The sequence below is a fragment of the Streptomyces sp. NPDC037290 genome, assembly GCF_055603245.1.
In genome coordinates this window covers 7,246-62,905 of record NZ_JBVJVZ010000020.1, presented here as the reverse complement: position 1 = coordinate 62,905, position 55,660 = coordinate 7,246, and the positions used below count along the sequence as shown (strand labels likewise).

The window sequence follows — 55,660 nt, the reverse complement described above, 5'->3', positions numbered from 1 at the left end:
ACCCACCCCCCCCCCCCCCCCTCCCCCCCCCCTCCCCCCCCCGCCCCCCCCCCCCCCCCCCCCCCCCCCCCCCCCCCCCCCCCCCCCCCCCCGCCGCGCAGTCCGGGCCTGCGTCAGGTGGTCATCCTGCGGCGCGCCTTCGAGGTGTGTGCCAGACCCAGCCAGATCGCCATGGCCTCGGCACGGTGGCGGGCCCCCAGCTTGGCGAACAGCCGGTTGATGTGGTTCTTGACGGTCTTCTCGCTGATGAACAGCTCCTGCGCGATCTCGGTGTTGGTGAAGCCGCGCGAGAGCACGTTCATGATGTCCCGCTCCCGGTCGGAGACGTGTGCCAAGTCCCCACAGGGGTGGACCGGTGCTTTGCAGGAGCAGTTCGAGACAGTTTCGCGTATGGCATTGCCTGTCATGCTTTTGTTTCCCCCATTTGGTGAGCTAGGCGCTCCTCGCGATATCCCTTCAAGAAAAGAATGCCCATTCGGTTTGGAGCGCCCTTCGGGAACGCTTCGTGCAGCCAGGGGCGGCACGACCGAAACGGTACCCCGTCCTCCACTGCGGACATCCGCGGTGAGACGGAAGTCACCACTGCCGTCAACGCTACGTAAGCGGCGGTGATTGACTTATTTCGAACCCCAAAATTTACTTTCCCTGTACAATAAACCCGGTTGGGGCTTGCCGTCCAGATCAATCGTGATAACCAGGGGTTGCGCCAGATGAAATCCGTGGACCTGAACCTCCTCATCGCCCTCGACGCGCTCCTGGAGGAAGGCAGTGTCACCGGGGCCGCGGAACGGATGCGCACCTCCACGCCGACCATGAGCCGGACCCTGGCCCGGTTGCGCCGGGCCCTGGGCGACCCGCTCCTGGTCCGTGCGGGCCGCCAGATGGTGCCGACGCCCCGCGCCCTGGCGGTCCGGGAGCAGGTGCGCTCGCTGGTCGAGCAGGCCACCGGGCTGTTCTTGGAGGCCGGGGCGCCGGACCTGTCCTCGCTGACGACGACCTTCACCGTGCAGGCCAACGACATGGTGATCGGGGCGCTCGCCCAGCCGCTGCTGAGCACCGTTCACCGCCAGGCGCCCAACGTGACGGTCCGGTTCGTCCCGGAGGACTCCCACGACAGCACCCCGAAGCTGCGCGAGGGCGCCACCGACCTGGTGGTCAGCGTGGCCGACTCCGCATCCGCCGAGGTCAACAGCGAACGGCTGATGGTCGACCGGGTGCGCGCCGTGGTGCGCGCCGGGCACCCGCTGCTGCGCGGCGAGGTGACCCGGGAGCGGTTCACCGCGGCCCAGCACCTCGGTGTCTCCCGGCGCGGCCGGCTCACCGGCCCCATCGACGACCACCTCGCCGAGTACGGACTGCACCGGCAGGTGGTCTCCGTCGTGCCGAGCTGGGTGGCCTCCTGGCACATGGTCGCGCAGAGCGACCTGGTGGGGCTGGCCGCCGAGCGGCTGAGCCGCCAGGCCGTCTCCCTCCTCGGTCTGCGCACGGTGCGCATTCCGCTGCAGCTCCCGCCGGTCGTCGTCGCGCAGTCCTGGCACATCCGGCACCAGGCCGACCCCACCCACACCTGGTTCCGGCACTGCGTCCGCAGCGTCTTCGAGAGCTGGCAGCCGGACGGCCGGACCTGAGGCGGCCCGCACCGGTGGATTGCCGCCACCCGCAACGCTGCGTTATCCGAATTGCATTTTGTGATCGCCCAGCCCGCCGATACCGTGGAATTGACACTGCTTAATTGATGTGCGGATTTCCGAACAAGGTGGCGGCTGGTGCTGGATATGCAGAGCAATGATTACGACGTCCTCATCGCCGGTGGTGGGCCGGTCGGCCTGATGCTCGCCTGCGAGCTGCGGCTGCACGGCGTTTCCACGCTTGTCGTGGAGCGCCTCGCGCCCGGGGCCAATGAGCCGAGGACGCTGACGATCCACGCCCGCACCCTGGAAATAATGGACCGCCGGAATCTGCTCGCGGATTTCCTGGCCGCCGAAAAGGCCACGGCCAATCTGGACGAGTACCGCCGCCGGCTGGCGAACACCTCCGCGCGCGGTCACTTCGCCGGGCTGTTCGTACTGGGCCAGGGCACCGTCACCACCGAACAGCCCCAGGAACTGGCGCTGTCCCGTGAGGCCACCGAGGCCATCCTGATCCGCCGGGCGACCGGGACCGGTGCCGTGGTCCGCCACGGTGCCCAGGTCGTGGGGCTGGAGCAGGACGCCGGCGGGGTCGCCGTCACGGTGGAGGACGGTGAGGGCCGCAGCGTGGTCCGGGCGGGTTACGTGGTCGGCTGCGACGGCGGACGCAGCAGCGTGCGCAGGCTCGCCCGCATCGACTTCCCGGGCACCGAACCGCAGACGGTGAGCTGGATGGGCCTGGGCACGATCACCGGCCTGGACCGCCTGCCCATGGGCTGGCAGCGGCGCGAGCGCGGCTGGTTCATGCGGATGCCCGACGGCCGGATCTCCACCACCGAGTGGGACCGTCCGCTGCCCGAGACCCCGGCCACCGCCGAGGAGCTGGTCGAGTCCGTCCACCGTGTCACCGGCGAGCGCATCGAGTTCACCGACGTGCGCTTCATCTCCCGCTTCACCGACAGCACCCGACTGGCCGCCCAGTACCGTGCCGGGCGCGTCCTGCTCGCCGGGGACGCGGCGCACGTGCACTTCCCCGCGGGCGGCCAGGGGGCCAACCTCGGCCTCCAGGACGCGGTGAACCTGGGGTGGAAACTCGCGGCCGCCTGTCAGGGCCGCCCCGGGCTCCTGGACACCTACGACGCCGAGCGCCGCCCGGTCGCCGCGCGCGTCCTGCACAACACGCGCGCCCAGGTCGCGCTGATGCGCCCGGGCTCGCAGGTGGACGCGCTGCGCGAGCTGGTCACCGAACTCCTGGGCTTCGACGAGGTCAACGACCACCTGACCGACGCCGTCTACGGGACCGACGTCCACTACGGCGGCGGCGGTGACCCGCGAGTCGGCACCTTCGTCGCCGACCGGCAGCTGAAGACCGACGCGGGGACCGTACGCCTGGCGGAACTGCTGCGCGAGGGGCGCCCGTTGCTGCTGGACCTCACCGGCACCGCCACGGCCGTACGTGCCGCCGAGCCCTGGAGCGACCGCGTACGGGCCGTCACCGCCCTGGACGCCGACGCGGAGGCCGCCGTGCTGCTCGTCCGCCCCGACGGCCATCTCGCGTGGGTCGGTGACGAACCGGTCCCCGGCGAGGACCTGCGCACGGCCCTGACCGACTGGTTCGGGCCGGCCCGCATCTGACCGACCGCCGACATCCGGGACGCCCGGCCGCCCGTCCCGCACGCCCCGGGCCGGTCCCGGCCGGGAGTCCCGGCCGGCCGCCCACCGCTCGTCCCTAGGAGGAGGACCGTGCCCCTAGCACTGGCCGCACTCACCCTGGCCGCCTTCGGCATCGGCACCACCGAGTTCGTCGTGATGGGCCTGCTGCCGACCATCGCGCACGACCTGGACATCTCCATCCCCGACGCCGGGTACCTGGTCTCGGCGTACGCCCTCGGGGTGGTCATCGGTGCCCCGCTGCTGACCCTGGCCGCACGTCGGCTGCCCGCCAAGACCACCCTGCTGTCACTGATGGCCCTCTTCACCGTCGGCAACGTCACGACCGCGCTCGCCCCCAACGAACCGGTCATGCTGGTGACGCGGTTCGTGGCCGGGCTGCCGCACGGGGCGTTCTTCGGCGTGGGCGCCGTCGTCGCCGCCGGCATGGTCTCCGCCGACCGCACCGCCAAGGCGGTGTCGATGATGTTCCTCGGTCTCGCCCTGGCCAACATCGCCGGCGTCCCCCTCGGCACGTATCTCGGCACCACCCTCGGCTGGCGCTCGGCGTTCGTGGTGGTCGCCGTCATCGGCGTGCTCAGCGTGATCGCCATCGGGATCATGATTCCCCGGCAGGAGAAGGCGTCCCCGGCCGGCGTCCGCGACGAACTCGCCGCGTTCCGGCGCGGCGACGTGTGGCTGGCGCTGGGCACCGTCACGGTCGGCTTCGCCAGCATCTTCACCGTCTACAGCTATGTCGCCCCGCTGCTGACCGAGGCCAGTGGGTTCAGCTCCACCTCGGTCAGCTGGCTGCTGGTCCTGCTGGGCGTGGGCATGACGGTGGGCAACGTCGTCGGAGGCCGCGCCGCCGACCGCGCCCTGGTCCCCAGCCTGTACACGGCCCTGGCGGCGCTGGCCGTCGTGCTGGTCCTGTTCGCGCTGGCCGTCCCGCTGAAGGTCACCGCGGCCATCGGGCTCTTCGCCGCCGGCGTCGCCGGGTTCAGCCTCGGTCCGATCATGCAGACCTACATCATGAGCAAGGCCCCGGACAGTGCCTCGCTGGTCTCCGCCTCGGTCCAGTCCGCGTTCAACATCGCCAACTCCCTGGGCGCCTACCTCGGCGGGCTCGTCATCTCGGCCGGCCTCGGCTACACCTCGCCGGTCTGGCTCGGCGCCCTGCTCGCCCTGGTGGGACTCGTCCTGGCCGTCGTCGTCACCGCGGCCACCCGCCGGGGACAGGGCCCCGGGGCCCTGTCCGTACGGAAGCCCCAGCTCAACAATCAGAAGTGACAGAACGGAGGCAAAGGTGTCAGAGGTGTCGCACGTGACCGACGGCCTGATGGTGGAACCGGGTGCGGGCGACCGCATCACGATCGGCGGGCTGCAGATCGAGGTGAAGGTCTCCGCGAAGGACGCCAAGCTGAACTCGACCTTCGAGGTCGTCGTCCCCCCGGGGTTCGACGTCGGCGCCCACCGCCATGACCACGGCGAGGAGATCTTCTACGTCCTGGAGGGTGAACTCGACCTGCTCGCCTTCGAACCGGTGAGCATCACCGGGGACAACTGGCGCGAGTGGCGTTCCCGCGACGGCCGCGACGTGCTGCGGGCGGGCCCCGGCAGCATGATCTTCGTGCCCCCGGGCTGCCCCCACGCGTTCGCCAACCCGACCGACTCCGAGGCCCGGATGCTCTTCCTGTCCTTCCCGGCCGGTCACGAGGACTACCTGCGCGAACTGGCCGACCTGGTGAACAACCAGGCCGGTCCCGAGGCCATCGTCGAGCTCCGCGGGCGCCACGGCATCGAGCAGCTCACCACGATCGCGGCCTGAGCCGGACCGGTCCCGGGCGTCCGTGCCCGCGAGGGGGCGGCCTGCTGCATTGGCAGCACCGACGTCACCGGGTCGGGGGACTGCGCCGCCGCCCGCCGGGCCGGACGTTCCGGATCGGTGTGACGATCGCTCCAGGGTGACCTGGCGACTCACGGCCGTCACCACAGCCGGCAGGAGGACCGATCGATGAACCCCACCCGCAGACGCCTGTTCGGCGTCACCGCGGCGGTGGCCATGGGTGCCACCGCCCTGCTCGGCGCCGGCGCCGGTACCGCCGGCGCCGATGGCGCCCACGCGCACTGCGACCGTGCCGAACGGCCCGTCTGGGGCGACGACCCCAGCCGCAACATGACCGGTCACCACTGCAGCGTGCCGGACGGCGAGGGCCGCTGGTACACCGTCGAGATCGACACCCTCGTCCAGCCCCACCACCGCACGGCGTACCTGGACGGAGCCGTGGACCGGACCGAGACCCTGCATCACCGAACCATCAGGTGCCTGGGCCACACCCCCGGCAACGGCACGGTGAACTGGTTCGGCTGCGTGCCCGACTGAGAGCGGCACCGTCACCTCGGTCACGGCTTGAGACACACTTGTGCCCTGATCGAAAAACGCCACCATGAGCCACATGTCGAAACACGTGCTCAAGGTGATCCGTCGCGTGAGCGCCCCCCTGGCGCGGCGTGCCCTGGCCGAGGCCGTCGGCTCGGCGGCGCTGGTCGCCGTGGCCGTCGGCGCGGGGATACAGGCCACCGAGCTGTCGCACGACGCCGGCGTGCAGCTGCTGGCCGCCTCGCTGGCCACCGTCTTCGGCCTCGGCGTCCTGATCGCGCTGTTCGGGCCGGTCTCCGGCGCCCACCTCAACCCGGTCGTCACGCTGGCGTCCTGGTTCTCCGGCCGCCGCACCGGCGACGGGCTCACCCTGCGCGAGGTGGCCGTGTACGTCCCCGTCCAGGCCGCGGGCGCCGTGGCCGGTGCGGTCCTGGCCGACGCCATGTTCGCCAGGCCGCTGGTGCGGTGGTCGACGCACGACCGCTCGGCCGGGCACCTGCTGCTGGGCGAGGCCGTGGCCACCGCGGGTCTGGTGCTGCTGGTCTCCGGGCTGTCCCGGTCCGGCCGCGCCCACTTCGCCCCGGTCGCGGTGGCGTCGTACATCGGGGCGGCGTACTGGTTCACGTCCTCGACGTCGTTCGCGAACCCGGCGGTGACGTTCGGCAGGGCGTTCACGGACACGTACGCCGGGATCGCGCCGGGCTCGGTCGCCCCCTTCGTCGCGGCGCAGGCGGTGGGCGCCGTGGTCGGGCTGGGGCTCACGGCCGCGGTCTTCGGGCGCCCGGCACCCGTGCCCCCGGCCGCCCCGGCCGGCCGGGGCGAACCCGAACTCGCCGCCCCCACCCTGCCCTGACCCGCTGCCCGGGAGGACACCACTGTGAGCACTCCCGCCGCCGACCGTCCCTCCGCCGCGCCGGCACCGTCGACCCGGCTGCCGTGGAGGCGATGTGCGACTGTGGCCCCTCGGGATGTGCAGGAAGGCCGTACGGGACACGGTGATCCGTGTCCCGTACGGCCTTCGTGCCGTTCTGGCCGGACTGCGCCGGTCTACTTGGTGAAGGCCGCGACACCGTTCGGGCTGCCGAGGCCCGTCGGGCCGTCGTAGCCCTTGCCCGCCTTGCACAGGTAGTTCGCGCAGGACCCGTTGGAGCCCTCGGCGACGTCGTTCAGCTTGTCCGGGTGGGCGTAGGGGTAGGAGGCCGGAACAGCGTCGGCGGCCGGAGCGCCGGCGAGGGCGTAGACACCGGCGATGAACGGGGCGGAGGCGCTGGTGCCGCCGTACACGTTCCAGCCGCTCGCCTGGTAGGTGTCGTAGACCGCGAGACCGGTGGCGGGGTCGGCGACGGCCGCGACGTCGGCGACGGCGCGCTTGGCGCAGCCGGTGTCCTTCTGCCAGGACGGTTTGGCGTCGTACTGCGAGCAGCCCGAGCCCGCTCCGTCACCGCCGGCGGAGGTGCCCCAGACGGACTCGGACCAGCCGCGGGTGCTGCTGTCCTTCTTGAGCGAGGTGCCCCCGACGGCCGTCACGTACTGCGAGGCGGCCGGGTACTCGGTGCCGTATCCGCTGTCGCCGGAGCTGACGGTGATGGCGACGCCGGGGTGCTTGAAGTACTTGTCGTCGGCGGAGGTGTCGGCCGCTTCCTCGTTGCCGCCGTAGCTGTTGGAGACGTACTTGGCGCCCTGCTTGACGGCCTGGTTCACGGCCGCGCCGAGGTCGTCCATGTTCGCGGACTTGGCCTCGACGAGCAGGATGTGGCACTGCGGGCAGGCGGCGCTGACCATGTCCACGTCCAGCGAGATCTCGCCCGCCCAACCCTGGTCAGGGGTCGGGTAGTTGGAGCCGCCGTCCTGGTCGATCTTCTTGAAGCAGCCGTTGCTCGTGCTGCACTCCGGCAGGCCGTACTGGGACCGGTAGGCGGCCAGGTCCTTCTCGGCGTTCGGGTCGTCGTTCGCGTCGACGATCGCGACGGTGGCGCCCTTGCCGCCGTCCTTGGGGAGGTTGTAGGCCGCCTGCAGGTCGGCCGGCCCGAAGCCCTTGGGGGTGTCGTGGCGGCCGAGGGTCAGGTGCGGTTTGAGGTCGGTGCGTACGACCGCCTGGCACGCCATGTAGCCGGGCCTGCTGGGCTCCGAACAGAGCCGGTGGGTGTGCTCCGTTGCAGTCGCGGAGGCGGTGGAGGCCGTGGAGGTCGTGGGTGACGCGGCGGACGTCGTGGCGAAGGCCGCCGACTGCGTGGCGACGGCCAGGCCGCCGGTGATCAGAGCTGCTGCAGACAGGAGCGCGGGCGCGCCGCGGCGTATGGGATTCCTTCTGCGGTGAGAACGCAATGAACTGCCCTCCGTGGGGGGATGGATGGCGCCACGACGACGGCCGGAAGGGGTGTCGCACCCACCCTAATGACAGGGGCATGACAACCGCTTTCCGTTGGGGGTGGTCGTGTGGAGCCGGCTTCCGGGCACTGTTGGTTGCTGCCACCCCGGTCAGTGGTGGCTACTCATGAGGTTATTGACGCTTTGCCGAAGAGAACAGAGCCAGTTGGTAAAACCTTGCCCTCAACTCCTGGCCGGTACAGGTACCTTGTGCGGCCATGGAGCTTGAAGGCGGAACCATCAACGATCTGATGTCGCTGGGCCTGGCCCGGTACGAGGCCCGGGTCTACCTGACACTCATCAGGCGTGGTTCCTACACGGCAGCCGAGGTGGCCCGGGAGGCCGACGTGCCGCGCCAGCGTGTCTACGACGTGCTGGACGCGCTCGTACGGCGGCAGCTGGCCACCATCCGTCCGGGGCGCGTGGCCACGTACTCCGCCGTCACGCCCGAGCTGGCCGTCGCCCGGCTGATGGCTGTGCAACGGGAGTCCGTCGAGCGGCTGGAGCGGGTCTCGCAGGGGTTGGCCGGCGTCCTGCAGCCCCTGTGGTCCCAGGGGCAGGACCACACCGATCCGCTGGACTACATCGAGATCCTGCGCGACCCGAGGGCGATCTCGGAGCGCTTCGCCGACATCCAGCGGCAGGCGCGCCACGAGCTTCTCACCTTCTGCAAGCCGCCGTTCGTCGCGTCCGCCGAGAACGCGGAGGGCATAGCGGCGGTGCGCCGGCTCCACGAGGCGGGCGGCACCGTCCGGGCGATCTACCTCGACGACTCCCTGGCCGACCCCGAGACGGTGGACCACGTGCGGCGCTTCACCGCCGCCGGCGAGGAGGCCCGCTTCGCCCCCGACCTGCCCCTGAAACTCGTGATCGCCGACGGCTCCCTCGTGCTGTGCGACATGCCCGACCCGGTGGCCGGCGCGGACACCACCACCACACTCTTCATCGAGCACCCGGCCCTCGCGGGCTGTCTGCGGCTCGCTTTCCACACCGTGTGGAAAGAGGCCACGCCGGGCCCGGAGCCGAGCCCGGCGCCGTGACGGGAAGACCGTCCCAGGCGTGCACCGGTTGCCGCCGGGCAGCCTGGCGGCGACAACCGGGCGGAGCGAGCCGCACAGGCCTCGCGCGGCTTGCGGCTCATTGCCGAACCGCTGGTACCACGGGACGCGGTTCGCGTGTCCGGCCCGCTCACCGACCGGGTGCCACATCCTCGGCCTCGCAACCCACGAACGGCCGACTACCTGCCGCCGCCCCGGACGGCGCTACCGCGTCACCGCGTCACCAGCCGAGCGCCCCCTCGTCGGCGCCCGCGTCCAGGGCCGGCATGACCGGCCGCGGGTCGTGGCAGGTGAAGCCGAGCCGGGTCAGGGCCCGGCGCATCTCACCCGAGGTGAAGTCGCGCCGGTTCTGCCTCGTGATCACTTCCCCGACCTGCATCACGGGGTAGACGCGGCGGCCGATGGTCACGGACACGCCGGTGACGGGTTCGGGCGTGATGCCGCTCATCGACTGCTCGACCTCGCTCTTGACCAGGTCGAACGGGTAACGGGCGATGACACAGCGCATGGCTGCCTCCACAGGACGTGCTACGGCGGTCGGTCGGCGGTCAGGGGTGCGCCCGGAGCGGGAACGGCGTCAAGGCCTTCGAATGACCCGAAGAAAAGAAGAGAAGAAAAGCAGGAGAAAAAGAAGAAAAGAAAAGGTGATAAAAGAAAAATGCCGGGGCCCGCACCCCAAGAGCGCGGGTCCCAGCCACGTGGTGCGCGAGCCCGTGGCTCGCGACCGTTCGCGTCAGTGTCAGGCGGGAACGATGTTCTCGGCCTGCGGGCCCTTCTGGCCCTGCGTGACGTCGAAGGTAACCTTCTGGCCTTCCTGAAGCTCGCGGAAGCCGGAGGTGGCGATGTTCGAGTAGTGGGCGAACACGTCAGCGCCGCCGCCGTCCTGCTCGATGAAGCCGAAGCCCTTTTCCGCGTTGAACCACTTCACGGTGCCAGATGCCATATTGAATCTCCCTTGGGGGGCAGTGCCGGACTCCGCACTTTGCGGATCCGAGTCGCCGCGATGATCACCCCTCCGGAAAGATCCGGAAAGCTCTGCAAAGAAAAAATCTCTGGCAACCAAAACTGCAACTGCTATCACGCTAACACAAGCCGGGTGGCCGCGGCATGTGTTTTCGATGTCGCCCGGCGGTTCTCATCCCGCCGGGCGCGGCATTTCTGTATCCGTGGGACTAGGTATCCGGGCCCCGCTCGTACAGTTTCCGGTGCATTTCCCGGTTCAGGCGCAGGGCGTCGTCGAGCTGGTTCTCCAAGGAGATGATGCGGCACGCGGCCTCGACGGGGGTGCCCTGGTCGACCAGCTCCCGGGCGCGGGCGGCGATGCGCAACTGGCGGCGGGAGTAGCGGCGGTGGCCGCCTTCCGAACGCAGCGGGCTGATCAGCCCGGTGTCGCCGACGGACCGCAGGAAGGCGGGTGTCGTGCCGAGAACGTCTGCGGCCCGGCCCATGGTGTAGGCGGGATAGTCGTCATCGTCGAGGTTGCCGGCGACGGGGGCGTTCTCAGCGGGCATAGCACCTTCGTTTCGGGGACGCGGCGAGGGACCCGGGCGTGCCGCGTCGTGCGGCAACCCTAACTCCGGCGCGCACGCGGACATGGGGCCGCCGTGGCAGATTTCCCGCCCCGGCACCAGGAGGGTGGTAGTACCCCGGTACCACCCGCCGGCCGGGGTTCAGCCCCCGGTACCACCGGATCCGGCAGATCGCGGCCCTAGCGTGGCGGAGGAGGCGTCGGGCGCGCCGGGCGCCGGAGTCCGAGGGAGAGAACGCGAATGATCGAGGCACAGCAGCTCACCAAGAGGTACGGGGAGAAGACAGCCGTCGACGGTCTGGACTTCACCGTGAAGCCGGGCACAGTGACCGGGTTCCTCGGCCCCAACGGAGCAGGCAAGTCCACGACGATGCGCATGATCATCGGACTCGACGCGCCGACGAGCGGCTCCGTCACGGTGAACGGACAGCGCTACGCCCGTCACCAGGCGCCGCTGCAGGAGGTCGGGGCGCTCCTGGAGGCGAAGTCGATCCACCCGGGCCGCTCGGCCTACAACCACCTCCGGGCGCTCGCGCTGACCCACGGCATACCGCGCCGCCGGGTCGACGAGGTCGTCGAACTCGCCGGTCTCGGCAGCGTCGCGAAGAAGCGGGCGGGTGCCTTCTCCCTCGGCATGGGCCAGCGGCTCGGCATCGCGGCGGCCCTGCTCGGCGATCCCCAGACGGTGATGCTGGACGAGCCGGTCAACGGGCTGGACCCCGAGGGCGTGCTGTGGATCCGCAATCTGCTCACCTCCCTCGCGGCCGAGGGACGCACGGTGTTCGTCTCCTCGCACCTGATGAGCGAGGTCGCGCTGGTCGCGGACCACCTGATCATCGTCGGCCGGGGCCGGCTGCTGGCCGACACGACCGTACGGAACCTGGTCCGCGAGGCGGGCGGCGACACCGTGCAGGTCGCGACGCAGGACCCCGCACGGCTGCGGGACGTGCTGGCCGGGCCGGGCGTGGAGGTCACCGGCCGCGTCGGCACCGAGGAACTGCAGGTCACCGGGATGTCCGCCCGTGAGATCGGGCTGAAGGCGGCCGAGCACGGGATCCCGCTGTTCGAGCTGACCACCAAGGCGGTGTCCCTGGAGGAGGCATTCATGGAACTGACCAGGGACGCCGTGGAGTACCACGGCTCCACCGGCACCGAGACCTCCGGGAGCGCGGCATGAGCACCCTCACGGCGACACCCGAGACCCCCGAGGCCGCCGCTCAGGCGCCGGGCCGCCCCGTCCACCGGGTGACCGGACGGCGCGTGCTGGCCTCGGAGTGGGCCAAGCTCTGGTCCCTCAGGTCCACCTGGATCACCCTCGGCCTGGGCCTGCTGTTCCTCGTGGCCTTCGGCGTCATCGCCGCGAGCCACTACAAGTCCGGTCTCGACTCCGGCCGGCACATGGACCGCGACTTCGCCACCGCGACCGCCGTGAGCCTGTCCCTCTTCGGCACGAACTTCGCCCAGCTCGCCCTCGGCGTGCTCGGCGTGCTGGTCACGGCGGGCGAGTACTCCACCGGCATGATCCGCTCGACCCTCGCCGCCGTACCGCGCCGACTGCCCGTGCTGTGGTCCAAGGCGGCGGTGTACGGACTGGTCGCCCTCGTGGTCGCGACCGTGGGCACGTTCGCCGCCTTCCTCGTCGGCAGCCGGATCGTGTCCGGCACGCCCGCCGCCATGGGCCTCGGCCACGCGGGCGTCGTCCGCAGCCTGTTGGGTGCCGGGCTCTACCTCGGCCTGGTCGGCGTGATCGGCACCGCCCTCGGGGCGCTGCTGCGGTCCGTCGCCGGCGGCATCTCGGTCCTGGTCGCCGCCCTCATGCTGGTGCCCGGACTGGTCTCCCTGCTGCCCACCTCGTGGCAGGGCGACATCGACCCCTACCTGCCGAGCCACGCGGGCGAGTCGCTCTTCGCGCTGACCCATGACTCCACCACCCTGTCGCCCTCCGCCGGACTCCTGGTCTTCCTCGGCTGGACGGCGCTGGCGCTGGCGGGGGCGGCGTACCGGCTGCTGCGCAGCGACGTCTGAGCGACGGCACCCGCATCATGGGCCTGTGGACTCCGTGACCCCCGATGAGCTCAGCGGGATGGGGCCGCTGGTCGCCCGGCTCGGCCGGGCCGGCCAGCGGCTCCGGCACGCCGACCAGGCCCGTCCGTGGGTGCTGGACACCGCGGTGGTGGTGCTGGTCTTCCTGATGTTCTGCCTGCCGGACCTGCTGCACGGGGTGCACGGGGACGGCGACGGCCCGCGCCACTTCCGCCTGGCGTTCACCCGGCTGCCCGTCGCCGGCATGCTGGTCCTGCAGGCCGGACTGGTGCTGCCGCTGCTGTGGCGGCGGCGGGCGCCCGCGGTGGCCTTCGGCGCCGTGACGGCCGTGTTCGTCCTCCAGTGGTCCCTCGGCGCCGCACTCCGTGCGGACGTCGCCCTCTTCGTCGCCCTGTACAGCCTGGCCCTGCACGGGCGGCTACGGCAGCTGTCGTGGGCCTGTGCGGTCATGGCGGGTGCGCTGGGTCTGGTCGCGGCGCGGGTCTCGGCGGCGGTGTCGGTCTGGGACGCGCTCTTCTTCCTGCTCAGCACGGCGACCGCGGCCCTGGCCCTGGGCCTGATGATCCGCATCCGGCGGGCCCAGCTGGCCGGGCTGCGGGACCGTGCGGCCCGGCTGGAGACCGAACGCGACCAGCGGGGCAGGCTCGCCGTGGCGGCCGAGCGGGCGCGGGTGGCCCGCGAGATGCACGACATCGTCGGCCACAACCTGTCCGTCATCATCACCCTCGCCGACGCGGGCGCCTACGCCACCGCCGTCGCCCCGGAACGCGGCAGGGAGGCCCTGCACCTCATCGGCGACAGCGGCCGTCAGGCGCTCAGCGAACTGCGCCGGGTGCTCGGTGTGCTGCGCGAGGCGGACAGCCCGCCCGGCGAGCCCGAGCTGAGCCCGCAGCCCTCTCTCGCGGACGTCGACGCGCTGTGCGAGGGGGTCCGCGCCGCCGGTCTGGAGGTCGTCTACCGTACGGCCGGTGACGTCGACGCCCTCGACAGCGGAGTGCAGCTCACGGTCTACCGCATCGTGCAGGAGGCCCTGACGAACACCCTCAAACACGCCGGCGCGGGCGCCCGTGCGAGCCTGGCGATCGTCGTGGAGGACGCACGGCTGACCATCACGGTCCAGGACTCCGGGCCATCCGCACCGGCCGGCCGTCCCGGCACGGCGAACGAGGAAGGACACGGCCTGGTGGGCATGCGCGAACGAGCGGCTCTTTACGGCGGACACGTCAGCGCGGGGCCCGCGGGCCCGGGATGGACGGTGCGCGCCGCCCTCGACCTGGCTCCCCGGGGTGGTGCCCGGTGACCACCGTGCTCGTCGTGGACGACCAGCCGCTGCAGCGGTACGGCTTTCGCATGCTGCTGGACTCCGTCCCCGAGACGGAGGTGGTCGGGGAGGCCGCACACGGGGCCGAGGCCGTGCGCAGGGCCGCCGAACTCCGCCCGGACGTCGTCCTCATGGACGTACGCATGCCCGGCATGGACGGCATCGAGGCCACGCGCCGCATCGTCGCCGCCGGCGACCGCTCCCGCGTCCTCGTCCTGACCACCTTCGACCTGGACGAGTACGTCCACGCGGCCCTGCGCGCCGGAGCCAGCGGTTTCCTCCTCAAGGACGCCCGTCCCGAGGAACTCCTCGCCGGTATCCGCGCGGTGGCCGTCGGCGACGCGGTCATCGCGCCCGCGCTCACCCGCCGCCTGCTGCACGAGTTCGCCCGTCTCGTACCACCCGGCGGCGCCGGCTGCGCCGAGGACCCGCGCCTGAGCGCCCTCACCGACCGCGAACGCGAGATCCTCGTCGCCATCGGCAGGGGCTGGACCAATGGCGAGATCGCCACGCGGTTCGTCCTGTCGGAGTCCACGGTGAAGACGCACGTCGGCCGCGTCCTGTCCAAGATCGGCGCCCGCGACCGCGTCCAGGCGGTGATCTTCGCCTACGACCACGGCCTGGCCCGCCCTCACTCGGCCTGAACGACGGCTCGGCGACGGCTTCGTCCCTCCGGCCTTTACCGGACACGGCCCGTGCTGGATGCTGTGTCGGATCGTCGGTTGATCATGGGGGAACGCCGTGCGGATAGTTCTGCTGGGCCCGGTCCAGCTCCAGGTGCGCGAAGACGGGGAGGGCGCGGACGCCGCGCCGCCGGCCGCGGTGTCGGGAGCCCGGCTGCGCATGCTGTTCGCCCGGCTCGCCCTGGAGGCCGGGCGCCCGGTGCCCGTGGACGCGCTGGTCGACGGCCTGTGGGGGGAGGAACCGCCGGCCGAGGCGGGCAACGCGCTGCAGTCCCTGGTGTCCCGGCTGCGCAGGGCGCTGGGCGGCGCGGCCCGCGTGGAGTCCACCGCCGGGGGCTACCGGCTCACCGCGGACGACGCGGTGGAGGTCGATGCCGCACGGTTCGAGGAGCTGGCCGCCGAGGGCCGAAAGCGGTGCGCGGCGGGCCACTACGACGACGCGGCGGCCGTACTGCGCGAGGCGCTGGGGCTGTGGCAGGGCGAGGCCCTCGCCGACGTGCGGGAGGCGCCCTTCGCCGCCGCTGTCGTCACCCGCCTCGACGATCTGCGGGCGGCGGCGGCCCAGGACCTGTTCGAGGCGGAGCTGCGGCTCGGCCGGCACACGGAGATCCTCGCCGACCTGGGCACCGCGGCAGCCGCCCACCCGCTGAACGAGCGCCTGGCCGAGCTGCGGATGCGGGCGCTGTGGGCGGCGGGCCGCCAGTCGGACGCGCTCGAGGCGTACGAGGAGATCCGCGAGCGGCTCGCCGACGAGCTGGGCGTCGATCCGTCGGCCGGTCTCAGGGAGACCCATCTCGCGCTGCTGCGCGGAGAGTTGGAGCATCCGCGGGCGGACCGGCCGCAGACGGTGGCGAGCCGGCTGCCGGCCCCGCTGACCAGCTTCGTCGGCCGCGAGCGCGAACTGGACCAACTGGCCGCGCTGATGGCCGCGTCCCGCCTGGTCACGATCGTCGGCCCGGGCGGCGCGGGCAAGACCCGGCTGTCCCTCGAAGCCGTCGGCCGGGACCGGGCCCAGGCGCGCGGCCCCGTCTGGTTCGTGCCGCTCGCCGGGGTCGGCGCGTCCGTCCGGCCGGCCGACGCCGTGCTCGGCGTGGTCGGTTCCACGGACGGTGGCCTCTACGACGCCGGGCGCACCCGGGGCGCCGCACCCGTCGACCGGCTGGCGGAGCTCCTCGACATCGGCGACGCCGTCCTCGTCCTCGACAACTGTGAGCACATCGTCGACGCCGCAGCCGAACTCGCCGGTCAGCTCCTGCAGCGGCTCCCGCGGTTGAGGATCCTTGCCAGCAGCAGGGAACCCCTCGCCATCGACGGCGAGGCGCTGTGTCATCTCGGCCCGCTCGACGTGCCCGCCGGCGCGCCGGAGCCCGCCGAGGCGGCACGGTCGGCCGCGGTGCGGCTGTTCGTCGACCGGGCCCGGAGCGTCCGGCCGGGCTTCACACTCGACCACGCCACGGTCGGCGCCGTGACCGAGATCTGCCGGCGGCTAGACGGGCTGCCGCTCGCCCTGGAGCTGGCCGCCGCCAAGCTGCGCTCGATGAGCGTCGACCAGATCGCCCGCCGCCTCGACGACCGGTTCCGGCTGCTCACCTCGGGCAGCCGCACGGCCCTGCCGCGCCAGCGCACCCTGCTCGCGGTCGTCGAGTGGAGCTGGGACCTGCTCGATGCGCCCGAACGGATCCTCGCCCGCCGGCTGTCCGCGTTCCCCGGCGGAGCGACGCTCGCCGCCCTCGAAGCGGTCTGCGCGGACGCGGAGCTCCCCGCCGACGACATCCTCTACGTACTCGACGCGCTCATCGAGAAGTCGCTGGTCCACCCCTCGGACCCAGGTGACGGCGAGCCGCGCTACCGGATGCTGGAGACCGTCCGCGCCTATGCCGCCACCCGGCTCGGCGCCGGCGGGGACGACCTCACCGGCCCGTTCGCGCGGTACTTCCTCGCCCTCGCCCAGGAACACGAACCCCGGCTGCGCACCGGCCGGCAGCTCGACGCGATCGCGGTGTTCGACGCCGAGCATCCCAACATGGTCCATGCGCTGCGCACGGCCGTGGACGCCGGGGACGGGGACCTGGCCGCCCGGTTCGTCGCAGCGCTGTCCTGGTACTGGGGTGTGCGCGGCATGAGTTCCCAGCTGGAGTCGGCGCTCGCCGAGCTGGACGCCCTCGGTGGCGCGCCACCCCGGTCGGGCCTGCTGGTCGCGGACGTGGACTCGGCGGGCGCCCGCGAGTTCCACCCGGCCGGGCTGTTCCTGCGCATCTCCCGGCTCGCCGTCTCGGACGACGAGCCGGAGACCCCCGAGGGCCGCCTCGCGCGCTCGCTGAGGTCGCCCGACCCATGGGTGCGGGCCAGTGCCCACCTCGCGTACGACTTCGTCCTCACCGAGCGGGGCGATCTGCGCACCGGAGAGGCGTCCCGGCTGGCGGCGCTGCGCGGCTTCGAGGAGGTGGGCGACCGGTGGGGCCTGGTGATGAGCCTGCTCCCGATCGGCCGTGACCACTCCCTGCGCGGCGCGTACGCGCAGGCCATCGCCACGTTCGAGCGGGTGGTCGCGCTCAGCTCGGAGCTCGGCACCGACGACTACCTGGACCTGGGCCGGGTCCGGCTGGCCCGTGAGCGGCGGCGCAGTGGCGACCTGGCCGGGGCGCGGCGCGACCTGGAGTGGGCGCAGGCCCAGGCCAGGGAGCGGGGCCATCGCCGTCTGGAGGCCAACATCGTGGCCGGCCTGGCCAATCTGCACCGCAGGGAGGGCGACCTGGCGGGCGCCGACCGGATCCTCGACGAGCTGGAGAAGTTCGTCCACGGCCCGTGCTCCATCCCCGGGGAACTGGCCAGGAACCTGATCGTCAGTACCCGGATGGAGAACCGGCTGGCCGCGGGCGACGCGGCCGGGGCGCGCGCCCTGCTGCCAGAGGCGGCCGGCGGGCTGCTGGCCCAGGGCGCGGGGGCGGGCCTCGCCTGGGTCGCGGAGCTGCTCGGCGGGCTGCTCGCGCTGGAGGGCGACCCGGCCGGGGCGGCACGCTCGCTCGGCACGAGCCAGGTGATGCGGGGCGCCTTCGACGCGGGCGAGCCCGAACTGCGCGAACTCGTCGAGCGGCTGAGGGGGCGGCTCGGCGAGCAGGGGTACCGGGCGGCGTTCGACGGGGGCGCCGCCTCGGGGCGGGCGGACGCGCTGAACCGGCTGGCCGAGGAAGTCGGCCGGCCGGTTGGCGCGTAGCGTCCGGGTGCTCCGTCAGCCGACGTTCCTGCGGTAGGCGCGCATCGCCAACGGGAAGAAGACCGCGACCATGCCGGCCATCCAGCCGAGGCTGCCGAGCAGCGGGTGCGCGACCGCGCCGCCGTTGAGCAGCCCGCGCACGGTGTCGGCCATCAGGCTGACCGGGTTGACGTCCGACCAGGCCTGCAGCCAGCCCGGCATGGTCCGGTCCGGCACGAACACGTTGCTGGCGAAGGTCAGCGGCAGCACCACGATCGTCATCAGGCCCTGCACGGATCCGGGGGTCTTGGCCAGCATGCCGATGTACACGGACAGCCAGGAGAAGCTCAGCGCGAAACCGACGAGCAGGACCAGCGCGGCGAGCGTGGACAGCGGGTCCGTCCCGATCCGGTAGCCCATGATCAGGGCGAGCACCAGCAGGGTGCCGAGGCACACGACGTAGCGCACGAAGTCGGCGAGGACGGCGCCGACGAGCGGCCCCGAGCGGGCGATCGGCATGGACCGGAACCGGTCGAACATGCCGGTGCTCGCATCGGCGTTGAGCGAGACACCGATGCCGATGCTCGCCTGGAAGACGGTCATCACCATGACCCCCGGCGTGATCATCTGCAGGTACGCGTCGTCATCGCCGCCGGAGATGGCGCCGCCGAAGATGTAGACGAACATCAGCAGCGAGATGACCGGCGTCAGCACCACGTCGGTGAGCTGCATCGGGGACTTCATGAACTTGGTGACGCCGCGCCCGGCGAGGGCGAGGCTGTGCCGCAGGGACCGGGCCGCACCCACGCGCAGGGGGGCGGCGGCCTGACGGGTGGTGCGGGCGGGGATGGTCTGGGCGCTCATGCCGCGGTCCTCTCGGCGTAGGTGTCGTCGTTCTGCTTGTCGACGGTGGTGGCGGAGCGGCCGGTCAGGGCCAGGAAGACCTCGTCGAGGCTGGGCAGGCGCAGCCCCATCTCGTCGGTGCCGATGCCGTCCGCGGCCAGGCGGCGGGCCAGGGCGGACACCAGCAGCGGGTCGTCGGCGGGCACGGTCAGCAGCCCGTTCGTACCGTCCTGGACGGGGGCGGTGCCGGTGAGCTCGGTCAGCATCGCGGCCACCCGGGCCACGTCCTGCGGCAGCGACGGACGGACCTGGAGGATCTGCCCGCCGACCCGGCGCTTCAGTTCCCCGGGCCGGCCCTCGGCGACCACCCGGCCGCGGTCGAACACCGTGATGCTGTCGGCGAGTTGATCGGCCTCCTCCAGGTACTGCGTGGTGAGGAGCACCGTGGAACCGTCGTCGACCAGGCGCCGGACCACGTCCCACACCTCGCCGCGGGCGTGCGGGTCGAGGCCGGTGGTCGGCTCGTCCAGGTAGAGCACCTCAGGCCGGCCGACCAGGCTCGCCGCCAGGTCGAGGCGACGGCGCATCCCGCCGGAGAAGGTGCTGAGCGGCCGGTCCGCCGCCTCGGTCAGCGAGAACTGCTCCAGCAGCTGGGCGGCCCGTACCTTCGCGGCCCGCTTCGACAGATCGAGCAGCCGCCCGAGCAGCACCAGGTTCTCCGTACCGGTGAGGCCCTCGTCGACGGACGCGTACTGCCCGGTGAGACCGATGAGCCGGCGCACCCGCACCGGGTCCCGCACCACGTCGTGACCGCCGACCGTGGCCCGGCCGGCGTCCGGCCGCATCAGCGTCGACAGGATCCGTACGGTGGTGGTCTTGCCCGCCCCGTTCGGCCCGAGCACACCGATCACCCTGCCGGCCGGCACCTCCAGGTCGACGCCGTCCAGCGCGACCATGTCCCCGTAACGTTTGACCAGACCCTCGGCCCGGATGGCGTACGACATCTGCGCCCCCACCTCTTCGCTCGTCCGCTCTCGCGGTTCTCGCCGCTCTCGACGAGGAAGACGGTGCCGGGGTGTGCTGGCAGGACGCTGACAGGCCGCTGGCAGGAGCCGGCGAAGCTGTCAGCGGCCCGGCAGCGGCGGCGGGCGCCTCACTTGTGGGGTGCGCAGTCGTAAAGGGTGAAGCCGCCGCTGGTGCGGCGGCCGTAGGCGGCGGGCCGGATGCGGGTGCAGTGGGACTTCACCCAGGTGGTGGCGGCCGTGGTGGGGCGCCGGGTGGTGAGCAGCGCATAGCGCAACTGGTGGCCGCTGACGAGGCTGCCGAGCTGCTCGGCGGTGGGGAAGGGGGTGTTGCCGGTGAAGCCGCCCATGACGAGGATGGGCTCGGACTTCGCGCGCAGCAGGGGCTCGGCGGTGTAGGCGGCCTGTGTGGCGAGCAGGTACTTCTCGCCGTGGCGGTGCTTGGTCAGGTAGCCGAGCAGGGCGGTGTCGCGGGCGCTGGGCCGGTCGAGGCCTATCCTGCGCGGAGCGTGGCGGGGGTGGTACGCCTTGCCGACCGGACCGGTCTCCGGCGAGGTGGAGGCGCCCGCGTAGAGCGGGTCGAGGCTGGAGAAGGCCCAGCCGGCCGGTACGACCAGGGTGGCCGCGATGCCGGCGGCGAGGGCGCCCTGGACCATCCGCGAGGAGGTGCGCGGCCCGCGGGCCCACAGGCCCACCACGCCGCACAGCGCCAGCATCGCGGCGACCGGCAGCAGCCAGGAGACGAACCGGGTCGGCCAGTCGAGCACCAGCGCCCACGCGGCCGTCAGCGCGATCGCCGCCGGCAGCGCCAGGTGCCGTCGGCCGCCCGTCTCGTGCGCGGCTCCGTGCTCCGGGCCGTCCTGTGCCTCGTACCGCGCCTCGTACTGGGACCGGAAGAGCGCGAGTCCGCCGCCGGTCAGCGCGGCGAGCGCCGGGGCGATGACGGCCGTGTAGTAGGCGTGGTTGCCGTTGGAGGCGCTGAACACCAGGGCGTGCACGGCCAGCCAGCCGCCCCAGAGCACGAATCCCGCGCGGTGCAGGTCGGTTCGCGGCTGCCCGGCGCGCCACAGGACGCCCAGGACCGCGGCGAGCACGGAGAGCGGCAGCAACCAGGCGATCTGCGGGCCGACCGTGTGGTTGATCAGCATGTTCCAGCCGGTGTTGCCGCTGGTGCGGCTGGCGGCGGTGCCCGCGACGGCGCCGAACGCGGTGGAATCGCTGCTGAAGCGGCTCAGACCGTTGTAGCCGAAGACCAGGGTGAACGGATCGTTGTCGGTCGTCCCGTCGAGGTACGGCCGGTCGGCGGCCGGTGTCACCCAGGCGATCAGCACCCAGGAACAGGAGACGGCCAGCGCGACCGCACTGCCCAGCGAGGCGCGCAGGGCCCGCTTCAACGGCGCGCCGGGCGCCACGAGCTGGTACACGGCGAAGAAGACCGGCAGCACCAGCCACGCCTGCAGCATCTTCGCCTGGAAGGCGAGCCCGACCCAGACGCCGCAGGTGACCAGCGGCAGCAGCCGCTCGGTGCGCACCGCCTTCTGCAGCGCTCCGGCGGCCGCCACCAGGAGCAGCGTGAGCGCCGTGTCCGGGATGGTGGCCCTGTTGAGGGCCACGGTGACCGGGGTGAGGGTGAGCGTCAGCGCGGCGACGAGCGCGGCGAACGGCCCGGCCCAGGCCCGTACGATCCGGTGCAACAGCCAGACGGTGAGCACGCCCTCGACGACCTGCGGAAGCGCGGCGGCCCAGGTGTGCGGGCCGAAGAGCCAGACGGAGACGGCGTCGGGCCAGAACGCGCCGGGCAGCTTGTCGATGCTGATCGAACCGGCGGTGTCGAGCCCGCCGAAGAAGAAGGCACGCCAGCTCTCGGACATCGACCGTATCGCCGCGCCGTAGAAGGGGTGGAGCGCGGCGTGCCCGATGCCCCAGGAGTACAGCACCGTGGCGAGGACCAGGACCGCGACGAGCGCCGGGCGCTCCCAGCGCGGGGCGTCTTCCGGCGGGCCGGAGCGGCGGTTCGCCGCCCTGCGGCCTCGGTGCGCGCCGGTGGGCTGGGCGGCGGGGATGGCGGTCATGGCAGTGGTTCCTCGGATCGGCAGGTCAGGTCAGGCGGGGGTGCGCGGGCGACGGGTCATGGGCGCGGGGGTCACAGGCGCCGGGCCGCCCGGAAGCCGCGGGCGTAGAAGTCGGTGCCGTCCAGCAGCGAGCGGCCGGACAGGTCGCCCAGGGTGGGGCCGTTGGCGGCGGAGCGGCTGGAGTAGAAGCGGTGCCGGCCCTGGTCGTCGAGGCCCATGTACATGCCGCAGTGGTCGATGAAGTCCGGCCGGTCCTTGATGATGGCGAAGAAGACCAGGTCGCCTGGCTGCAGCACGCCGAGATCGGTGGCCTGTTGTGTGCCGGTGTGGGAGATCACCAGGCGGCCGGGGCCGTAGGAGGCGATGGCGAAGGCGCGGCGCGGCAGGCCGGTGCCCCGGGTGTTGGTGTTGTGCAGGGGGATGCCCATGCGGTAGCCCCACACCAGACGCTGGAAGCCGGAGCAGTCGACGTCGCCGTAGCGGGCCGGCTCCGGCTGCACGCGCGTGCCGTCGGGGAAGGTCCAGTCGATGCCCAGATAGTCGTAGAAGTCGGACTGTTCGTCGTGGTAGGCGAAGTCCAGCGGGTTGTTGACCTTGGCGTTGCGCGGGCCGAAGTGCGCGGTGCCCGCGTAGCGCACGCCGTGGGCGTTGTGCTTGTCGGGCGCCCCGGCGCTGGAGTACTGGAACGCCACCGCGAAGACGTCCGGGCTGGTGTCGCCGAGCGCCTTGTCGAACCAGCCCTTGAACCAGGCGGACTTCTCCATGCCCCGCTGCCACTCGTGCGGCAGCACCCGCACCCAGGCGTCCGTGGTCACCTTCGCCTCGGTGGTCCGCGGCTCGCTGAAGGTTCGGGTGGGCCCGGTGAGTACGGCCGTGCGGGCGCCGTCGGTGAAGGTGGCGAGCGTGCCGCCGTCCGAGGCGCGGACCACGGTGCGCTCCGGGGCGGACAGCCGCTCGAAGGTGTGCGGCCCGTTGGGCCGGGCGCTCGTGCCCCCGCCCGTGCCGTTGGAGGCCGTACCGCCGTGGCCGTCGCTGCCGTGGCCGAGGTGGTCCCAGGCGTACCCGCCGGCCACCCCGGCTGCCGCCACGCCGGCGATCGTCCCGAGCACGGCGCGGCGGGTCGGGCGGTTGCGCCTGCCGGCGGGTTGGGAGTGCATGGCCGATCCTCCTGGAAGCGAGGTGAGAGGGCGGTGGGCAGGTCAGCCGGTGGGCAGGACACCGATCAGCAGACCGGAGACCAGCACCACATAGGTGGCCAGCGTCACCGCCGTGGTCGAGATGAGCGTGGCCGCCATCGGCTGGCGGACCATCTGGTAGGAGACCAGGCCGGGGACGATGAAGCCAAGGGTCTGTGACGTGTACAGCAGCGGAAACTCATGGCTGAGGGCGAGCATCACGGTGGTCTGCATCAGCACCGCGCACAGCACCACGGCCGCGAACAGCCGCTTGCCGTAGAGAATCACCGTGCGCTGCACCAGCTTCGTCGCGAAGTACGTGAGCGCCGCCACACCGACCATCAGCCCCGCCATCTGCACGTCGGTGACGAGCGTGAGGGCGATCCAGCCCGGCGTGATCATTCCGCCGGGGGAGAGGTTGGTGGTCAGGTAGCAGACGAGCGAGAAGACCAGCCCGAGGGCGATCCCGAGCGCGGCGGTCTGTGCGGTGAGGTTGGCGGGGATCACGGGTTCCTCGGGGACTGGGACGGATCGTAGGAGTGGTGCGGGCCGTCCGCGGCACGTTCGCCGTCGGGCCGGCCCTGGCGGTCGGCGAACCGGCGGGCGAGTTCGCGCTGCTCCGGGATGTGGAAGCCGTACGCCGGTGTCTCCAGCGGCCCCACCCAGCTGTACGGCTCCGGCTCCGGCGGCCGGGCCAACGCGACCCGCGGCCGGGGCACGGCGATCTGCATGGTCTCCTGGTCCAGGCCGTCGCCGTCGGGTACGGCGTCGAGCGGGTCCTCGGAGTCGTCCAGCGGCAGTTCGGCGAGGCATTCCAGGAACAGTTCGCCCTGACCGTGGATGTTGCCGATCGCCACCAGCGAGGAGGAGGGTCCGAGTTCCGCGAGCATCGCCGCGGTCAGCTCCTCGGGGTCGCGCTTGTCGCCGCCGAGATCCACCACCCGCCCGCTGAAGCCGGCCGGGATCGCGTCGCGGGCGCTCTTGGTCGGATGGCCGATCAGGAACACCGTCTCGGCGCCGAGGTCGGGGACGATCGCGCCCATCTGGCCGTTGCGCTCCACCCGGTCCGGACGGCAGTTGATGACCACGTTGAGCGGCCGTCTGATGGCGCCCAGGTCCTCCAGCTGCTTCACGTTCATCAGCGTCGACTCGGGGTCGTTGGCCGCGAAGACGTTGGCGAACCGCAGCTTCTTGCCCTCGGGGGTGACGTAGCGCTCCACCGACAGCACGCCCGGGTCGGGCGGCGCGTCCCACATGCCCTGCATCGCGGTCTGCCGCTGCACGCCGAGCAGTTCGGCGACGGTGAGCGCGATCGCCACGTTCTCCTTGAAGGTGAACCAGCTGAAGCCGCGCAGCTCCTCGTCGGTGACCGTGTCCGGGTCGGCGTAGACCAGCTTGCAGTTACGGGCGTCCGCCTCCTCCTGGAGGATGTGGAAGCGGTCCTTCTCCGCCGTCACGCACACCCCGCCCACCGGCATCGAGCGGGAGAGCGAGCGGGCGACGTCGTCAAGCGTCGGCCCCATCTCCTCCAGATGGTCCTCGCGGACGTTGCACAGCACGCCGATCGTGGAACGGATCAGCTTCTCCTGGTTGATCTCCTGCAGCGCGGGCATCACCGCCATGCACTCGATCACCAGCGCGTCCGGCCGGTAGGTCGCCGCCCGCCGCACGATGCCGATCTGCTCGACGATGTTGGAGATTCCGAACTTGCGGTACACCGGCTCCTCGGTCGCATCCGGATGGATGAACCGGGCCGCGGTGCCGGTGGTCTTGGCCACCGTGACCAGGCCGCCGCCGCGCAGCGCGCCCGCGCACAGCCGGGTGATCGAACTCTTGCCGCGGATGCCGTTGACCAGCACCCGCGTCGGTATCTGCTCCAGCGAGGCGAAGTGCCGCCGCTGCTCCAGGATCCCGGCGATCCACAGTGCGGCGCAGCACAGCAGGACTATGACATAGAGGAAGAGCACGCCGATTCCGTCCTTCTACCGCTGGAGGGTGGTCTGACGCAGGGACCGGGACGGCCCGGCGGCGTGGCCGGATCTGGCCGCCCGGTCGCGGTCCGCCAGGGCCTGGCGCATCAGCTCCAGTCCGCGGGTGACCGAGCCGACCTCGTCGTGGTTGACCGGGTGCAGCACGGTACGGCGGTCCCCGCCGGCGAGCCGCTCGACGAGCACGGCGACCGCGCGCAGCGGCCGGATCACCACGACGTGCAGCCAGCCGAAGCAGGCCGCGCCCAGGGTGAGACCGAGGATCCCGGCCAGCATGGTGCGCTGCTCGGCCTGCACCGCGGGGATCTCGAGCGCCGCCGCGGGCTCCGCGGTCACCACGTGCCAGCCGAGGCGGGCCGTCGGACCGCTCTGCGCCAGCGGCGCGGCCGCGTCGACCGAGGGGCCGGAGGACGTACGGAGCACCGCCGAGGTCGCGGTGCCGGCGGTCCCCGGGGCGCCCTGGGTGGCGCGGGCGAGACGGGTCAGACCGGAGTCCGGCAGCGACTGGAAGGCGCGGTAGCCCACGCTCGCCGCCAGCACCTTGTTGTCGGCGTCCGTCACCCACACGCTGCCCAGCTTCGGCCTGGCCAGGATGGAGTTGAGCGCCTTCACGTCGATCTCGCCGAACAGGACCACCCCGGCCGCCGGGGCCTTGCCCTTGACGGCCCCGACCTGGGCGTAGGCGGCGATCGCCGGTATGCGGCCCGAGGTGTTGACGGTGGTGATCCCGCCGCCGCCGGGCACGTGCACGAGGGTGCGCAGGGGTTCGTCGCCCACCCTCAGCGTGATACCGCCCGAGCGGTCCAGGAGATACAGCGAGCGGTACTGCTTGTGGTCGGCGAGGGTGTGCCGCAGGGCCTCGGTCTGGGCGGCCCGGCTGGTGCCCGGCAGGGCCGCGGCCACGTCGCTCAGGTCGGTGTACGACTGGTCGAGGGACTGCCGGATCCGGTTCGCCGCGATCTCGGTGCGCGTCTGCTGGGTGGCGAGCACCGGGGCCGGAACCGCGGTCGTGGTGTCCGCCCGGTTCAGTACGAAGATCATCGGCACCGCCCAGCAGGCCACCACCACGACGCCGGCCACGGCCAGCGCCCGGTAACCCGGCCCGCGACGGGCCGGGAACTCCTGCGGGCCGCTCTCACCGAGCAGTTGCCGGCGCAGTGACTCCAGCGCCCGCCCGATCCGGGCCAGTTCCCCGAAGCCGTGCACCGGAACCGGCCGGTACAGCTCCTCCAGCGCGCCCGGCCCGTCCTCGGTCGCGCCCCGGGCCAGCCGGCCGGCGGACAGGTACAGCCGCAGCAGCGGCTGCTGCACGAAGAAGTGCAGCGCCAGCCCGAGCAGCAGCGCGAGCGCGGCCAGCGCCGCCGCGGCCTCGAGCGCGAAGCCCGAGTAGTCGGCGGCGGTGGTCGTGGTGGGCACCGCGCGGGAGGTGAGCACCACCAGACCGAGGTCGTCGGTGTCGCCCGGACCGGTCGTCGAGGCGACCTGGGCCCAGCCGGCCACCGTGCGCCGGCTGCCGCTGGTGGCGCCCAGCATGCTTCCCGAGGCGTCGGTGTCGCTCCCCGACCCCTTCGCGGCGCGGGTCGCCGCCGCGGGCAGGCCGCTGTCGGCGGCGGCCGGCGAGGCCGTGCCGTGGGCCGCGGTGGCGAGCGCCGTGCCGTTCGCGTCCAGCACTTCGGCGGTGCGCCCGTCGCCGTAGGTCGTGAGGGCGGGGAGCGCCTCGGAGACCACCAGCAGCCACTGCCGGTCGGCCCCGCTCGAAGCCTGGTTCTGGTCCTGGTTGGCGTCCTCCTGCTGTGCGGGCAGCGTGACCCTGGCGAAGTACAGCAGTTGCCGTGTGCCGCCCGAGGTCACCAGCCGGGGCCGGATCGTCCCGTGCCCGGAGGCCGCTGCGGCCACGTCCACCCCGGCGAGCGCCACCGGCTTGCCGCCGGCCGCCAGCAGTTTGCCGGAGCGCGGGTCGAGCAGCGCACTGCCGACGACCGCCTTCCGGCCGGTGGTCAGCGCCTTGAGCGCGGAGGTGGGGGTCGAGGTGCTCGTCGCCGGGTACGCGGTTGCCGTACGGCGTACGGTGCTCGCCGCGGCGTCGATCGTGGTGCGCACCGACAGGGCGGTGTCCTCGGCTGTCTGCTGCTCGCCGTTCAGCACGGCCTGCGGTATTCGCTCGGCGTGTATGCCGTCGAGGCCGATCACGGTCAGGACGGCGACGACCAGCAGGAGTACGACGAGGGAGGCGATCGGCGGGCGCACCCCGCCGAGCATCGGCATATCGGCGCGGCGACGGATGCGGTGTCGGCGCGGCGCCCGGGGTGCGGAGGGCAGGGCAGCGGATCCTCTCTCAATTGGCGCCGAGCGCCCTAACGTTCGATAGTGCGAACACTCTAGCCTCACGCGATTACATAACCATCACACTTTCGTCCCTGTGTCGTACGTGGGAACGCGCCCACCGCGTGACGGTCGACACATGCGGCTCCGCCGCCCCTCGGCATGCCGAAGGGCGGACCCGCGAACAGGACCGCCCTTCGGACGACCGGTCAGCGGACGAAGGAGATCTCCGGGTAGCTCCTGGAGGGTCCGTCCAGCAGGGTGCTGTGCTTGCCGCGCAGCTCCTGGTCGAAGAAGGCGGCCAGGTAGGTGCTCTGGACCGTGACTGCCCTGGTGGGATCGATCGTGCCGAACTGCTGCTGGAGCTGCGCCTGGGAGAGCCCGAGCAGGCCCGCCTCCTGCGGCACCATCCACTCGTTGTCGCTGAACGACAGGTGTGCGGCGCCATGGAGCTGGATGTCGACGCGGTAACCCTTCAGATGCGACCACAGCGTGCGCCACGACCCGTCGTTGTTGCGGTTGTGGGTGCCGGAGCTGAACAGCATGAAGGGGCGGTCCAGGTCCTTGCTCGGCGCCGTCCCGAAGAACTGGCCGTCCAGGTCGGCACCGGCGGCGATGCGCTTGTCGAGCTGCATGGAGGTGTCCACCGCCGCGCCGCCCAGCGACCAGCCGAACATCCCGATGCGGGACATGTCCACGGCGTTCGCCAGTCCGGTGGGCAGCGTGGGGTGGCCGGGGTCCGGGTTGCCGCCCTTGCTGATCGTGCCGAGCTGGTTGATGACGTACTTGATGTCGGCCGCGCGCACCTTGAGCGTGTCGGAGGAGTGGGCGCCCGCCGGCATCGTGTTGACCTCGAGCCGGTTCCCGGGGAACTGCACCTCGTTGGCGTCGTGGGTGTGGTCGACGGTGACGACGAGGTAGCCGCGGCTGGCGAGGTCCTGGGCGAGCGCGGTGCCCATCGCGCGGTCCGAGTGCAGCCCGGTCGAGTACAGCAGGACGGGCAGCTTGCCGAGCTTGGCGTTCACCGGGGCGAGGACGTGGCCGGCGGTCCTCGGCAGGGTGACCTGCTGCGGCGACAGTCCCCGCGTGGCGAGGAAGTGGGCGCCGGATATCGACGGCATCCACGGGGCCTGGTAGTGCCCGGACGTGGAGGTGGCCGGGTACCAGAGCGACACCATCAGCTCGCGCGGCTGACTGCCGGGCAGGTACGGGTCCGTACGGGACTTGTCGACGAGGTGCAGGCCGACCATGCCCACGCTGTACGGCCCGGTCGGCGCGGGCATGTTGAGCTGGAGGCCGGTCGCGGCCGTGCGGCCGGGCGCGAGGGCGTTGGGGTGCACGGGCTTGTGGTGCAGCGGCGCGTCGTCGTTCTCGGGCGCCCAGGGCGTCTTCGGGTCGGGCTGGGTGGGCTGGTCGGGCTGGTCGGGCGAGAACCCGGTGGCCGCGGGCTTGGCGGACGTCTTTCCGGCGGCCATCGCCGGCGTCATCCCCGCACCCAGGGCGACGGCCAGCGCACCCGCCGTACCGACCGCTCTGGCGATGGCTCTGCGACGGTGGCGCGGGCGGCGGTGTTTCATGGAACCCCCTTGTTGGTTCAGCGATCGCAGCACGGGCGATCGAATGCCGCACACCGTACCGCTGCGGCGGCCGATGGGCTGCGCGGAGCTCCGTGCCGCCGGCGGCGCCTCCCAGCCGTTTTGCAAACGCGACTTCACCCGCGCCCCAGCGAACAGTGGTGCACCGACACATACGCTTCCCGCCGGCTCGCTGCTCACCGAGAAACGGCCGCTTTCGCGGCGCACGGCGTACCGCTTGCTCAAAGGCACCCTTGACACGCCAGTCGACGCCGACTTGACCAGCGCCGGCCGGGCCCGGTCAAGGACACGGCCGAGCAGCCCGCCGCCAACGGCCGTACCGCCGTCACCACCCGTGCCGATGCGCTTGCGGGTGCGATCGGTACCCAGGGGAACCGGTCCCGGCCGACTCGCGCCTTTCCTTGTGTTGCCCGCACGGGCCGCTCGGAGGCCCCATAGTGTGGGGCAGCCGTAGGCGCCGCGGACGGCGGGCGAGGGCACACAGGGGGCGGTGGTGGTCGTAGGCGAGGGGGCGCGCCGGTTCTTCGTCAGCCATGCGGGCGCGGATCGCCCATGGGCACAGTGGGTGGCCGGAGAGCTGGAAGCCGCCGGCTACGGCGTGGAACTGGACTGTTGGGACTGGGGCGCGGGGGACAACTTCATCCTGAAGATGAACTCCGCTCTGGAGAGCGATCGGGTCGTGGCCCTGTTCTCCGCCGCCTACTTTGATCCCCAGCGTTTCACGGCCGAGGAATGGTCGGCCGTCCTGGCGTCCCGGGGCAAGCTGATTCCGCTACGACTCGATGATGCCGAGGCTCCGCCCCTACTGCGTCCCTTGCTGACGTTCTCCCTGGTCGGCCTGACCGAGGAAGAGGCACGGCAGGTTCTGCTCGACGCGGTGACCGGGCCGCGGCGCCCGGACGCCAAGCCGGCCTTCCCGAAAGTCGGCGACGGCCCCCGACAGTCAGCCGTGCAAGGCCCAGACCGGCGGTTTCCCGGGATCCTGCCCCGGGTGTGGAACCTGCAGGGCCGCAACGCCGGTTTCACGGGTAGAGAAGATCTGCTGGCCCGTCTGAGCCAAGCGTTCACCAGCGAGTCTCCGGTGGCGGTTCGGGCCCTGCAAGGGCGCGGGGGCGTGGGCAAGACCCAGCTGGCGCTCGAGTACGCCTACCGCCATGCCACGGACTACGAGTTGGTCTGGTGGATCTCCGCCGAGGAGGTCGTTCTCGTCCCGGACCAATTGGCCGCTCTCGCCGTGAAGGCCGGCCTGGCCCGACCGGACACGCCGGTGAAGGAGGCGTGCGAGGTGCTGGCGGCGGAACTACGCGCACGGCAACGCTGGTTGCTGGTCTTCGACAACGCCGAAGACCCTGCCGCTCTCGCCCCGTACCTTCCCAGCGGCGGTGGCCACGTGCTGATCACCTCTCGCAACCCGAACTGGCAGCACCAGGCGATCCCCATCGATGTGGACGGATTCACCCGTGCCGAGTCGATCGCATTGCTCCGCAGCCGCGTTCCGCATCTTTCCGGGGCCGATGCCGGTGACTTGGCGCAGGCGCTGGAGGACCTGCCGCTGGCCCTGGCCCAGGCTGCCGCCCTGCTGGCCGACGGACTCACCATGGACCAGTATCGCCAACTACTCGAAGGGCGGATCAGTGAGGTCTTGGACGAGGGCCGTCCCGACGGGTACCCCGTGTCCCTGGCCGCGCAAATCAGCCTCAGCACGCAGCGTTTGGCCCTCGCCGATCCCGCCGCCCTGATCCTGCTGCGCGCCTGTTCCCTCATGGCACCCGAACCGTTCCCCCTGCACGCGTGTCGCCCCACACTCCCCGACCCGCCGCCGGCCGTGGCGGAGCTGCTGGGCGATCCGCTTGCCGCGCGCCGAGCGCTGGGTGCACTGGCGCGACAGGCACTGGCTCAGGTGCATGACGGCACGCTCCAACCGCACCGCCTCACCTTGGCGTTGGTGCGCAACCGACTCACCGCGTCCGAGCACGCCGAGGCCGCCCAGACCGCGGAAGCCCTGCTGGTCGCCGCCGTTCCCGGCGATCCGACCGATCCGGCGACCTGGCCGGCGTGGTCTGACCTCGTTCCCCACCTGTTGGCTGTCGACCTGGCCTGTCTGACCACCGCAAGGGGCCGGTCAGCAGCCTGTGATGCCTGTTGGTACCTGATGGACCATCGCCAGGCCCGAACGGCCATACCCCGGCTGCAACACCTGCACCACAGCTGGACCCAGAACCTCGGCCCCGATCACGAGGACACCCTGTGGGCAGCCTTGTGCCTGGCACGCGCGTACGCCGAAGCCCAGGATCACTTGCGAGCCCGGGAGCTGAACGAGACCACCCTCGTTCGCATGCGAAGGGTGCTGGGCTGGGACCACCCCGACACCCTGCGGGGCGCCGCGCACCTGGCCACTCGCCTGGCAGCACTTGGGGAACTGCAGGCGGCCCGGGATCTGGACGAGGACACCTTGGCGCGCATGCGCAAGGTGGCGGGTCAGGATCATCCGGCCACCCTGGGCATCTCGTCCAACCTGACCAACCGTCTGGCGGCGCTGGGCGATGACCGGACGGCGCGTGAACTGGGCGAGGACACGTTGGCGCGCATGCGCAGGGTACTGGGCTGGGACCACCCCGACACCTTGCTCACTGCCCACGGTCTGGCCGTGCGTCTTGCGGGGCTGTCGGAGCTGGAGGCGGCCCTGGCCCTTGATGAGGACACCTACTCAAGGCGTCTGCGGGTGCTTGGCGAAGAGCATCCCGACACCCTCACCAGTGCGAGCAACGTGGCCAACCGGCATGCGAGGCTCGGGAACCTGGAGGCGGCCCGAGCCCTGGCCGAGAAGACCCTGGTCCTGCAGCAACGGGTGGTGGGCCGAGATGACCCCAACACCTTGATCACGGCTTTCACGCTGGCTACCGCGCTGTCGCAGTTGGGGCGGGTGGAAGAGTCCCGTCAACTGGGCGAGGACACCCTGGCCCGGCAACGCCAGGTGCTCGGCCGGGACCACCCCGACACTCTGCGCACCGCCAACAACCTGGCGGTCATCCTGACGGCCTTGGGGCACATCGAGAAAGCCCGGAAACTGGACGAGGACACCCTGCTTCGGCGCAAGAGGGTCCAGGGGGTGGATCATCCCGACACCCTCAGCAGCGCGGTGAACCTCGCCCTTCGGCTGGGGAGGCTCGGGGAGGCGGAGGCCGCCCGAAGCCTGGCCGGGGAAACGCTGGACCGGCTGCGGGGGACCCTGGGGCAGGATCATCCCGAAACTCTTCGCACCATGGGTCTGCTCGAGGTGTTGGGCAGCGACCACACGGAGTGAACCGCCTTAGCGGGCATACACCAGTCTGGTACATGGGCTACTGTTGGTACATGTCCATGAAGCGTACCAACGTCTACGCCGACCCCGAGGATCTGGCGATCATCAAGGAGGCCGCCAAGAGGCGGGGGATAAGCGAGGCCGAGATCATCCGCCAGGGGATCCACCTCGCGGCCATGGCGAACCGTGTCTGGGACGAGCCGCTGTTCTCGCGCACCTTCGAGGGGGCGGGCCGTACGCCTGCCAAGGAGGAGGTCCGTGACACGGTCGCCGACGCCGTCCGACGGGAGACCGATTCCGGATCCGGTACCGCAGCGTGATCGTTGTCATCGCCGACACGTCCGGCCTACTGGCGGCCCTGGACTCGGTTCACCCGGAGCACGGGGCGGCCAATGAAGCGATCACGGCGGCCGGCCTCCTGGTGATGTCACCGCTGCTGCTTGCCGAACTGGATCACGTCGCCACGCGCGAGCTGGGGCGGGAGGCGGCCGTCAGTGCGGTCGACGACCTCCGGCGTTGGATGGGCCGAGGGCGAGTCGTCATGCCGGAGATCACGGAAGACCACCTGGCCGCGGCCCAGTCCGTGCGCGTCCGCTACCGCTCACTGGACCTCGATCTGGCCGACGCGGTGAACGTGGCTCTGGCCGCCGACTACGACACGGACGCCATTCTCACACTGGATCGCCGCGACTTGCGCGCCGTGCGCCCGCTGGGCCGCCACAAGGCATTCCGGGTACTGCCCGACGACCTGCCGCTCTGACGCGGCGCGATCACCGCCACGGGGGTCGACGTCATCGAGCTCTCCGGTCAGCCCAACAACGCCCCGGCTGCAGCGAAGGCATCGCCACCGGTGCCGTCAACCGGTCACTCGGCACGGGCATGCCCCCGGTGAGCGTGCGGTGAGCGCGCGGTGAGGCGTCGTCGTCAGGGTGTGGCCATCGCCGGTTCCGCAACGGGGACCGGCCGCCGAGTGAGGAGCGGACGATGGGTGAGCTGACGGGCAGGACGGCACTGGTGACCGGCGGATCGCGGGGGATCGGCCGGGCGGTGGCCCTGCGGCTGGCCGCCGAGGGGGCACTGGTCGCGGTCCACTACGGCGGCAACGAAGACGCGGCGAAGGAGACCGTGTCGCGGATCGAGGAGGCCGGCGGCCGGGCCTTCACCATCCAGGCCCGGTTCGGCGAGGAGGGCGCGGTGGACAAGCTGTTCCAGCAGCTGGTCGCCGGACTCGCGGGGCGCGGGCTGGACATCCTGGTCAACAACGCCGGTATCGCCTCGACGAGTTCGATCGCCGGGATGAGCACGGACGAATGGGACAGGCTGCTGGCGGTCAACGTCACCGCGCCGTTCTTCGTGATCCAGAAGGCGCTGCCCCTGCTGAACGACGGGGGACGCATCGTCAGCATGGGTTCCACCGCCAGCCGGTTCGCCGTCTCCACGCAGATCGGCTACACCGTCACCAAGGCCGCGGTCGAATCGCTGGCCCCGTCGCTGGCCAACGAGCTGGGCCGGCGCGGGATCACGGTGAACACGGTCGCTCCCGGGGCGGTGCGGACCGATCTGACCGCCGGCTACACCTCGATCCCCGAGGTGGTCGCGGGGCTCGAGGCGATCACCGCGCTGGGCCGCATCGGGGAGCCCGAGGACGTGGCCGACGTCGTCGGCTTCCTGGTGGGCCCCGGGGGGCGGTGGATCACCGGGCGCACCATCGACGTGTCCGGCGGCACGTACCTCGGCCCGATCGCCTGACCCGCCGCCCCCCACGGTCCTGCCTCCGGCTCCCATCCCGCCGCTCCCGCCCCACGCCGTGCCAAGGCGCCCCCGGCACCTGTTCCGAGCTGCGCCGGACCGCGCTGCCAGCCCGATCCGCACCCGATCCGCACGGGTGCTGACCGAGTGGATAATCACCGCATGCGCTTCGGAATCCTCGGCGGGACACAGGCGTGGGGCGACGACGGGGCGGAGGTTGCCCTGGGCGGTCCGGCACGGCGGGCACTGCTGGCGCTGCTGCTCGTCACCCCCGGCGAGGTCGTCCCGGCCGACCGGCTGGCGGACGACATCGGGGCCGTCGGGGCCGGCGGACCGGAGGGCGTGGCGCCGTCCGCCCACGCGATCCAGTCCCAGGTGTCCCGGCTGCGGTCGGCGCTGGGCGGCACAGCGGTGATCGAGCGGACGGGAGCCGGCTATCGGATCGCCGTCACCGCCGAGGACGTGGACGCCGGACGGTTCGAACGACTGGCGCGGGCGGGCCGTTCGGCGCTCGCGGAGGGCGACGCCGAAGCGGCCCTGCCGCTGCTGCGTCAGGCGCTGGAGCTGTGGCGGGGCCCGGCGCTCGCCGACCTCGCGGACAGCGCGTCGGCCCGCGCGGCCGCCGTACGGCTGGAGGAGCTGCGGCTGGCGGCACTGGAGGACCGGCTCGAAGCCGAACTGCGCCTCGGTGAACACCGCGCGGCCGTACCCGAGTTACGCGAACTCCTCGACCGTCACCCCCTGCGCGAGCGACTCGCCGGGCTGCTGATGCGGGCGCTGCACGCAGACGGCACCCAGGCCGAGGCCCTGGTCGTCTTCGAGAAGGTCAGACGGCATCTCGCCGAGGAGCTCGGCGCCGACCCCTCCGCGGAACTGGTGGCACTGCACGGCGAGTTGCTGCGCGCCGACGCGCCCCCCGCTCCCACCGCGCCGCCGGCCCCGCTCACCGCGTTCGTCGGCCGCGCCGGCGAGGTGACCGCTGTCCTGCAACTCCTTTGCGAGGCCCGGCTGGTGACCCTGACCGGCCCGGGAGGGGTCGGCAAGACCCGGCTGTCCGCGGAGGTGGCGGAGACGGCCGACGACGAGGTGTGCTTCGTGGAACTGGCCGCCCTGCGGGACGCCGCCGTTGTGCCGCAGGCCCTCCTGGGTGCGCTGGGCCTCCGGGAGGGCGGGCTGCACACGGCGACCGGCGCCGAACGCCCGTTGGACCGCCTGGCCGCGGCGCTGTCCGGCCGGCGGCTGCTGCTCGTCCTGGACAACTGTGAGCACCTGGTGGAGGAGGTCGCCGTACTGGCGGCACGCCTGCTGGCCATGTGCCCGCGCCTGCGCGTACTGGCGACGAGCCGCGAACCGCTCGGTGTCATCGGCGAACACCTTCACCCCGTACGACCGCTCGACGACGCCGAAGCCGCGGAACTCTTCACCGACCGGGCTCGGGCAGCGCGCCGGGCGTTCGCCCCCGACCCCGAGACCGTACGGCGCGTCTGCACCGCTCTCGACAACCTGCCGCTGGCCATCGAGCTGGCGGCGGCCCGGCTGCGCACCCTGACCCTGCCCGAGCTGTCGGCCCGGCTGCACGACCGGCTCGGCGTGACCGGGCAGCGCAGCCGCACGCCCGAGACCCGGCATCGCACGCTGCGCGCGGTGATCGGCTGGAGCTGGGACCTGCTGCCGGAGCCGGAGCAGCGGGCCGCCCGGCGCTTCTCGGTGTTCGCCGGCGGGGCGAGCGTCGCCTCGGCGCTGCGGATCTGCGACACGGACGAGGAGACTCTGCAGTCGCTGGCCGACAAGTCGCTGCTGGAGTGGACGGGCGGCCGCTGCCGCATGCTGGAGACGATTCGTGCCTACGGCGCCGAGCAGCTGGAGGCCTCGGGTGAGGCGGAGCCGGTACGGCGCGTCCACGCCAGGACGCTGCTGGAGCTGCTGCGCACCGCGGAGCCCGGGCTGCGGCGCGGTGAGCAGCTGGAGTTGCTGCCGGCGCTCGCGGCGGAGCAGCCCGGCCTGCTGGCGGCCGTGCGCTGGGCGGTCGGGGCGCGGGAGACCGCAACGGCCCTGCAGCTGATCGCCGCGGCCTCGACGTACCTGTGGATCCGCGGCACCTCCGGCACCCTGGCCCCCGCGGCGCGCGCCGTTCTCGGTGCCACGGGCGACACGCCCCCGGACGGGCTGGGCGAGGAGTACGCGATCGGTGTACTGATCGCCGCATCCGGCACGGCCGGGCGGGAGGTGTGGCGTCGGCACCGGGCCGCGGCGGGCAGGGCGCTGACCTCGGTGTGGCGGGACGGCCGGTCGGGACGCCACCCGGCCGCCCTGCTGCTGTGGATGACGCACAACGCGACGAGCGAGGGGGACACGGCGGGTGCGTTCGCCCTCGTCTCGGCCCAGCGTGACAGCGGCGAACCGTGGGCAGGGGCAGTCGCGCAGTACGTGACCGGCTTCGGCGCGCTCGGCGACGGCGACCTCGCCGGGGCCGAGCGCGCCTTCCTCGCGGCGGCAACGGAGTTCCGTGCGCTGGGCGACCGTTGGGGCGCGGCGCTGGTGCTGGACGCGCTCGCCGGCGTCGCGCGCACGCGGGGGGAGCGGCGGACGGCGGTCGCCCTCACCGATGAGGCGCTCACCCTCGCCGGTGAGCTGGAGGCCCTGGAGGACTGTGCGGACCTTCTGGTCGGGCGGGGGGACTTGTGCGTCGACGTCGACCCGGGGGCGGCACGGGCCGATTACGCGCGGGCGGCCGAGTTCGCCCGCCGCGCGGGCAGTTCCGGCGGTCTGGCGGCAGCGCTGCGCGGACTCGGTGACATCGCCCTGGCGGAGCGGGACCCGGTCACGGCGGAGGACCTCTACACCCGGGCCCTGGAACACCTCGATCCGCACGGGGTGAAGGGGGCCGCCAACCGTGTCCGTACGCTGGCCGGCCTCGGCCGGACCGCCGAGGCACGCGGCGACCACGCCGGCGCCCGGGCACGGTACCGGGACGCCGCGCAGGCAGCGGTGTCCACGGTCGTCGTGGCGGCGACCCTGCCCGAGGCGCTGCGCCTGCTGGGCCTGCCCGAACCGCTCGTCGAGGCGGTGGCCCGGGGGTGAGTACCAGGGTGGGGCGTGCCGTGCTCAGTTCACCGGCGCACCCACCAGGTCGTCCAGTTCGGCGGCGAAGAGCTGCGCGGGGTCGATTCCCATACCGGTGAAGTGGCCGGCGAGTTCCAGGGACAGGACGCCGTGCAGCCGCGTCCAGAAGGCCAGGGCCCGGTGGAGGGCCGCGGGCGCGGCGGGATGGCCGTCCGCCCAGTCCCGGTGGTCCTCGAGGTGCGCGTCGAACGCTGTGGCCGGGCCGTCCGGGGGCAGCGCGGCACAGGCGTCCAGCAGGGTCGCCATGATCTCGGACGAGATCGCGGTCGTGTCGTCCGGAGCTTCGTAGCCGGGCACGGGCGTGCCGTAGACGAGGAAGTAGCGCTGGGGGTCCTGCAGGGCCCATGCCCGCAGGGCGTGCGCCAGCGCGGCCACGTCGGCACCGCCCTGCGAGGCTCGGCGGAAGGTGTCCGCGAGGCTGCGGTACGCGTCCCTGACGAGCTCGGTGATCAGCTCGTCGCGCCCGCCGAAGTACCGGTACAGCGCGGGTCCGCTCATGCCCATCTGCTTGGCGATCGCGTTGAGGGAGAGCGCGGACGCGCCCGCCGTGGCGATCTGTTCCCACGCGCGTTGCTTGATCTCCGTACGCACCTGGGCGCGGTAGCGCTCACGCGGGGTCTTCGCTTCCGAGTTCACCATAGTTAGAGGTTATCACTGAAGTTATTGACACTTCCGAACCGTGCAGTTATAACTTCTAACGAACGCGAAGCTGAGTAACTCATCTGGAACGCAGTGGAGGTCGCCGTGAACGCCGAAGGACTCGTCGAGGTCGTCCTGCCGGGCAAGGTCGAGCCCGAAGGACTTCAGATCCGGCAGGGAGCCGTGCCCGCCGCGGGTCCGGGCCAGGTCGTGATCCGCATGGAGGCGACCGGCGTCTCCTTCGCCGAGCAGCAGATGCGGCGAGGCCGCTACTACGACCAGCCGCCGTTCCCGTTCGTGCCCGGCTACGACCTCGTGGGCACGGTGCTGGCGACCGGCGAGGGCGTCGAGCCGGACCTGGCCGGCACCCGGGTCGCCGCGCTGCTCAAGGTCGGCGGCTGGGCCAGCCACGTCGTCGTCGACGCGGCGGACGTGGTCCCGGTGCCCTACGGGATCGGTGCGGCGGAGGCGGAGACCCTCGTCGTCAACGGCATCACCGCCTGGCAGATGCTGCACCGCAAGGCCCGCGTCCGCACGGGGCACACCGTCGTGGTGCACGGCGCGAACGGTGGCGTCGGATCGGTCCTGGTCCAGCTCGCCCAGGCCGCGGGCGCGCGGGTGATCGGTACGGCGTCCGCGCGCCACCACGACGCCCTGCGGGAACGGGGAGTCGTCCCCGTCGACTACCGCACGGGCGACGTCGCCGCACGGATCCGCGAACTCGCCCCCCAGGGGGTGGACGCCGTCTTCGACCACGTCGGCGGCCGCGGCATCGTCGACTCCTGGCGCCTCCTCGCCCCCGGCGGCACGCTCGTCTCCTACGGCAGCGCCTCGACCCGGGACGACGAGGGCTCCAAGCAGTGGCCCGTCCTCAAGCTGCTCGGCCGGGTGTGGCTGTGGAACGCCCTGCCCAACCGCCGCCGCGCGTACTTCTTCAACGTCTGGGCCGGCCGGGCCCTGGCCAGGAACCGCTTCCGCGCCCGCCTCCGCGCCGACCTCACCCAGGTCTTCGCCGCCCTCCAGCGAGGCGAGGTCACCGCCCAGATCGCCGCGCAGCTGCCCCTCACCCGCGTCGCCGACGCCCTGCGCCTGGCCGAGTCGGGCACCGCCGCCGGAAAGGTCGTCCTGACCCCGTAGCAGGCACCCGAGTGACCCGATCCGACCACCACGACGGGACGAGGGGAACCCCATGCCCGCCCCGCGCGGGCAAGGGCGCGGTCACGGTGGCGCTCGCCGTAGCCGGCGTCCCCGCAAGCACCATCCCGACCGCCCAGGCCCGGTGCGGCGGGCGCGGCGCCGACACCACCGCCCGCGTCCGCCACCAGTCCGACGTCGACCGCATCCTGTGGAAGGACCACAGCCGGGACCCACACCGGCGACCGTCCGCGCAGGGCACGCCCTGCCGTGCCCTGAACCACGCCGTGGGCTACCCGTGCTTCCCGCCCCCCTGGCCACCGCCTGCCCGGCCCTTCCCGGTCGCAGCGGTGTCGCCGGTGCCGCCGGTCTTGTTTCCCGAGGCGCCGGTCCTGCCGGACGTGCCGTTGTTGCCCGGGCCTTCGCCACCTTCGCCGGTCTTGCCCGTACCGGCCGGTCCGCCCGGTGTGGCCGTCGGCCGGGGCAGCTGTGCGGAGCAGTACACGGCGACCTTGGCCTCGCCGCCCGCCGCCGCGACGAGCTGCCGCCAGGCTTTCGCGTCGAGCGCCTTGCCATGGCCCTGGACATGCTCGTAGGCGCGGCAGTGGGCTTCGGTGTCCTGGGCGGGAGCCGGTCGGTCCGCCGGCCGGGAGTCCCGGGAGGAAGCCGACGACGGTGCGGCGCCCGGCCGGTCCGCAGCCGACGCCGACGGGTGTGCGGCGCCCCGGCCGTCGCCGCCGCCCTCCGCGGAGGAGCGGACGGAACCGATCGCCGCGACGGCCACCCCACCCAGGGTGAGGCTGGCGAACACCACGCCGAACGTGATCTTCAGGGGGCGCCGGACACGACGCTCCCCGGCCGGCCGCCAGTCGTCCCGGCGCCGGGTACGCACTGCCCGGTGCGCGCCCTCGCCGCGGGAGGCCCGGAAGGCGGCCACGGCCCGCTGCTCGGCCCGGGGGTCGATGTCGCCGGCGCGGATGGCGGCGGCCAGGACCATTTCCAGGGTGGCGGCGTCAGGTACGTTCCGGGGCTCGGGCAGGGCACCGTCAGGCCCATGTCGACGGCCCGGAACTCCGCCGCCGCTCAGCCTCTCACCCATGTCCGCTTCCGTTCCTGTCCCACAGATTCTCTTCGGCCGGCCCGCTGCCGTCGTCGTTCATGTCGACTTCCCCAGCGCGCGGTGAGCCCCATCCGTCACACCCTCCTCGGCCTCGCCGCCGACGCCCAACTGGCCGGCGAGGCGTTTCAGGCCCCGGTGGGCGGCCGTGCGCACCGCTCCTGGGCGCTTGCCGAGGACGCGTGCGGCGGCGGGCCCGTCCAGGCCGACGACGACCCGCAGCAGCACCGCCTCGGACTGGTCCCGGGGCAGCCCGCGGACCAGCTCCAGTGCCCGCTCGGTGGAGAGGGACTCCAGCGCCTGTTCATGGGTGCTGTGCGGGGCGGGCAGGTCCAGTACGTCCTGTTCGGTCCCTCCCACCCGGGGCCGCACCCGCTGGCGGCGCAGATGGTCCAGTGCCCGGTGCCGGGCGATGGTCGCGGTCCAGCCGCGAAATCCCGCGCCGTCACCCTTGAAGCGCCCGAAGTCGCGGGCTATCTCCAGCCACGCGTCGGACGCCACGTCCTCCGCGTCGTCGCCGACGATGCCGCGCAGGTAGCCGAGCAGACCGGGCTGAACGATCCGGTAGGCGACCGCGAAGGCGGTCTCGTCGCCGTCCTGGGCCCGTGCGACCGCCGCGCCCAGTTCCCCGTCGCGCGTCTGCGCGCGTCGGGGTTGCCGTACCTGGCCCAAGATCGTCCTCGTTCGCGCCGGTCCATAGCGAGTGCTGCCGTCCGCCGCGCTCCGGTCGCATCGGCGGCCCCCATGACGTTCAGCGTCCGCCGTCACGGAAGTGTCACCCCACATCAGGCGTCCCCGGTGACGCCCGGGCGCCCCCGTGCGCTCCTTCCGGCATGAGTGCGTACCTCCGTCTGCGCGCGGTGCCGCCCCCGGCACTGCGCAACAGTGCGACATGGCTGGAACGGCTTTTCGAGGGCGACGCGGAGACCGTCCGGCGCTGCCGGGACCAGGAGCGCATCTACGCCGGCGCTTCTCCGTGTCCCCCTGCCCGCAGCCGGCCCCGGATCCCGGTGGTGCTCGGCGGCCTGCCGGTCCTCCGCGCCGGCCGGGACAGGACGCCGATCCTGGTGCTGACGGCGGCCCAGGCCCGCCAGGTGGCCGGGTTCCTCGCGACGGCCGACTTCGAAGCGCTCTGGGACGCCGCCCGGGACGACCTGCTGCCGCGCTACGGCGGCGTGATCGCGGAGCCCGAGACGTGGGGCGCCTTCGCGGCGGCTCACCGGGAACTGAGGGCGTTCTACGTGCACACGGCCGAGTGCGGAGACGCGGTGGTGAAGTGGCTGTCCGAGGCGTGAGTTGTGCGTGAGGTGTAACAGTTCCGGCCCGCCGCGCTCTGTCCATGCGGACGACCGTGCCGGTCGGCCGGGACGAGGGGACACGACTCGTGCAGTGGACGAACGGAAACGGCGGAGCGTACGGGGAGGATCCGTACGGCGGTGCCGGCTACGGGTATGCCCACGGTCATGCCCACGGTCCCGACGGACACGGCGGCGAGGTCCACGGCCACGACGGGCACGGCGGTGACACGGCCACGCTGACCTGGGACCCGGTGCCGCTCGCGCAGGGGACGCAGCCCCACCCGGGGACGTGGGGCGCCGCCCACGGCGACGCCCTCACCGCGCCGGCCCCGGCGGCTGGCGCACAGCCCATTCCTTTCGTACCGCTACCGGAATCCGTCCCCGACCCGGGCACGCCGGAGCACGAGCAGGTGCGGCCGGTCTTCGTGGACTCCTCGGGGCGGCGCCAGCGCCTCGTGCTGCGCGCCGCCCGGCTGCTGGTGATCCCCGCCGGCGGCTACGTCGCCCTGCTGATCAGCACCATGCTGGGCGGCCCCGGCATCAACGCCCCGTTCGTCCCGCAGGCGGGCCCCGGCCGTCCCGCCACGCCCCGGGTGACCGCCCCCGACTCCCCGCCCGGCACCGGCCACGCGACGGGGAGTGCCGGCGCCGCGGCGAGGCGTGAGAACTCCCGCCCGGCAGGGAGGCGGACGACCTCCGGCGCGGCCGGCCGGCCGGTCGCCTCGACCGCCCCCGCGGCCACGTCCGGGCCCACCACGGCGCCCACCAGGGCCACCGCCCCGATGGCCACCGTCACCCCGGCCCGCTCCTCCCGCGGGCGTGCCCTCGGGGCGTCCCACAAGCCCGTGAAGTGACCCAAGGCCCTGACGTGACCGATCGCCGCCGTACCGCTCCCGCCCGCCGCCGCAGCCGTCCCAGCCGGATCACGCCCCGCACCCACTGGCTGCTGCTGAGCGTGCTCGCGGTGACCCTGGCGACGGCCCTCCTGCTCCAGGGGTACACCCACCACATGTTCGGGATCACCCCGGACGACGTGACCGGTGCCCGCGGACGCAGTGCGGCGGTGCCCGGTCGGGTGACCCACGGCGGTCCCGTGATCGCGGACGCCGCCACCGCCGTGCACACCGCCCGGCCGAAGCCCGGCACCATCGCCCTCACCTTCGACGACGGTCCCGACCCCGTCTGGACGCCGCGCATCCTCGACGTGCTGCGCCGCACCCATGTGCACGCGACCTTCTTCGTCGTCGGAACCGAGGTCGTGGCCCACCCGGAACTGGTCCGCCGGATCGTCGCCGAGGGCCACCAGATCGGCATCCACACCTTCACCCATCCCGACCTGTCCCGTCTCGCTCCATGGCAGCGGTCCCTGGAGCTGCGCGAGACCCAGCTGGCGGTGGCCGGCGCGGCAGGGGTCACCACCGCGCTGCTGAGGCCGCCGTACTCCTCGAGGAACGACGCGCTGGACGACGCCGACTGGTCCGTCCTCAGGCATGCCGACGCGGCGGGCTACGTCACGGTGCTCTCCACCCAGGACGCCGAGGACTGGCAGCGTCCGGGCACGGACCGCATCGTCGCGAACGCGACTCCGCACGGGCACGCCGGGCAGATCCTGCTGATGCACGACGGCGGAGGTGACCGCTCCCAGACCGTCGCCGCGCTGAACACCCTGATCCCCCGGCTCAGGGCGCAGGGCTTCCGGTTCGCGACGGTCGGCGCCGCCGTCGGCATGGCCGGGCCCGTCCAGTCCGCCGGCCCCGGCGACCACCTCCAGGGGATGGCTTTCGTCGCGGCGCTGCAGACCGGCGACTGGGTCGTACGGCTGCTGGGCGTGCTGATGTACGCGGCCGGGGCGATCAGTGTGCTGCGCGCGGCGGTCGTGCTGGTCGCGGCCCGCCGGCACCGACGGCTGCGGACGGGCCGCCGGAGCAGGTCCTGGGGGCCGCCGGTGACCGAACCGGTCAGCGTCGTCGTCCCCGCGTACAACGAGAGCGCCGGAATCGAGGCGGCCGTGCGGTCGCTGCTCGCCTCGGACCATCCGGTGGAGATCATCGTGGTGGACGACGGCAGCACCGACGGCACCGCGGACCTGGTGGAGTCGCTCGGGCTGCCGGGGGTGCGGGTGATCCGGCAGGAGAACGCGGGCAAGCCCGCCGCGCTCAACACGGGCCTCGCCGCCGCGGGGTACGACCTGGTGGTGATGGTCGACGGCGACACGGTCTTCGAACCCGACGCCGTCCGCACGATCGTGCAGCCCTTCGCCGACCCCCGCGTGGGCGCCGTCTCGGGCAACGCCAAGGTCGTCAACCGCGGTGGTCTGCTGGGCCGTTGGCAGCACATCGAGTACGTGGTCGGCTTCAACCTCGACCGCCGCCTGTTCGACCTCGCCGAGTGCATGCCGACCGTGCCCGGCGCGGTCGGCGCCTTCCGCCGCCGGGCCCTGCTCGCCCTCGGCGGCGTCAGCGACGTCACCCTCGCCGAGGACACCGACCTCACCATGGCGCTGTGCCGCGCCGGCTGGCGCGTGGTGTACGAGGAGGGCGCGGTGGCCTGGACCGAGGCGCCCGCGTCCCTGAACGCCCTGTGGCGACAGCGGTACCGCTGGTGCTACGGCACCCTGCAGGCGATGTGGAAGCACCGTGGCGCACTGGTCCAGCGCGGCGCCGCCGGAAAGCTGGGCCGCCGGGGCCTGGTCTACCTCCTCCTCTTCCAGGTGCTGCTGCCCCTGCTCGCACCGGCCGTGGACGTCTTCGCCCTGTACGGCCTGGTCTTCCTGGACCCGGTCCGGATCACGGCCCTGTGGCTGGCCTTCCTCCTCCTGCAACTCGGCATGGGCCTGTACGCGTTCCGCCTGGACGGCGAACGCCCCGGGCCGCTCTGGACCCTGCCCTTGCAGCAGTTCGTCTACCGGCAGCTCATGTATCTGGTGGTGATCCAGTCCGTCTTCACCGCCGTGTCCGGGACCCGGCTGCGCTGGCAGCGCATGGAGCGCTACGGCAGCCTGCGGGCCCCGGCGGGGGCGGAGCCGTCCGGGGAGGACCGCGCCGCGGCCCCCGCGCGGCCGGAACCGGAACCGTGCGAAGGCGTCGCGCAGCCGGAGCCGTCCGCGACCGCCCCGGGGCCCTGGCCGTACGAGTCCCACCCCCAGCCCTGGCCGTACACGGCCCCTCCAGGACCCGCACGCCACGACACCACCCACCGGTACTGAAAGGAGCGTGACCGAGCCCATGAGCGGTACCCGGCGCAGGCCGCCGCAGCGCACCACGTCCGGCAGGCGTGCGGCGGGTCGTCGCAGCGCGCGCCGCACCGCCTCGCGCGGACGCTGGATCGACTATCCGAGAGCGGGCCGGGCGGGCGCGCGCCGCTGGCTGCCCTCGTGGCGTCAGGTGCTGGCCTCGTTCCTGCTCTGCGCCGGCGCGGTGACCGCGGCCGTCGGGTACGCCTACGCCACGATCACCATCCCCGACCCCAACCCCTCGATCCTGCTCCAGAACAACGTCTACTACTGGTCCGACGGCACGGTCCTGGCGACCGACGGCAGTGTCAACCGGGAGAACGTCTCCCTGGCGCAGGTCCCGGTGGGCGTGCAGGACGACTTCATCGCCGCCGAGAACGCCTCCTTCTACTCCGACCCGGGCATCGACCCGCAGGGCATCGCGCGCGCCGTCGTGCACATGGCCGAGGGGGGCTCCGTCCAGTCCGGTTCGACGATCACCCAGCAGTTCGTCAAGAACACCTACCTGGACCAGTCGCAGACGCTCTCGCGCAAGATCAAGGAGCTGCTGATCTCCGCGAAGATCGGCGCGAGCATGAGCAAGCAGCAGATCCTCCAGGGCTATCTGAACACCTGCTTCTTCGGCCGGCAGGCGAACGGCATCCAGGCCGCCGCCCGCGTGTACTACGGCCTCCCCGCCGCGAAGCTGAGCGTGAGCCAGGGCGCCTTCCTCGCGGCCGCGGTCAACGAGCCGAGCCTCTTCCAGCACGCCGACTCCGACCCCGCGGCGCGGGCACAGGCGCGGACCCGCTGGTCCTGGGTGCTCGACCGCATGGTGACGACCGGCAGGCTGACCCAGCAGCAGCGCGCCCGGTACGCGGCGGCCGGGTTCCCCGTACCCAGGAAGTGGACCCCGGGCTCAGGTCTCGCCGGGCAGGCCGGCTATCTGGTCCAGCTGGCCCGGTCGTACGTCCAGCAGCACGACCCCGGCGTCACCGACAGCAGCCTGAGCCGGGGCGGCTACCAGATCCACACCACCTTCGACCGCACGAGGACGGCGCAACTGGCCAGAGCCGTGGCGCGGGTGCGCGCGCAGCGCCTCGACCCCGCCCACCGGACGGCCGACCGGGACGTCCAGACCGGCGCCGCCTCGGTGGACCCGGCCACCGGCCGGATCCTGGCCGTCTACGGCGGTCCCGGCTACGAGCACGCCCACTTCTCGGACAACGCCGACACCGCCGGCGTCCCCGTGGGCTCGACCTTCAAACCCGTCGTCCTCGCCTCCGCGCTCCGGTACGGGGCCGTCCTGAAGCCCGGGACGCCCCCGGCGCCGGTCACCCCGGCCAGCAGGTTCGACGGCGACGACGGCATCCGGATCAAGGACCGGCAGGGCCGGTACGTCACCGACGACAAGGACCCCACCGGTCTCCTCCACCAGCACAACGACACCACACACCGCTGGGGCTACATCTCGCTGCGCACGGCGATGGAGCAGTCGGTCAACACGCCGTACGTGCAGCTGGGCGAGGACGTCGGCCACACCGACGTGGCCCGGACGGCGAAGGCGCTGGGCCTGCGCCCCGAGAGCCTCGCCGCACCCAGCGCCGGCTTCTACATCGGCACCTCGACCCCGAGCGCCATCCGCATGGCGGGCGCCTACGCGACGTTCGCCGCGTCCGGGATGCAGGTCACGCCGTACTCGGTGACCAGGGTGACCCACGACGGGGCGGTACTGCCCGGCTTCACCGCCCCCGCCCCGGTACGTGCCCTGCCGGCGGCGGTCGCCGACAACGTGACCGACGTCCTGCGCGGCGTCATCACCCGGGGCACCGGCACCAGGGCCCAGGCCCTCGGCCGGAGCGCGGCGGGCAAGACCGGGACCACCGACGACTACCGGTCGGCCTGGTTCATCGGCTACACCCGCCAACTGGCCACCTCCGTCGTCCTCTTCAAGGAGGACCCGGCCCACCCACAGCTCCAGTCCCTGGCGGGCGTCGGCGGTCTGCAGAAGGTGTTCGGCGGCGACATCCCGACCGAGATCTGGACCGGGTACATGCACGACGCCCTGGCCGGCCTGCCCGACCTGCCCTTCCCCGCTCCCGCGTCCCTCGGCACCGGCGCCGACGAGCCCGGCCTCCCCTCCGCCTCTCCCACGCCGGCCCCCACCAAGCACGCCGGCAGGCCCGGCAGGCGCACGCCCCGCACGGCCACCCCCAGGCCGGGCCTTCCGGCGCCCCGCCCCAAGTGCCGTCCGCACAAGTGCCGGTGACACGGTCGCCGGCGCGGCCCGTCAAGCCGTGCGCGGGGCACCCGGAACCGTCTCCCGGGCATTGCACGTCCTCGGGTGCGTAGGCGCGCACTGACCTCGCGCGCCGATTCGTATTCGAGGGGAAACGAAACTTCATGAAGAGCAAGCTGACCGCCGTGGGCCTCGCAGTGATCGTCGTCGCCGGCACGGCCGCCGCCGCCGTCCCGGCCTCGGCCGCCACCGCCAAGGCCGCCCCGGCCCGCTGCCACACCGCCGACCTGAAGGCCGGCTTCGCCACGGGGGACGACGCGAAGCCGGAAATGGGGAAGACCGGGAAGCAGACCGAGGCGTACGTCTGGTTCACCAACCGGAGCAACCACACCTGCACCCTGTCCGGCTTCGCCGGTGTCGACATGGTCGGCGCCCAGAAGACCGACGGCACCTGGTCGCTGGCGCGCTCCTCCAAGAAGCCCGAGAAGATCGCCCTCGGGAAGGGGGAGACGGTGGACTTCAGCATCACTCTGCTCCCCGTGGCCGGGTCCACGCCGCAGAAGGAGAAGTTCGTCCCGGCGAAGTTCCTGGTCACCCCGCCGAACGAGACGACGCACTTCACCCTGAAGTGGCCGTTCGGCGGCCAGGTCCTCAAGCAGGACGGCGCCACCCGGCCGGGCACCTACGTGAACCCGATCGGCGCGTAACCCACAGGACGATGGGAAAGCGCGCGGTGGGCGGAAGCCGGCCGCGCGCGGCCCGTCCTCGGCCATGAGGACGTCCGGCCGGGAGCGGCGAGGTTGCGGTGCTCGTCCTCGGCCCCAAGCATGGGACCGGAGGAACAGCGGCAGAGCACGCCCCGGGAGGTCATGAGGGCCATGGCGTTTCCTGTGCACCGGCGTGCCGCTGAGGGGGCTCGAGGAACCGTGCGCGTCTCGGTCGCCCTGTTCACCGCCGACCTGCGGGTGCACGACAACCCGGTCCTCAAGGCCGCGCTGAAGGACGCGGAACGCGTGGTCCCGCTCTTCGTCGTCGACACCGGCATCCGCCGCACCGGCTTCGCCGTACCCAACCGCGCGGCGTTCCTCGCCGGCAGCCTGGCCGACCTCGACGCGGCCCTGCGGGCTCGGGGCGGCCGGCTGGTGGTGCGCGTCGGGGACGTGGTCGAGCAGACCTGCCGGGTGGCGGCGGAGACCGGGGCGGCCGTGGTGCACATCGCGGGCGGGGTGAGCCGCTACGCGGCACGGCGCGAGGACCGGCTGCGCGTGGAGCTGGCCGGCGACCGACGCGAACTACGTGTCCACGAAGCATCGTTGACGGTCGTCCCGCCGGGGGCGCTGACACCCGCGGGCAAGGACAGGGACCACTTCGCCGTCTTCACGCCGTACTTCCGCCGATGGGAGAGCTTCTCCGTGCGCGGGGTCCTGCCGGCACCGGACGCCGTACGGCTGCCGGACGTGGGCTCGGCAGGCCTTCCCCGCGCGGAGTCCCTCGCGCCGGGCTCCACGTCGCCGGTCCTGCCCGCCGGCGGGGAGTCCGAGGCCCGCCGCAGGCTGCGGTCATGGCTGGCGGGCCCGCTGTCCGCATACGACGTCCGGCACGACGACCTGGCCGCCGACGCGACCTCCCGGCTCTCCCCCTACCTGCACTTCGGCTGCCTCTCACCCACCGAACTGCTGCACCGGGTGCGCGCCCGGGACGAACCCGGTGCACGTGCCTTCGTCCGCCAGCTCGCCTGGCGGGACTTCCACCACCAGGTCCTGGCGGCCCGCCCCGACGCGGCCGGCCACGACTACCGTCCCCGGCACGACCGCTGGCGTCACGCGGCGCAGGAGTTCGAAGCCTGGCAGGACGGCCGCACGGGCTACCCCGTCGTCGACGCCGCCCTGCGGCAGCTCCGCCACGAGGGCTGGATGCCGGGCCGGGCCCGCCTGCTCGCGGCGAGCTTCCTCACCAAGACGCTGTACGTGGACTGGCGGAGGGGAGCCCGCCACTTCCTGGACCTCCTCGTCGACGGCGATGTGGCGAACAACCAGCTCAACTGGCAGTGGGTCGCCGGGACCGGCACGGACACCCGCCCGAACCGGCTTCTCAACCCACTCGTCCAGGCACGGCGGTACGACCCCGGCGGGGAGTACGTACGACGCTGGCTCCCCGAGCTCCGCCACCTCGACGCCACCGCGGTCCACCGCGTCCCCCACCTCGACGCAGCCGACCGCACGGGCCTGGACTACCCCGCCCCGATCGTGGACCTCGCCGCGGCCGCCGCCCGTTTCAGGGAACGACGGAGAGCCGACTGACCGCTGCCCGCAGCCCGGCCAACGGCAGGCGCTCGGGCGGCAGTCCTCGACGGTGCCCGTCCCGCTGTCCGGGATCATGTGGTTGTCGGTATGTCAGCGTCACCGCCGAGAAATCACCGGTGGCGGTGGTCACAGGCCGCAGGAGCCGCGGTCGAGGTGGAAGTAGCGGGCGTTGGCCCAGCGGGACAGCCGGATACCGACCGTGATGCCGACGATGGTGACCAGGGCGGGCAGGTACCCGCCGGCGACCTGGACGATCGGGATGGCCGGGCACCCCCCGGAGATCGCCCAGCCCGTGCCGAACAGCACCGCGCCGGGGATCACGCCGGCGTGGATGCGCCCCGGGCTGCGGCGGACCCGCAGCAGGGCGAACGCGCACACGATGATCACGACGGCGCCGGCGAAGGAGAGGAGCATGCGCAGGTCCTGGAAGGTGAACATGCGGTTCAGCTCGGTGTAGTCGGCGAAGCCGATGTTGGAGACGGTGTAGCCGAGCGTCAGTCCGGTGATGATGTCGGCCAGCAGAATCGCGCCCCGAGTACGCATCAGATCACCTTCCACAGCAGGAACGACACCCCGGTGGCGGTGCCGAAGAACACGGCGGTCGCGACGAGACTGGCCGGGCGCAGCCGGCCGCAGCCGTTGAGTCCGTGGCCGGAGCTGCACCCACCGGCCAGCCGGGTGCCGAAGCCGACCAGCACGCCTCCGACGAACAGCAGGACGGTCATGGTCGTCGGATTCGCGGTGACCACGGTCCGGAATCCCGGGCCCATGTCGAAGCGGAGGTGGAACCGCCCGGAGGTGAGAGCGGCGATCAGTCCGCCGAAGAAGATTGACACCAACAGAGCGGCCTGGGTGACCAGCGGGGCGGGACCCGGGCTCGGGACCGGCGTTTCCTCACGCACCGTCGGTTCGGCGTCCGTCTCCAGCGGTCGTGGCGTCCCGTGCGGGACCGGCGGCACGGTGGGCGCGGCGGGGCCGGTGCCGAAGTGCTCCGCCGTAGCCGCGGCGAGAGCGTCGGCGAGCGCGCGCTCGTCGGTGAACTCCTCGTCCATCCGCTCCAGACGGCGCTCCCTGCGCCAGTGCAGCACGCGGTCCCACGCGGACGACACCCCGAAGGACCGGTCCGTGGCGAGGGCGTAGTTGACGGTGATCAGGGCGAGTCCGGCAGCGCCGGCCCACCAGGGCCAGTAGCCGCTCATGCGGGGCCTCCCATCCACTCGGTGAATCGAGCCCACCAGCCGCGCTTCGAGCCGCGCCCTCGCCCCGCGCGCCGGGACGAGCGGTCCAAAGGCTCGGGGAAGGGCGGTGCTGATGACGGCCGGTAATGCGAGACCGGTATCGTCGGGGAGGCCGCCCCGGACTGAGCCATGGCCTCTGGTGCCGCGGTCACAGGTTCCGACGGCTCTGGCGGCCGAGCCGGTGCCGACTGCGACCGGGGCGCGTTCTCCGGCGGCCACGGATCGTGCTGCGGTGGCGGGGCCTGCGGGGGCCCCTGCTCCGGGTGGGCGGCACCGTACGGGTCCGCGTCGGTGGTCGCGTCTTCAAGGTGCCGCGCGCGGGCTCCGTTGGGCAGCAGGCTGATCGGCACCCGTTCGCCGGTGAGCGACACCTGGTAGCGCGCACAGCCGGCCCACTGGTCCTCGCTGTCGCAGTAGTAGTCGCGCCAGCCTTGCAAGCTCGCCCTGAGCAAGGGGAAGAGGGGGCATCCTGCGGCGTGCGAGCAACTCACGTTGCTCCCTTCTGACCGGCGCACACCACCCGTTCCGTGAGGGCGGTTGCCGTTCTCGGTCTCTTGCCCTCGCCGCGCCCGGGTCGTCGGTCTCAAAAGGCGCGGTGACGGCCTGTCACGATGTGGAGCAGTGCCTTCCTTTCTCGACCGGGCGAGATGGAACCATTGTTTCCGTGTGCCGAGCAACCTCGGGGGAATCCGGCCGTGACCGCTTGACATTGCTGAGTGAGGCCTGCCTCCGCGATATCGGGGCGGGACGGGCCCTTATGGTCGTCCTTCCTGTCGGCGGACGTCGGTTGTTCGTGGAGACGGTGCACGAACGCGGGTTGTTCATGGCGGAAATGTGAATTCGGCTGTGACGAAACTGTTGACATTACTGGTCCGTTAAGAAGGCACATGGGGAAGAAGCCGGGCCCTCGCCGCCCGTGCGGTGATCTACGTCACTGCGCCCTGTGCTCCCCGTGATGTTCGTCGGCTGGGTCGCGCTGTAGATGTGGGCCACTCCTGTGACGGGTGTGCCCCACGTGACTTTTCTCCGCGGCCTTTGCCGGCCTTCTGATGGGTGGATACGTCGTGAGTCGTCGTACGTCGCATGCGTACAGACCGCTGAGCCTGAAACGACGGGCGTGGCTGACGCTCGGTGCCGTGGTCCTGGGAGGCGGCGGCCTGGTGACGTACGCGGTCGCCAGCCCCTCCGGGGGCCCCGGCGGGGCGGGACGGGCCAAGCGGCCCGTGAAGGTCTACGACCTCGCGCTCAAGGCGACCACCGGCGGCAGGCGAGAGCTGCCGCGCACGCAGACGCAGCAGTTCTCCCTGGTGGGCGTCTCCTGGACGGGGGCCGTCAAGCGGCTCGACGGCACGGCACAGGTGCGCACCCGCAGTCTGGACAGCGGTGCGTGGAGCGCCTGGCACGACCTCGAAGTGAACGTCGACCCGCCGGAGGAGCCCAGGGCCGGGATGCGCGGCGCGTCCGAGCCCCTGTGGGTCGGTCCCTCCGACGGCGTCCAGGCCCAGGTGGTCCACAAGGACGGCACCACGGGCGCGCTGCCCAAGGGCCTCCAGGTCAACCTGGTCGACCCGGGCGTGGTGACCGACGCCGAGGCCAGGGCGACCGAGCCGGCGGCGTTCGTCGCCGAGGTGAGCGGCCCCGCGGCCACGTCCACCGATTCCACGTCCCCCGCACCCACCGGCACCACGGCCACGCCCACCGGCTCGGCGACCCCCTCGGATTCGACGAGCGCGTCCCCGAGCCCGTCGGTCACCACGCCGTCCGCGCGCCCGTCCACCGTGCCCGAGCCGCCGATCACCTCGCGCGCCGACTGGGGCGCCGACGAGTCGCTCAGCCCCGGCCCGTCGGAGTACAACGCCGACGTCAAGGCCGTCTTCGTCCACCACACCGACGGGGCCAACGACTACTCCTGCGCCGACTCGGCCTCCGTCGTGCGCGGCATCTACGCGTACCACACGCAGGTCAACGGCTGGAACGACATCGGCTACAACTTCCTCGTCGACAAGTGCGGCACCGTCTTCGAGGGCCGCAAGGGCGGCGTCGGCCTGCCGGTGCTCGGCGCCCACACCTACGGCTGGAACCGGGAGTCCGCCGGCATCGCGGTGCTCGGCGAGTACAGCTCCACCAGCGCCTCCGACGCCGCGCTGGCCTCCATCGCCCGGGTGGCCGCCTGGAAGCTCGGCCAGTACGGCGGCGACCCGGCCGGCACGGTGCAACTCAACGCCGGTGCGGCGCAGCAGAACTACTTCGGCACCAGCTTCACCGCCGGCACCGCCTACACGTTCCAGCGGATCTCCGCCCACCGCGACGGCTACAGCACCCAGTGCCCGGGCGACTCGCTGTACGCCCAGCTGCCCACCATCCGCGCCTGGGCGGCCGGACCCGTGCAGGGCCTGAAGGTCGCCTCGGTCGGCGGCGCGGGCCTGTCCGGCTCGACGTACTACACCAAGGGCGCGGTCACGCTGAACTGGACCACCAGCACGCCCGGTTCGCTCATCTCCAAGTTCGAGCTGCTGGTCGACGGCCAGGCCGTGACGTCCGTCCCCGGCACCGCCACCTCCGCCGGCACCACCCTGGCCCTCGGCAGCCACACCGTCGCCGTCCGCGCCGTCCACCAGTCCGGCAAGGCCACCACGAGCGCCGCGGTGAACGTGGTGGCGGAGACGACCGCGCCGACGTTCACCACCACGCCGAACCTCTCGCTGCGCACCGGCACGGTCAGCACCAGCGCGGTCCCGGTCACGCTCGGCTGGAAGGCCACCGACAACGCGGCGCTGCAGAGCGTGAAGCTGCTGTCGCCGGCCACGGCCACCTTCGGCCCGACCACCACCAGCTCTAGCCGTACGGCCGCGTCCGGCACCGCGGCCACCTGGTCGATGCGGGCCTACGACTACGCCGGCAACTACCGCACCGTCTCAGCCCCCTATACTCCGGTGATCCTGCAGGAGACCTCGGCGGTGAAGTCCGGTACCTGGACCACCCGTTCCAGCACCAGCTATCTGGGCGGGGCGTCGTACTCCAGCGGCTCCAAGGGCGCGAGCCTCACCTGGACCTTCACCGGCCGCTCGGCCGCCTGGGTGGTCTCCCGGGCCTCCAGCTCCGGCCAGGCGTACGTCTACGTCGACGGCGTCAAGGCCGGCACGGTCGACCTGAAGTCCTCCACCACCCTCTACCGGCAGGCGCTCTGGACGAAGACCTGGTCCAGCAGCGCCAAGCACACCGTCAAGATCGTCGTGGTCGGCACCAGCGGCCGCCCCACCATCACCACCGACGGCCTCGTCCACATCAAGTAACCCCTACGGTGGCGACCCGTGCCACTGCGGCTGACCGGCCGCGGCGGCGCGGGTGCCGCCGTCCCAGTGACGGGTTTGCTGACCCGCATCCCGTCCGGTCAGCAATTGCGCTGCCTGGTACTGCGTGTTTTCCGCGGCGCGTTGGGCTTCCGCGACGACGTCACCCCGCTCGCGAATCAGGTCGTCGTAGATCGGCACGCGATCGTTTCCGGCTGGGCTGTGTATCAAGGTCGGACCACTTTCCTGGCGATCAATAAAGAGGCCGGTCCACTGTCAGACTCGGTTGCAGATCACTTACCTGCATGTTCACACGCCGGGGCGAATTTCCGGACGGAATGGAGGAGCGTTATTGCGCGTATTCCTTCACAGAGTTGTCGGTCTCGCGACTGTTCTCGTCCGCCTGTGACACTCCGGGCCTGCGGGCGCCCCGGGGATGTGACGACCCGGCACTCCGGTGCGCTGTAGGAGTGGGTCCCAGGAACCCGGGCCCCCGTGGCACCCGCTCACCCCCAATTCCGGGCGGGTGGCCGCGCGATCAGGGGCAGGCGGGTGAATCCCCCGTCGCCTGCCTGCCCCCTGCGCATGCCCCCACGAAGGCTTCCGGTCCGAGAGGGGGTGTGCGCCGGCCCGGGCGACCGGGACCGAACGCCCGCGAACCGCGACCACCGGGCCCGGGGGAACCATGAGCAACGCGACGATCGGGGTGGGTGTGCAGGGTCTGCTGGCGGACCGCTACGAGTTGCAGGAGCTGCTGGGACGCGGCGCGATGGGCGAGGTGTGGCGGGGCTGCGACCACCTCCTCGGGCGGGCCGTGGCCGTCAAACTGCTGCATGCCGAGGAGGCGGAAGACGCCGAGCGATTCCGTCTGGAGGCCCAGATCGTGGCCCGGCTCAACCACCCCAACGTCGTGGGCATGTACGACTTCGGTGCCCACCATGACCCGCCCCACCTGGTCATGGAACTCGTCGACGGCTGGAACCTGGCCCAGGAACGCTCCCTGCGCGGCGCTCTGCCCCCGGCCGAGGCGGCAGCCGTCACGGCCCAGGCGGCCGCCGGCCTCTTCGCGGCACACCAGCAGGGAGTGGTCCACCGGGACGTCAAACCCGCCAACGTCATGCTGACCAACGACCGCACGGTGAAGATCACCGACTTCGGCATCGCGCGCTTCGCCGAGGAGGCCGCGAGCGGTCTGACCGCCACCGGAAAGATCATCGGCACCGCCGACTACCTGGCTCCCGAACGCGCGCTGGGCCGCCCCGCACAGCCCGCCTCCGACGTCTACTCCCTCGGCTGCGTCCTGTACGAACTGCTCGCCGGACGGCCTCCGTTCAGCGGAGCCACGTCACTGGCCGTGGTCCAGCAGCACGTCAGTGCCACACCGGCAGCGCCCGACCGCCTGCGCCCCGGCATACCGCGGCCGCTCTCCGACTACGTGCTGCGCATGCTCGCGAAGGACCCGGCCCACCGGCCCACCGCAGCGCAGGCGGCCGCCTGGCTCGCCGCGCGGAGCGGGACACCACGACCGGCCGAGCACGAGCGCACCACCCTCATGCCCACCCCGGCCGGTCCACCGCCTGAGGCCCCGCACGCCGGTGAGCACCGCGCCGGCGCCCACTCCCGCCCCAGCGGTCGCCGCAAACGGGCGTCCAAAGCCGTTCTCGCCGGTGCCGGCCTCGCGCTGTTCGCCGGGGCCACGGCCCTCGGAGCCTCGCTGAACTCCGGCGCCCCGGCGCCTGCGTCTCCGGCCTCTCCCTCATCACCGCGCATCGCATCGACACCCGCCGGCCGGACCCCGGCCACGCCGTCATCGCCTGTGCCCCTGTCCGCCAGGACGTCACCCGGGCCGGTACCCGGCGGCGACAGGGGCGGCGAGTGGTCAGGCAAGCACGCGGACGGGAAAGGAGGAAAAGGACGGAAACGGCACTCCGGCGGCTGAGCCGCGGCAGATGCCGCGTACGGCCGTGACGGCAGGCGGAGGGGAAACGCCGAGGCCAGGGGCCCGGGGGGGGGGGGGGGGGGGGGGGGGGGGGGGGGTTTGGGGGGGGGGGGGGGGGGGGGGGAGGCGGGGGTGAGGAGGACCCGCGTGCGGCCGGTCGTAATGGTCGGGTAGTCGACGAGACGCGGCCCGGGCCCCTACCCGGAGGTGT

General features: G+C 72.4%; 45 protein-coding genes. 26 read left to right on the top strand and 19 right to left on the bottom strand.

Features of this window, described 5'->3' with window-relative positions; translation table 11 throughout:
• Nucleotides 1-113 precede the first annotated feature (113 nt).
• Entirely contained in the window at nt 114-335 is a 222-nt protein-coding gene (locus ACZ7HQ_RS37810; RefSeq protein WP_470999894.1) for a response regulator transcription factor, read from the bottom strand.
• A gap of 375 nt (nt 336-710) precedes the next feature.
• Between ACZ7HQ_RS37810 and ACZ7HQ_RS37805 the strand changes: the two genes are divergently transcribed.
• From ACZ7HQ_RS37805 to ACZ7HQ_RS37780, 6 genes are all read left to right on the top strand, one after another.
• Entirely contained in the window at nt 711-1,628 is a 918-nt protein-coding gene (locus ACZ7HQ_RS37805) for a LysR family transcriptional regulator (RefSeq protein ID WP_470999892.1), read from the top strand.
• Nucleotides 1,629-1,775: 147 nt separating this feature from the next.
• Nucleotides 1,776-3,263 carry an FAD-dependent monooxygenase gene (locus ACZ7HQ_RS37800; protein ID WP_470999923.1) on the top strand — a complete coding sequence of 496 codons (1,488 nt, stop codon included), beginning with the start codon at nt 1,776-1,778 and terminating at the stop codon, nt 3,261-3,263.
• A 108-nt stretch (nt 3,264-3,371) separates the two neighbouring features.
• Nucleotides 3,372-4,568: an MFS transporter gene (locus tag ACZ7HQ_RS37795; RefSeq protein WP_470999890.1), complete on the top strand. Its 1,197-nt coding sequence runs from the start codon at nt 3,372-3,374 to the stop codon at nt 4,566-4,568.
• Between the two features lie 49 nt (nt 4,569-4,617).
• Complete coding sequence (locus ACZ7HQ_RS37790; RefSeq protein ID WP_470999921.1) at nt 4,618-5,106, top strand: cupin domain-containing protein; 489 nt, start codon at nt 4,618-4,620, stop codon at nt 5,104-5,106.
• A gap of 186 nt (nt 5,107-5,292) precedes the next feature.
• A complete protein-coding gene (locus ACZ7HQ_RS37785; RefSeq protein ID WP_470999888.1) occupies nt 5,293-5,661 on the top strand; it encodes a hypothetical protein in 369 nt (122 codons plus the stop codon).
• 73 nt (nt 5,662-5,734) lie between these two features.
• On the top strand, nt 5,735-6,511 hold the full coding sequence (locus ACZ7HQ_RS37780; protein WP_470999886.1) for an aquaporin: 777 nt from the start codon (nt 5,735-5,737) through the stop codon (nt 6,509-6,511).
• Between the two features lie 194 nt (nt 6,512-6,705).
• On the opposite strand, the gene ACZ7HQ_RS37775 is transcribed toward ACZ7HQ_RS37780, so the two are convergent.
• Entirely contained in the window at nt 6,706-7,983 is a 1,278-nt protein-coding gene (locus ACZ7HQ_RS37775) for a S53 family peptidase (protein ID WP_470999884.1), read from the bottom strand.
• Between the two features lie 260 nt (nt 7,984-8,243).
• Between ACZ7HQ_RS37775 and ACZ7HQ_RS37770 the strand changes: the two genes are divergently transcribed.
• Entirely contained in the window at nt 8,244-9,065 is an 822-nt protein-coding gene (locus ACZ7HQ_RS37770; RefSeq protein WP_470999882.1) for a TrmB family transcriptional regulator, read from the top strand.
• Nucleotides 9,066-9,303: 238 nt separating this feature from the next.
• On the opposite strand, the gene ACZ7HQ_RS37765 is transcribed toward ACZ7HQ_RS37770, so the two are convergent.
• The 3 genes from ACZ7HQ_RS37765 to ACZ7HQ_RS37755 form a co-directional block, all read right to left on the bottom strand.
• Complete coding sequence (locus tag ACZ7HQ_RS37765) at nt 9,304-9,591, bottom strand: SCO5918 family protein (RefSeq protein ID WP_470999880.1); 288 nt, start codon at nt 9,589-9,591, stop codon at nt 9,304-9,306.
• Nucleotides 9,592-9,822: 231 nt separating this feature from the next.
• Nucleotides 9,823-10,026 carry a cold-shock protein gene (locus ACZ7HQ_RS37760; RefSeq protein WP_007383480.1) on the bottom strand — a complete coding sequence of 68 codons (204 nt, stop codon included), beginning with the start codon at nt 10,024-10,026 and terminating at the stop codon, nt 9,823-9,825.
• A gap of 229 nt (nt 10,027-10,255) precedes the next feature.
• A complete protein-coding gene (locus tag ACZ7HQ_RS37755) occupies nt 10,256-10,594 on the bottom strand; it encodes a helix-turn-helix domain-containing protein (protein ID WP_470999878.1) in 339 nt (112 codons plus the stop codon).
• Nucleotides 10,595-10,852: 258 nt separating this feature from the next.
• Here ACZ7HQ_RS37755 and ACZ7HQ_RS37750 point away from each other — a divergent pair, with 258 nt between their 5' ends.
• From ACZ7HQ_RS37750 to ACZ7HQ_RS37730, 5 genes are all read left to right on the top strand, one after another.
• Complete coding sequence (locus tag ACZ7HQ_RS37750; protein ID WP_470999876.1) at nt 10,853-11,788, top strand: ABC transporter ATP-binding protein; 936 nt, start codon at nt 10,853-10,855, stop codon at nt 11,786-11,788.
• Entirely contained in the window at nt 11,785-12,636 is an 852-nt protein-coding gene (locus tag ACZ7HQ_RS37745; RefSeq protein ID WP_470999874.1) for an ABC transporter permease, read from the top strand. The genes ACZ7HQ_RS37750 and ACZ7HQ_RS37745 overlap by 4 nt, the downstream gene beginning before the upstream one ends.
• Before the next feature lie 34 nt (nt 12,637-12,670).
• The gene (locus ACZ7HQ_RS37740) at nt 12,671-13,954 is read left to right on the top strand and encodes a sensor histidine kinase (RefSeq protein ID WP_470999919.1); all 1,284 of its coding nucleotides are present in this window, start codon (nt 12,671-12,673) and stop codon (nt 13,952-13,954) included.
• Nucleotides 13,951-14,619: a response regulator gene (locus ACZ7HQ_RS37735; protein ID WP_470999872.1), complete on the top strand. Its 669-nt coding sequence runs from the start codon at nt 13,951-13,953 to the stop codon at nt 14,617-14,619. The genes ACZ7HQ_RS37740 and ACZ7HQ_RS37735 overlap by 4 nt, the downstream gene beginning before the upstream one ends.
• Nucleotides 14,620-14,716: 97 nt before the next feature.
• Nucleotides 14,717-17,872, top strand: a complete 3,156-nt coding sequence (locus tag ACZ7HQ_RS37730; protein ID WP_470999870.1) for an AfsR/SARP family transcriptional regulator — start codon at nt 14,717-14,719, stop codon at nt 17,870-17,872.
• Nucleotides 17,873-17,887: 15 nt separating this feature from the next.
• Here ACZ7HQ_RS37730 and ACZ7HQ_RS37725 read toward each other — a convergent pair whose 3' ends face one another.
• From ACZ7HQ_RS37725 to ACZ7HQ_RS37690, 8 genes are all read right to left on the bottom strand, one after another.
• Nucleotides 17,888-18,715 carry an ABC transporter permease gene (locus ACZ7HQ_RS37725; protein WP_470999868.1) on the bottom strand — a complete coding sequence of 276 codons (828 nt, stop codon included), beginning with the start codon at nt 18,713-18,715 and terminating at the stop codon, nt 17,888-17,890.
• Nucleotides 18,712-19,698 (bottom strand): ATP-binding cassette domain-containing protein, encoded by a 987-nt coding sequence (locus ACZ7HQ_RS37720; protein ID WP_470999866.1) that lies wholly within the window; start codon nt 19,696-19,698, stop codon nt 18,712-18,714. The genes ACZ7HQ_RS37725 and ACZ7HQ_RS37720 overlap by 4 nt, the downstream gene beginning before the upstream one ends.
• A 149-nt stretch (nt 19,699-19,847) precedes the next feature.
• Nucleotides 19,848-21,788 carry an ArnT family glycosyltransferase gene (locus ACZ7HQ_RS37715; RefSeq protein ID WP_470999864.1) on the bottom strand — a complete coding sequence of 647 codons (1,941 nt, stop codon included), beginning with the start codon at nt 21,786-21,788 and terminating at the stop codon, nt 19,848-19,850.
• Between the two features lie 71 nt (nt 21,789-21,859).
• Nucleotides 21,860-22,945, bottom strand: coding sequence for an NlpC/P60 family protein (locus ACZ7HQ_RS37710; RefSeq protein ID WP_470999862.1), 1,086 nt, complete (start codon nt 22,943-22,945; stop codon nt 21,860-21,862).
• Between the two features lie 42 nt (nt 22,946-22,987).
• Complete coding sequence (locus ACZ7HQ_RS37705; protein WP_023548072.1) at nt 22,988-23,470, bottom strand: poly-gamma-glutamate biosynthesis protein PgsC/CapC; 483 nt, start codon at nt 23,468-23,470, stop codon at nt 22,988-22,990.
• Complete coding sequence (gene pgsB, locus ACZ7HQ_RS37700; protein ID WP_470999860.1) at nt 23,467-24,930, bottom strand: poly-gamma-glutamate synthase PgsB; 1,464 nt, start codon at nt 24,928-24,930, stop codon at nt 23,467-23,469. The genes ACZ7HQ_RS37705 and pgsB overlap by 4 nt, the downstream gene beginning before the upstream one ends.
• Before the next feature lie 15 nt (nt 24,931-24,945).
• On the bottom strand, nt 24,946-27,198 hold the full coding sequence (locus tag ACZ7HQ_RS37695) for a HAMP domain-containing protein (RefSeq protein ID WP_470999858.1): 2,253 nt from the start codon (nt 27,196-27,198) through the stop codon (nt 24,946-24,948).
• Nucleotides 27,199-27,482: 284 nt separating this feature from the next.
• Nucleotides 27,483-28,850 carry an alpha/beta hydrolase family protein gene (locus ACZ7HQ_RS37690; protein ID WP_470999856.1) on the bottom strand — a complete coding sequence of 456 codons (1,368 nt, stop codon included), beginning with the start codon at nt 28,848-28,850 and terminating at the stop codon, nt 27,483-27,485.
• Nucleotides 28,851-29,358: 508 nt separating this feature from the next.
• Between ACZ7HQ_RS37690 and fxsT the strand changes: the two genes are divergently transcribed.
• From fxsT to ACZ7HQ_RS37665, 5 genes are all read left to right on the top strand, one after another.
• Complete coding sequence (gene fxsT, locus ACZ7HQ_RS37685) at nt 29,359-32,172, top strand: FxSxx-COOH system tetratricopeptide repeat protein (RefSeq protein WP_470999854.1); 2,814 nt, start codon at nt 29,359-29,361, stop codon at nt 32,170-32,172.
• A 50-nt stretch (nt 32,173-32,222) separates the two neighbouring features.
• Nucleotides 32,223-32,489 carry a ribbon-helix-helix domain-containing protein gene (locus ACZ7HQ_RS37680; RefSeq protein ID WP_470999852.1) on the top strand — a complete coding sequence of 89 codons (267 nt, stop codon included), beginning with the start codon at nt 32,223-32,225 and terminating at the stop codon, nt 32,487-32,489.
• Entirely contained in the window at nt 32,486-32,929 is a 444-nt protein-coding gene (locus ACZ7HQ_RS37675) for a PIN domain-containing protein (protein ID WP_470999850.1), read from the top strand. The genes ACZ7HQ_RS37680 and ACZ7HQ_RS37675 overlap by 4 nt, the downstream gene beginning before the upstream one ends.
• A 224-nt stretch (nt 32,930-33,153) precedes the next feature.
• Entirely contained in the window at nt 33,154-33,918 is a 765-nt protein-coding gene (locus tag ACZ7HQ_RS37670) for an SDR family NAD(P)-dependent oxidoreductase (protein ID WP_470999848.1), read from the top strand.
• 162 nt (nt 33,919-34,080) lie between these two features.
• Nucleotides 34,081-36,999: an ATP-binding protein gene (locus ACZ7HQ_RS37665; RefSeq protein WP_470999846.1), complete on the top strand. Its 2,919-nt coding sequence runs from the start codon at nt 34,081-34,083 to the stop codon at nt 36,997-36,999.
• 24 nt (nt 37,000-37,023) lie between these two features.
• Here ACZ7HQ_RS37665 and ACZ7HQ_RS37660 read toward each other — a convergent pair whose 3' ends face one another.
• Complete coding sequence (locus ACZ7HQ_RS37660) at nt 37,024-37,680, bottom strand: TetR/AcrR family transcriptional regulator (protein WP_470999844.1); 657 nt, start codon at nt 37,678-37,680, stop codon at nt 37,024-37,026.
• Nucleotides 37,681-37,785: 105 nt separating this feature from the next.
• Here ACZ7HQ_RS37660 and ACZ7HQ_RS37655 point away from each other — a divergent pair, with 105 nt between their 5' ends.
• Nucleotides 37,786-38,817, top strand: a complete 1,032-nt coding sequence (locus tag ACZ7HQ_RS37655; protein ID WP_470999842.1) for a medium chain dehydrogenase/reductase family protein — start codon at nt 37,786-37,788, stop codon at nt 38,815-38,817.
• A gap of 289 nt (nt 38,818-39,106) precedes the next feature.
• Here the strand turns inward: ACZ7HQ_RS37655 and ACZ7HQ_RS37650 are convergent, their stop codons facing one another.
• Both ACZ7HQ_RS37650 and ACZ7HQ_RS37645 read right to left on the bottom strand, forming a co-directional pair.
• Nucleotides 39,107-39,913: a hypothetical protein gene (locus tag ACZ7HQ_RS37650; protein WP_470999840.1), complete on the bottom strand. Its 807-nt coding sequence runs from the start codon at nt 39,911-39,913 to the stop codon at nt 39,107-39,109.
• A gap of 57 nt (nt 39,914-39,970) precedes the next feature.
• On the bottom strand, nt 39,971-40,603 hold the full coding sequence (locus ACZ7HQ_RS37645) for an RNA polymerase sigma factor (RefSeq protein ID WP_470999839.1): 633 nt from the start codon (nt 40,601-40,603) through the stop codon (nt 39,971-39,973).
• Between the two features lie 161 nt (nt 40,604-40,764).
• Between ACZ7HQ_RS37645 and ACZ7HQ_RS37640 the strand changes: the two genes are divergently transcribed.
• The 6 genes from ACZ7HQ_RS37640 to ACZ7HQ_RS37615 all read left to right on the top strand — a co-directional run bounded on the left by ACZ7HQ_RS37640 (nt 40,765) and on the right by ACZ7HQ_RS37615 (nt 48,979).
• On the top strand, nt 40,765-41,226 hold the full coding sequence (locus ACZ7HQ_RS37640; RefSeq protein WP_470999837.1) for a DUF1877 domain-containing protein: 462 nt from the start codon (nt 40,765-40,767) through the stop codon (nt 41,224-41,226).
• A gap of 44 nt (nt 41,227-41,270) precedes the next feature.
• Entirely contained in the window at nt 41,271-42,083 is an 813-nt protein-coding gene (locus tag ACZ7HQ_RS37635) for a hypothetical protein (protein WP_470999835.1), read from the top strand.
• A gap of 14 nt (nt 42,084-42,097) precedes the next feature.
• The gene (locus ACZ7HQ_RS37630) at nt 42,098-44,434 is read left to right on the top strand and encodes a bifunctional polysaccharide deacetylase/glycosyltransferase family 2 protein (protein WP_470999833.1); all 2,337 of its coding nucleotides are present in this window, start codon (nt 42,098-42,100) and stop codon (nt 44,432-44,434) included.
• A gap of 19 nt (nt 44,435-44,453) precedes the next feature.
• Nucleotides 44,454-46,709, top strand: a complete 2,256-nt coding sequence (locus tag ACZ7HQ_RS37625) for a transglycosylase domain-containing protein (RefSeq protein WP_470999832.1) — start codon at nt 44,454-44,456, stop codon at nt 46,707-46,709.
• Nucleotides 46,710-46,843: 134 nt separating this feature from the next.
• Nucleotides 46,844-47,386, top strand: coding sequence for a DUF4232 domain-containing protein (locus ACZ7HQ_RS37620; protein WP_470999831.1), 543 nt, complete (start codon nt 46,844-46,846; stop codon nt 47,384-47,386).
• Between the two features lie 219 nt (nt 47,387-47,605).
• Nucleotides 47,606-48,979, top strand: a complete 1,374-nt coding sequence (locus tag ACZ7HQ_RS37615; RefSeq protein WP_470999830.1) for a cryptochrome/photolyase family protein — start codon at nt 47,606-47,608, stop codon at nt 48,977-48,979.
• Nucleotides 48,980-49,108: 129 nt separating this feature from the next.
• Here the strand turns inward: ACZ7HQ_RS37615 and ACZ7HQ_RS37610 are convergent, their stop codons facing one another.
• Nucleotides 49,109-49,525, bottom strand: coding sequence for a YeeE/YedE thiosulfate transporter family protein (locus ACZ7HQ_RS37610; protein ID WP_470999829.1), 417 nt, complete (start codon nt 49,523-49,525; stop codon nt 49,109-49,111).
• Entirely contained in the window at nt 49,525-50,181 is a 657-nt protein-coding gene (locus ACZ7HQ_RS37605) for a YeeE/YedE family protein (protein ID WP_470999828.1), read from the bottom strand. The genes ACZ7HQ_RS37610 and ACZ7HQ_RS37605 overlap by 1 nt, the downstream gene beginning before the upstream one ends.
• A 1,142-nt stretch (nt 50,182-51,323) precedes the next feature.
• Here ACZ7HQ_RS37605 and ACZ7HQ_RS37600 point away from each other — a divergent pair.
• Nucleotides 51,324-53,513 (top strand): peptidoglycan recognition protein family protein, encoded by a 2,190-nt coding sequence (locus tag ACZ7HQ_RS37600; RefSeq protein WP_470999918.1) that lies wholly within the window; start codon nt 51,324-51,326, stop codon nt 53,511-53,513.
• Between the two features lie 3 nt (nt 53,514-53,516).
• Here the strand turns inward: ACZ7HQ_RS37600 and ACZ7HQ_RS37595 are convergent, their stop codons facing one another.
• Nucleotides 53,517-53,711, bottom strand: coding sequence for a hypothetical protein (locus ACZ7HQ_RS37595; protein WP_470999826.1), 195 nt, complete (start codon nt 53,709-53,711; stop codon nt 53,517-53,519).
• A gap of 484 nt (nt 53,712-54,195) precedes the next feature.
• On the opposite strand from ACZ7HQ_RS37595, the gene ACZ7HQ_RS37590 reads away from it, so the two are divergent.
• Entirely contained in the window at nt 54,196-55,449 is a 1,254-nt protein-coding gene (locus tag ACZ7HQ_RS37590) for a serine/threonine-protein kinase (protein ID WP_470999824.1), read from the top strand.
• The last annotated feature ends 211 nt before the right edge of the window (nt 55,450-55,660 follow it).

Bases quoted from the DNA above. Each gene is read 5' to 3' on its own strand.
- ACZ7HQ_RS37805 (WP_470999892.1), top strand. From the start codon at position 711: ATGAAATCCGTGGACCTGAACCTCCTCATCGCCCTCGACGCGCTCCTG.
- ACZ7HQ_RS37800 (WP_470999923.1), top strand. From the start codon at position 1,776: ATGCAGAGCAATGATTACGACGTCCTCATCGCCGGTGGTGGGCCGGTC.
- ACZ7HQ_RS37790 (WP_470999921.1), top strand. From the start codon at position 4,618: ATGGTGGAACCGGGTGCGGGCGACCGCATCACGATCGGCGGGCTGCAG.
- ACZ7HQ_RS37785 (WP_470999888.1), top strand. From the start codon at position 5,293: ATGAACCCCACCCGCAGACGCCTGTTCGGCGTCACCGCGGCGGTGGCC.
- ACZ7HQ_RS37780 (WP_470999886.1), top strand. From the start codon at position 5,735: ATGTCGAAACACGTGCTCAAGGTGATCCGTCGCGTGAGCGCCCCCCTG.
- ACZ7HQ_RS37770 (WP_470999882.1), top strand. From the start codon at position 8,244: ATGGAGCTTGAAGGCGGAACCATCAACGATCTGATGTCGCTGGGCCTG.
- ACZ7HQ_RS37765 (WP_470999880.1), bottom strand. From the start codon at position 9,591: ATGCGCTGTGTCATCGCCCGTTACCCGTTCGACCTGGTCAAGAGCGAG.
- ACZ7HQ_RS37760 (WP_007383480.1), bottom strand. From the start codon at position 10,026: ATGGCATCTGGCACCGTGAAGTGGTTCAACGCGGAAAAGGGCTTCGGC.
- ACZ7HQ_RS37755 (WP_470999878.1), bottom strand. From the start codon at position 10,594: ATGCCCGCTGAGAACGCCCCCGTCGCCGGCAACCTCGACGATGACGAC.
- ACZ7HQ_RS37750 (WP_470999876.1), top strand. From the start codon at position 10,853: ATGATCGAGGCACAGCAGCTCACCAAGAGGTACGGGGAGAAGACAGCC.
- ACZ7HQ_RS37745 (WP_470999874.1), top strand. From the start codon at position 11,785: ATGAGCACCCTCACGGCGACACCCGAGACCCCCGAGGCCGCCGCTCAG.
- ACZ7HQ_RS37725 (WP_470999868.1), bottom strand. From the start codon at position 18,715: ATGAGCGCCCAGACCATCCCCGCCCGCACCACCCGTCAGGCCGCCGCC.
- ACZ7HQ_RS37720 (WP_470999866.1), bottom strand. From the start codon at position 19,698: ATGTCGTACGCCATCCGGGCCGAGGGTCTGGTCAAACGTTACGGGGAC.
- ACZ7HQ_RS37715 (WP_470999864.1), bottom strand. From the start codon at position 21,788: ATGACCGCCATCCCCGCCGCCCAGCCCACCGGCGCGCACCGAGGCCGC.
- ACZ7HQ_RS37710 (WP_470999862.1), bottom strand. From the start codon at position 22,945: ATGCACTCCCAACCCGCCGGCAGGCGCAACCGCCCGACCCGCCGCGCC.
- ACZ7HQ_RS37690 (WP_470999856.1), bottom strand. From the start codon at position 28,850: ATGAAACACCGCCGCCCGCGCCACCGTCGCAGAGCCATCGCCAGAGCG.
- ACZ7HQ_RS37680 (WP_470999852.1), top strand. From the start codon at position 32,223: ATGTCCATGAAGCGTACCAACGTCTACGCCGACCCCGAGGATCTGGCG.
- ACZ7HQ_RS37670 (WP_470999848.1), top strand. From the start codon at position 33,154: ATGGGTGAGCTGACGGGCAGGACGGCACTGGTGACCGGCGGATCGCGG.
- ACZ7HQ_RS37665 (WP_470999846.1), top strand. From the start codon at position 34,081: ATGCGCTTCGGAATCCTCGGCGGGACACAGGCGTGGGGCGACGACGGG.
- ACZ7HQ_RS37660 (WP_470999844.1), bottom strand. From the start codon at position 37,680: ATGGTGAACTCGGAAGCGAAGACCCCGCGTGAGCGCTACCGCGCCCAG.
- ACZ7HQ_RS37650 (WP_470999840.1), bottom strand. From the start codon at position 39,913: ATGGGTGAGAGGCTGAGCGGCGGCGGAGTTCCGGGCCGTCGACATGGG.
- ACZ7HQ_RS37640 (WP_470999837.1), top strand. From the start codon at position 40,765: ATGAGTGCGTACCTCCGTCTGCGCGCGGTGCCGCCCCCGGCACTGCGC.
- ACZ7HQ_RS37635 (WP_470999835.1), top strand. From the start codon at position 41,271: ATGCGGACGACCGTGCCGGTCGGCCGGGACGAGGGGACACGACTCGTG.
- ACZ7HQ_RS37625 (WP_470999832.1), top strand. From the start codon at position 44,454: ATGAGCGGTACCCGGCGCAGGCCGCCGCAGCGCACCACGTCCGGCAGG.
- ACZ7HQ_RS37620 (WP_470999831.1), top strand. From the start codon at position 46,844: ATGAAGAGCAAGCTGACCGCCGTGGGCCTCGCAGTGATCGTCGTCGCC.
- ACZ7HQ_RS37610 (WP_470999829.1), bottom strand. From the start codon at position 49,525: ATGCGTACTCGGGGCGCGATTCTGCTGGCCGACATCATCACCGGACTG.
- ACZ7HQ_RS37605 (WP_470999828.1), bottom strand. From the start codon at position 50,181: ATGAGCGGCTACTGGCCCTGGTGGGCCGGCGCTGCCGGACTCGCCCTG.
- ACZ7HQ_RS37590 (WP_470999824.1), top strand. From the start codon at position 54,196: ATGAGCAACGCGACGATCGGGGTGGGTGTGCAGGGTCTGCTGGCGGAC.